47 protein-coding genes and 1 pseudogene (1 of these 48 running past the window's edge) are annotated in these 51177 nt (G+C 63.3%); 21 read left to right on the top strand and 27 right to left on the bottom strand.

Features of this window, described 5'->3' with window-relative positions; translation table 11 throughout:
- Both ASC86_RS26380 and ASC86_RS09385 read right to left on the bottom strand, forming a co-directional pair.
- The coding region (locus tag ASC86_RS26380; RefSeq protein WP_210170354.1) for a hypothetical protein at positions 1-196 on the bottom strand (196 nt) is incomplete at its 3' end.
- A gap of 83 nt (positions 197-279) precedes the next feature.
- A pseudogene (locus tag ASC86_RS09385) lies at positions 280-610 on the bottom strand (cupin domain-containing protein).
- Between the two features lie 278 nt (positions 611-888).
- On the opposite strand from ASC86_RS09385, the gene ASC86_RS09380 reads away from it, so the two are divergent.
- The 3 genes from ASC86_RS09380 to ASC86_RS09370 are packed head-to-tail and all read left to right on the top strand — an operon-like array spanning position 889 to position 4577.
- Positions 889-1668, top strand: a complete 780-nt coding sequence (locus ASC86_RS09380) for an N-formylglutamate amidohydrolase (protein WP_244477572.1) — start codon at positions 889-891, stop codon at positions 1666-1668.
- Between the two features lie 14 nt (positions 1669-1682).
- Complete coding sequence (locus ASC86_RS09375; protein ID WP_244477571.1) at positions 1683-3518, top strand: flavohemoglobin expression-modulating QEGLA motif protein; 1836 nt, start codon at positions 1683-1685, stop codon at positions 3516-3518.
- Positions 3519-3527: 9 nt separating this feature from the next.
- Entirely contained in the window at positions 3528-4577 is a 1050-nt protein-coding gene (locus ASC86_RS09370) for a glutathione synthetase (RefSeq protein ID WP_056319615.1), read from the top strand.
- Positions 4578-4627: 50 nt separating this feature from the next.
- Here the strand turns inward: ASC86_RS09370 and ASC86_RS09365 are convergent, their stop codons facing one another.
- Entirely contained in the window at positions 4628-5248 is a 621-nt protein-coding gene (locus ASC86_RS09365; protein ID WP_162244988.1) for a TetR/AcrR family transcriptional regulator, read from the bottom strand.
- Between the two features lie 136 nt (positions 5249-5384).
- On the opposite strand from ASC86_RS09365, the gene ASC86_RS25645 reads away from it, so the two are divergent.
- The 4 genes from ASC86_RS25645 to ASC86_RS09350 are packed head-to-tail and all read left to right on the top strand — an operon-like array spanning position 5385 to position 7938.
- On the top strand, positions 5385-5531 hold the full coding sequence (locus ASC86_RS25645) for a hypothetical protein (protein WP_156386966.1): 147 nt from the start codon (positions 5385-5387) through the stop codon (positions 5529-5531).
- A gap of 3 nt (positions 5532-5534) precedes the next feature.
- Positions 5535-6317, top strand: a complete 783-nt coding sequence (locus ASC86_RS09360) for an SDR family oxidoreductase (RefSeq protein ID WP_056319607.1) — start codon at positions 5535-5537, stop codon at positions 6315-6317.
- Positions 6314-7051: an SDR family oxidoreductase gene (locus ASC86_RS09355; protein WP_056319603.1), complete on the top strand. Its 738-nt coding sequence runs from the start codon at positions 6314-6316 to the stop codon at positions 7049-7051. Before ASC86_RS09360 ends, ASC86_RS09355 begins: the two co-directional genes overlap by 4 nt.
- Complete coding sequence (locus tag ASC86_RS09350; RefSeq protein WP_056319600.1) at positions 7048-7938, top strand: polysaccharide deacetylase; 891 nt, start codon at positions 7048-7050, stop codon at positions 7936-7938. The genes ASC86_RS09355 and ASC86_RS09350 overlap by 4 nt, the downstream gene beginning before the upstream one ends.
- Positions 7939-8012: 74 nt before the next feature.
- Here ASC86_RS09350 and ASC86_RS09345 read toward each other — a convergent pair whose 3' ends face one another.
- Genes ASC86_RS09345 through ASC86_RS09315 form a run of 7 tightly spaced genes read right to left on the bottom strand, consistent with a single transcriptional unit; the run spans position 8013 to position 13601 of the window.
- Positions 8013-8942: a carbohydrate kinase family protein gene (locus ASC86_RS09345; RefSeq protein ID WP_056319597.1), complete on the bottom strand. Its 930-nt coding sequence runs from the start codon at positions 8940-8942 to the stop codon at positions 8013-8015.
- The gene (locus ASC86_RS09340) at positions 8939-9451 is read right to left on the bottom strand and encodes an ureidoglycolate lyase (RefSeq protein ID WP_056319595.1); all 513 of its coding nucleotides are present in this window, start codon (positions 9449-9451) and stop codon (positions 8939-8941) included. The genes ASC86_RS09345 and ASC86_RS09340 overlap by 4 nt, the downstream gene beginning before the upstream one ends.
- Positions 9448-10188: a BtpA/SgcQ family protein gene (locus tag ASC86_RS09335; RefSeq protein ID WP_056319591.1), complete on the bottom strand. Its 741-nt coding sequence runs from the start codon at positions 10186-10188 to the stop codon at positions 9448-9450. The genes ASC86_RS09340 and ASC86_RS09335 overlap by 4 nt, the downstream gene beginning before the upstream one ends.
- Before the next feature lie 25 nt (positions 10189-10213).
- Positions 10214-10996, bottom strand: coding sequence for a GntR family transcriptional regulator (locus ASC86_RS09330; RefSeq protein WP_082509993.1), 783 nt, complete (start codon positions 10994-10996; stop codon positions 10214-10216).
- A 22-nt stretch (positions 10997-11018) separates the two neighbouring features.
- Positions 11019-11876 carry an ABC transporter substrate-binding protein gene (locus ASC86_RS09325; RefSeq protein ID WP_056319584.1) on the bottom strand — a complete coding sequence of 286 codons (858 nt, stop codon included), beginning with the start codon at positions 11874-11876 and terminating at the stop codon, positions 11019-11021.
- 37 nt (positions 11877-11913) lie between these two features.
- On the bottom strand, positions 11914-12678 hold the full coding sequence (locus ASC86_RS09320) for an amino acid ABC transporter ATP-binding protein (protein WP_056319580.1): 765 nt from the start codon (positions 12676-12678) through the stop codon (positions 11914-11916).
- Positions 12675-13601, bottom strand: coding sequence for an amino acid ABC transporter permease (locus ASC86_RS09315; protein WP_244477570.1), 927 nt, complete (start codon positions 13599-13601; stop codon positions 12675-12677). Before ASC86_RS09315 ends, ASC86_RS09320 begins: the two co-directional genes overlap by 4 nt.
- A 168-nt stretch (positions 13602-13769) precedes the next feature.
- On the opposite strand from ASC86_RS09315, the gene ASC86_RS09310 reads away from it, so the two are divergent.
- Both ASC86_RS09310 and ASC86_RS09305 read left to right on the top strand, forming a co-directional pair.
- Positions 13770-13991, top strand: coding sequence for a hypothetical protein (locus ASC86_RS09310; RefSeq protein ID WP_056319573.1), 222 nt, complete (start codon positions 13770-13772; stop codon positions 13989-13991).
- Entirely contained in the window at positions 13991-14788 is a 798-nt protein-coding gene (locus tag ASC86_RS09305) for a Ku protein (protein ID WP_056319570.1), read from the top strand. The genes ASC86_RS09310 and ASC86_RS09305 overlap by 1 nt, the downstream gene beginning before the upstream one ends.
- A gap of 1 nt (position 14789) precedes the next feature.
- Here ASC86_RS09305 and ligD read toward each other — a convergent pair whose 3' ends face one another.
- Together ligD and ASC86_RS09295 are read right to left on the bottom strand one after the other, a co-directional pair.
- Positions 14790-17330, bottom strand: coding sequence for a DNA ligase D (ligD, locus tag ASC86_RS09300; RefSeq protein WP_056319567.1), 2541 nt, complete (start codon positions 17328-17330; stop codon positions 14790-14792).
- A gap of 2 nt (positions 17331-17332) precedes the next feature.
- Positions 17333-18166, bottom strand: a complete 834-nt coding sequence (locus ASC86_RS09295; RefSeq protein WP_056319565.1) for a Ku protein — start codon at positions 18164-18166, stop codon at positions 17333-17335.
- 165 nt (positions 18167-18331) lie between these two features.
- Between ASC86_RS09295 and ASC86_RS09290 the strand changes: the two genes are divergently transcribed.
- Positions 18332-19201: an SDR family oxidoreductase gene (locus tag ASC86_RS09290; protein ID WP_200943793.1), complete on the top strand. Its 870-nt coding sequence runs from the start codon at positions 18332-18334 to the stop codon at positions 19199-19201.
- Between the two features lie 97 nt (positions 19202-19298).
- On the opposite strand, the gene ASC86_RS09285 is transcribed toward ASC86_RS09290, so the two are convergent.
- From ASC86_RS09285 to ASC86_RS09260, 6 genes are all read right to left on the bottom strand, one after another.
- Positions 19299-20081: a MurR/RpiR family transcriptional regulator gene (locus ASC86_RS09285; protein WP_056319560.1), complete on the bottom strand. Its 783-nt coding sequence runs from the start codon at positions 20079-20081 to the stop codon at positions 19299-19301.
- A gap of 22 nt (positions 20082-20103) precedes the next feature.
- Positions 20104-20961: an inositol monophosphatase family protein gene (locus tag ASC86_RS09280; protein WP_056319558.1), complete on the bottom strand. Its 858-nt coding sequence runs from the start codon at positions 20959-20961 to the stop codon at positions 20104-20106.
- Positions 20958-22055, bottom strand: a complete 1098-nt coding sequence (locus ASC86_RS09275) for an ABC transporter ATP-binding protein (protein ID WP_056319556.1) — start codon at positions 22053-22055, stop codon at positions 20958-20960. The genes ASC86_RS09280 and ASC86_RS09275 overlap by 4 nt, the downstream gene beginning before the upstream one ends.
- A 5-nt stretch (positions 22056-22060) precedes the next feature.
- Positions 22061-23743, bottom strand: a complete 1683-nt coding sequence (locus tag ASC86_RS09270) for an iron ABC transporter permease (protein WP_056319554.1) — start codon at positions 23741-23743, stop codon at positions 22061-22063.
- A gap of 127 nt (positions 23744-23870) precedes the next feature.
- A complete protein-coding gene (locus tag ASC86_RS09265) occupies positions 23871-24890 on the bottom strand; it encodes an ABC transporter substrate-binding protein (RefSeq protein ID WP_056319552.1) in 1020 nt (339 codons plus the stop codon).
- A 153-nt stretch (positions 24891-25043) separates the two neighbouring features.
- Entirely contained in the window at positions 25044-25946 is a 903-nt protein-coding gene (locus ASC86_RS09260) for a LysR family transcriptional regulator (RefSeq protein ID WP_056319638.1), read from the bottom strand.
- A gap of 140 nt (positions 25947-26086) precedes the next feature.
- Here ASC86_RS09260 and ASC86_RS09255 point away from each other — a divergent pair, with 140 nt between their 5' ends.
- The 6 genes from ASC86_RS09255 to ASC86_RS09230 all read left to right on the top strand — a co-directional run bounded on the left by ASC86_RS09255 (position 26087) and on the right by ASC86_RS09230 (position 33024).
- Positions 26087-27814, top strand: coding sequence for an amidohydrolase family protein (locus tag ASC86_RS09255; RefSeq protein ID WP_056319550.1), 1728 nt, complete (start codon positions 26087-26089; stop codon positions 27812-27814).
- A 155-nt stretch (positions 27815-27969) separates the two neighbouring features.
- A complete protein-coding gene (locus tag ASC86_RS09250; protein WP_056319547.1) occupies positions 27970-28680 on the top strand; it encodes a DUF6198 family protein in 711 nt (236 codons plus the stop codon).
- Between the two features lie 291 nt (positions 28681-28971).
- Positions 28972-29799: a transporter substrate-binding domain-containing protein gene (locus ASC86_RS09245; RefSeq protein WP_056319546.1), complete on the top strand. Its 828-nt coding sequence runs from the start codon at positions 28972-28974 to the stop codon at positions 29797-29799.
- A gap of 64 nt (positions 29800-29863) precedes the next feature.
- The gene (locus ASC86_RS09240) at positions 29864-31144 is read left to right on the top strand and encodes an FAD-binding oxidoreductase (protein WP_056319637.1); all 1281 of its coding nucleotides are present in this window, start codon (positions 29864-29866) and stop codon (positions 31142-31144) included.
- A gap of 31 nt (positions 31145-31175) precedes the next feature.
- Positions 31176-32147, top strand: coding sequence for an amino acid ABC transporter permease (locus tag ASC86_RS09235; RefSeq protein ID WP_056319543.1), 972 nt, complete (start codon positions 31176-31178; stop codon positions 32145-32147).
- A 7-nt stretch (positions 32148-32154) separates the two neighbouring features.
- Positions 32155-33024 carry a DMT family transporter gene (locus ASC86_RS09230; protein WP_244477569.1) on the top strand — a complete coding sequence of 290 codons (870 nt, stop codon included), beginning with the start codon at positions 32155-32157 and terminating at the stop codon, positions 33022-33024.
- Positions 33025-33027: 3 nt separating this feature from the next.
- On the opposite strand, the gene ASC86_RS09225 is transcribed toward ASC86_RS09230, so the two are convergent.
- A complete protein-coding gene (locus ASC86_RS09225) occupies positions 33028-33840 on the bottom strand; it encodes a PfkB family carbohydrate kinase (RefSeq protein WP_056319635.1) in 813 nt (270 codons plus the stop codon).
- Positions 33841-33916: 76 nt separating this feature from the next.
- On the bottom strand, positions 33917-34930 hold the full coding sequence (locus tag ASC86_RS09220; RefSeq protein WP_056319537.1) for an SIS domain-containing protein: 1014 nt from the start codon (positions 34928-34930) through the stop codon (positions 33917-33919).
- Between the two features lie 204 nt (positions 34931-35134).
- On the opposite strand from ASC86_RS09220, the gene ASC86_RS09215 reads away from it, so the two are divergent.
- From ASC86_RS09215 to ASC86_RS09200, 4 genes are all read left to right on the top strand, one after another.
- The gene (locus ASC86_RS09215; protein WP_056319535.1) at positions 35135-35866 is read left to right on the top strand and encodes a GntR family transcriptional regulator; all 732 of its coding nucleotides are present in this window, start codon (positions 35135-35137) and stop codon (positions 35864-35866) included.
- Positions 35867-36118: 252 nt separating this feature from the next.
- Complete coding sequence (locus ASC86_RS09210; RefSeq protein ID WP_056319533.1) at positions 36119-38068, top strand: PrkA family serine protein kinase; 1950 nt, start codon at positions 36119-36121, stop codon at positions 38066-38068.
- Positions 38069-38092: 24 nt separating this feature from the next.
- Positions 38093-39412, top strand: coding sequence for a YeaH/YhbH family protein (locus tag ASC86_RS09205; protein WP_056319531.1), 1320 nt, complete (start codon positions 38093-38095; stop codon positions 39410-39412).
- A gap of 11 nt (positions 39413-39423) precedes the next feature.
- Complete coding sequence (locus ASC86_RS09200) at positions 39424-40965, top strand: SpoVR family protein (protein WP_056319530.1); 1542 nt, start codon at positions 39424-39426, stop codon at positions 40963-40965.
- Positions 40966-41056: 91 nt separating this feature from the next.
- Here ASC86_RS09200 and ASC86_RS09195 read toward each other — a convergent pair whose 3' ends face one another.
- Positions 41057-42508, bottom strand: coding sequence for an NCS1 family nucleobase:cation symporter-1 (locus ASC86_RS09195; RefSeq protein WP_056319527.1), 1452 nt, complete (start codon positions 42506-42508; stop codon positions 41057-41059).
- A gap of 434 nt (positions 42509-42942) precedes the next feature.
- The gene (locus ASC86_RS09190; protein WP_056319525.1) at positions 42943-44007 is read right to left on the bottom strand and encodes a sensor domain-containing diguanylate cyclase; all 1065 of its coding nucleotides are present in this window, start codon (positions 44005-44007) and stop codon (positions 42943-42945) included.
- A gap of 348 nt (positions 44008-44355) precedes the next feature.
- Here ASC86_RS09190 and zwf point away from each other — a divergent pair, with 348 nt between their 5' ends.
- A complete protein-coding gene (gene zwf, locus ASC86_RS09185) occupies positions 44356-45798 on the top strand; it encodes a glucose-6-phosphate dehydrogenase (RefSeq protein ID WP_056319632.1) in 1443 nt (480 codons plus the stop codon).
- On the opposite strand, the gene ASC86_RS09180 is transcribed toward zwf, so the two are convergent.
- The 5 genes from ASC86_RS09180 to ASC86_RS09160 form a co-directional block, all read right to left on the bottom strand.
- Entirely contained in the window at positions 45795-47087 is a 1293-nt protein-coding gene (locus ASC86_RS09180) for an amidohydrolase (RefSeq protein WP_056319523.1), read from the bottom strand. The two genes, zwf and ASC86_RS09180, sit on opposite strands and share 4 nt — an antisense overlap.
- 70 nt (positions 47088-47157) lie before the next feature.
- On the bottom strand, positions 47158-48057 hold the full coding sequence (locus ASC86_RS09175; RefSeq protein WP_056319521.1) for a DMT family transporter: 900 nt from the start codon (positions 48055-48057) through the stop codon (positions 47158-47160).
- Complete coding sequence (locus ASC86_RS09170; RefSeq protein WP_056319518.1) at positions 48054-49844, bottom strand: adenine deaminase C-terminal domain-containing protein; 1791 nt, start codon at positions 49842-49844, stop codon at positions 48054-48056. The genes ASC86_RS09175 and ASC86_RS09170 overlap by 4 nt, the downstream gene beginning before the upstream one ends.
- Positions 49841-50764 (bottom strand): nucleoside hydrolase, encoded by a 924-nt coding sequence (locus tag ASC86_RS09165; RefSeq protein ID WP_056319515.1) that lies wholly within the window; start codon positions 50762-50764, stop codon positions 49841-49843. The genes ASC86_RS09170 and ASC86_RS09165 overlap by 4 nt, the downstream gene beginning before the upstream one ends.
- Before the next feature lie 5 nt (positions 50765-50769).
- Positions 50770-51177, bottom strand: partial view of an ABC transporter ATP-binding protein gene (locus ASC86_RS09160; protein WP_056319513.1) — the final stretch only. It continues 621 nt past the right edge of the window; the window shows 408 of its 1029 coding nt (coding positions 622-1029); its start codon lies beyond the right edge, outside the window; it ends in the stop codon at positions 50770-50772.

Below are 51177 nucleotides of genomic sequence, written 5' to 3'. Positions count from 1 at the left end.
TATAAGCGTCGGGGAGCTTTTTGCGTTTCTGCTCCGTGTCAAGCTGATGGCCTCCTGCTTCTCTATGAAATCCCCATGCACCTCCGCGACGAAAGCGGCAACAGCCGCCCGACCTGGGCGGCCCCTTTGCCTTCTTCACCAGCCTCCAGAGGGCCGTTCCGTCGTAATCTACCCGCATCCATATCGCCTTCGTCATGCCAAGTCTCCGTTTGGCACAATGAGTCAGAATTCTTCTGAGTTGGGATTCCCACCACGAGTCGGCGTCATTGCTCGTTAGTATCAAACGCCGTAGTCGGCATCCGTGACATGCTCCATCCAGTCGACGACCCTGCCGTCCTTGACCTCCTGAAGCGCGATATGGGTCATGGCGACATCCGGGGAGGCGCCGTGCCAGTGCTTTTCGCCCGGCGCGAACCAGACGATGTCGCCGGGGCGGATGTCCTCGATAGGGCCGCCCTCGCGTTGCACCCGGCCGAGGCCCGAGACGACGATCAGCGTCTGGCCGAGCGGGTGCGTATGCCATGCAGAGCGGATCGATGCGAACCGTCCCTGTGAACCAGGCATCAGGCCCTTTTGCGGATGGGCGCGATCCGGCGCGTAGAATGTCCATGGTGGTTCTCCTGTCTGTTAGCCGATGTGGTCGATTTGTAGCGGGAACTGCCCGCGCGCACGGTGGTCGGATCGCTGACACCAGCGGCAAGGCCCGGATGGGCGGCCGGTATCGAAGCGGGATAATTCGACAGGAGTTGCCGTACGATCTTGAGTTTCGAGGTGGGCGAACAAACCCGTTCAATCGGTATCCACGGAACTCGCGGGCTCCTTCGACGTTACGGGGTCATGGAAAAGCAAGAGCCGTCAGCAGACTCTGCCGCGCAACCACTTTGGTCTATGACCCGAGCCGTTTCCCCGCTGGTCGGGACGGCCATACATGACGGGCATAACCTGCACGGGGACATCGCAAAGCTCATGGCCTTGAACGCCGAGGAGCGGTTGCGCGAGGAAGATCCCTTTACAGCGGCGTTCATCCAGGACCTGGGCAATCGTGTCGTCGTTCACCGCTCGCGTTTCGAGGTGGATATGAACAGGCCGCGCGAAGGTGCTGTCTATCTTCGCCCGGAGCAGGCCTGGGGCCTCGACATCTGGCACAGGACACCTTCCGAAGAGCGGGTCGAGGCAATGCGGCGCCAGCATGATGGATACTACCAAATGTTGCGCGCCCTGCTCGAGGACGTGCAGCGCGCCCACGGCCGCTTCGTCCTGCTGGACATGCACAGCTACAACCACCGCCGCGCCGGCCCTGAGGCGCCGCCGACGGCACAGATCGATGCGCCCGATATCAACATAGGCACCTTTTCGATGGAAAGGGCCTATTGGGCGCCGGTGGTCGATGCCTTCATGGAATGTCTGCGAAGGCAGCCCTTCCCCGGCCGGCGGCTCGATGTGCGGGAAAATGTCGCCTTCGCCGGAAAAGGAGAGCAGACGCGTTTCGTGCATGCGAACTTCCCGCGTACCGGCTGTGCCATCGCCGTGGAGTTCAAGAAGATCTTCATGGACGAATGGACCGGGCAGCCAGATCTCGAGGCTATCAAAGCGTTGCGCGCCGCGATCCGCGCCAGCCTTCCGGTCCTGGAAAAGGCTTTGGCCGCCATGCCTGGGGCTGCAAGATGAGCCCGCGGGGAAAAATGGTGTCGGACGTCTCCGCCCGCGTTGCCGAGGCGCTGGAGAACGGCCTGCCCATCCGTCTCGACCTTCCGAGGCGCGGCCGGCTTCATCTCGACCGGCCCCTGCCGTTTCTTGCCGTGCATGTGGGGCGGCGGGCGGCCCCTGCAGCGCGCGCGGCTGCAATGGCGAATGCCGCCTATCTTGTCGCCGGCAATCTCTCCGATGCGGCGGCGATCATCGACGCGGTCGGCGCCCACATGAGACAACATTTCGGTGCTTTCCTGGTGCTTGATTTCGGCGAGCTTTCCCGCGATCCGCTGGCCAAGGACACGCCCTTTCTCGCGCCTTTCCGAATGAGCGTTTCGTCGTCTTCGGACAGTGCAGCGCAGGCAACCTTGTCGGCCTTCGTCGGCGCGGTCGAGAAGGTCGACGGCCGCTACCGCGCGCCGCGCGTCGAATGTTCATCCCTTTCCGGCGATCTCCATGCGGGGCTTGCCCGCCGCCTGCCGGATTGCTCGACAATCACCATGCGCGTCGCGCCGATCTATCGCGTGCCGCAATCGCGTGCCGTCTATCCCGAGTTGCAGAGGCGGCTTGTCGCTCATCTCGTCGATGCGGGGCTGCAGGCGGCCGCGCAATTCGCGCGCACCACGACACCGCTTGCGCCTGCGAGCCACCGGGCGCTTGGCCGGCGTATCTTCACCGATGCCGTCACGCGCGCCGACCGCGCGATGGACGATATCGCCGCAAGCTTCGACTTCCTGCTCGCGGTGACGCCCATCAATGCCGAAAAGGCCTTCGAAGAGTTCCGCGCCTCAGGCTTCGATCACGCGCCGATCTTGCTCTACAGGCCGCTCGCCATCGATATAGCCGCGCGCAAGAAGGCTCTGTTCTCCATTGCGCTCGACCGCTTTGAAGACCCTGTTCTGGAGCGCCTCTACAGCGAAAAGCGGCAGGAACTGGATTGGCAACTCTCGATGTTGTCGGCGCGCGAAGACGGCTGTTTCATAGAGATGAGCCGCGCGCTTTACGGCTCGGTCGATGCGCGGTTGGAAAAGGCGGCGCGGGACATCCTCGACGCGACGGCGGTTTACAGCCGGGCGCGCGAGCCGCAGATGGTTGGTCATCGCTATGTCGAGAAACGGGCGCGGACGATGATCGACGGCTACAATGCGCAGTTTTCCGCGTTCTCACCACGTGTCGAGGTGCGCGACGACCTTCCGGCGGGCCTGATGGTCTCCAGCGACCGCCTGCTGATCGCCAGTTCGACCACCATGGCGCGCGAACGGGTGGACGCCCTGCTCAGCCACGAGGTCGGCGTGCATCTGCTGACCTACTGCAATGGCTCCGGTCATGGTTTGCGGCTCTTCCGCTCCGGTCTTGCTGGATATGAAGGTGCGCAGGAGGGGCTCGCCGTGCTGGCGGAATATCTCGTCGGCGGCATGACGGTGGCGCGGTTAAGGCTGATCGCCGCGCGCGTAGTTGCCTGCGCCGCGATGCTTGCCGGAGCGGGTTTCGTGGAGACATACAGGCTGCTGACGAGAGACGAAGGCTTCAAGCCCCCGATCGCCTTCAACATAGCGCTTCGCCTTTATCGCGGCGGCGGACTTGCCAAGGATGCCATTTATCTGCGCGGCCTTTTCGACATTCTCGCGCATCTGCGGGGCGGCGGTGATCTGGAGCCGTTCTGGCTCGGCAAAATCGCGGCTCGTCATTTCGCCGTCATGCAGGAGCTTAGCCAGCGCGGCCTGCTGAAGGCACCCCGGCTTGTGCCGCAGTTCATGGCTGCCAAGGGGGCTGCAGAGCGCCTTGCGAAACTGCGGACCGGCCTTGCTCCCCTCGACCTCATCTCATAGGAGGCCTGCATGCGCATCGCGTTTTTTGTCAATTCGATTGCCGATGAAACCCCGCAGTTCACGACGACCGTGCTGGCGCTCTCCGCGCTCAACCGCGGGCACGAGATCTGCTACGTCACGCCGGGCGATTTCGTGCTGCGGCCGGATGACAGCCTGTCCGTTCGCGGCCTGGTGCTGCCATCCTCCGGCTACAAGAAGCCGGAAACGCTGCACAAGGACCTGCAGAGCGATCGCGCCGAAATCAAGGTTTTCGACATCGGTGAAATCGACGTGCTGTTCCTGCGCAACGATCCGTCGCTCGACATGACCGACCGGCCCTGGGCGACCGATGTCGGCGCGCTGTTCGGCCGGCTTGCGGTGCAGCGAGGTACGCTTGTGGTCAACGACCCCGCTGGACTCGCCAAGGCGCAGAACAAGCTCTACCTGCAGGATTTCCCTACCGCAGTCCGTCCGGCGACGCTCATATCCAAGAGCATCGAGGAGATCAGGAGCTTCATCGAAGGCGAGAAGCGGAAGGGGGCGATTATCAAGCCTCTTCAGGGTTCCGGCGGGAAAAACGTCTTCAAGATCACCTCGCCGGACGACCATAATCTCAATCAGATTTTTGAGGCCGTGAGTGGAGAGGGTTATCTCATCGCCCAGAGCTTCATGCCGGAGGCGAGCGAAGGCGACGTGCGCTTTTTCGTCATGAATGGCCGCCCCCTCATGCGCGAAGGAAAGTATGCCGCCTTTCGCCGCGTGCCGGCCAAGGGCGAAATCCGTTCCAACGTCCATGTCGGGGGCGGGCCGGCCCGCGTGGACGTGACGCCGGAAATGCTGGCCGTCGTGGAGGCCGTGCGCCCCAAGCTTGTCGAGGACGGCATGTTCCTGGTCGGCCTCGATATCGTTGGCGACAAGATCCTGGAAATAAACGTTTTCACGCCCGGCGGGCTGGGCAACCTCGCGCAGTTTTACGGCACCAATTTCTCCGAGAGCGTCATTGCCGCGCTGGAAGAGAAGATCGCCATACGCCGGGCTTATGACTCCAGCATGGAGAACAGCCGGCTCGCGACGCTTTGAGTGCCGGTGTGGATGGCCTTGCGACGCGCGGCGATCCGGACCAGACCTACTTAAGGGCGGGGTGTCGAGAAGAGGCCTTGAAGTGCCTTCAGGTCGCTGCGTAAGCGGCTATCGATATCCCCGTCGTCGCGGTTGTCATCGGCGATGAACTGGAAGAACCGGATGTTCTGCAGCGCGAACAGGCAATCGGCGAGCGCGTTGCTGTCGATTGTCTCCGGTACGAGGCGGCGGGTCTGGAAGTCGATGATCATCGAGTGCATCAGTTCGATGAGAACGCGGTCCAGTTCGAGATAGGTTCGGCCGAAATCGCTGCTGCCTTCCTGGATGCTGGCCGAAAGGATTTCTCGCCAGGTGGATTTTGTCAGATAGCTCATGGCGTGACGGCGCAAAATCTGGCCGAAGGCGGCGACGGCGTCGACGAGATCATCGGGCTTTCGGGCGATCATCGCTTTCAACTGCCGGATAAGCAGCTGGTCGCTTTCGCTGACGAGCGCCAGCAGAAGGCCTGCCTTGCTATCGAAGTAATTGTAGACTGTGACGGCGGAAACATCCGCATCCTTGGCGATCATTTCAATCGTCGTCGGGGCATAACCATCCGTTTGGAAACGGGTCTTGGCGACTTCCAGAATCCGTTCGCGACGGTTTGCTTTTTGCCGTTCTCTCAGTCCCATCAAACCCATACCGGCTGTCCGTTCCCCCTCCCGTGGGTTGTGCCTCCAATTCCATTGATGCGCAACAAAAATGATGTTGACAAGATTTTGTAGTGACATAAAATTTTTACTCTATAAAAATTACGAGGAGCTGAAAATGGGCATTTTCCGACGTTCCTTTGGGGCGCGCTCGATCCGCGAAGCCTCCACCCTGTTCCCCTTCGGCCATAGCGGCACCTCCATTCTGGCGGTGCGGGTTCTCATGAACCGCATCGGCTGCGTCACGCACGCGCGGAAAGGCTGAGACATGGGCCGGCTGCACTACGATTTTTCTGGCGAGCACGTGCTGGTCACGGGGGCGAGCCGCGGCATCGGCCGGGCGGTGGCGGAGGGTTTCGCCAGCGCCGGCGCCGATGTCACCATCCTCTCCTCCGGCTCCGGCATTCATGAAACGGCGCGGGAAATGTCGGAGCGCTTCGGCCGCAAGGTTGCTGCGATCGAATGCGACATCACCGACAGCGCCGCGGTGAAGGCGGCGCTGTCGCCGCCCGGCCGCATCGACGTTCTCGTCAACAATGCCGGACTGGAGCGCATCACCCCGCTTCTGGCCGAGGACGATGCCGTGGAGGACACCTTCCGCCGTATCACCGACATCAACACCAATGGCACCTTTTACGTCACGCGCAACGCCGTGCCGCATATGGGGGAGGGCGGACGTATCATCGTCACGGCCTCGATCTGGAGCCGCGTCGCGGTGCCGGAGTTTTCCGCCTACATCACCTCCAAGCACGCCAATCTCGGCTTTACCCGCGTGATGGCGAAGGAACTGGGGCCGAGGGGTATCCGCGTCAACGCCGTCTGCCCCGGCTGGGTGCGCACCGAAGCGGCGATGCTGTCCCTGAAGAATATGTCGCTGCGCACCGGCCGCAGTGAAGAGGACCTGCTCGCCGAAATCGTCGGCGCGCAGGTTTTGCCCGGCCTGCTGGAGCCCGAGGACCTTGCTGCACCCTATCTCTTCCTCGCTTCCGACGGTGCGAAAGACATGACGGGTCAGGGCCTGATGCTCGATCGCGGCGAGGTTATGGCATGAGCCGGCGCGTTCTCGTCACAGGTGCCTATCGCGGCATCGGCGCGGCCTGCGCTCTGGCTTTTGCGGCCACAGGTGCGCATGTCGCACTCGCCGATATCCGCAAGCCCGATGATACCGCGGCCGCCGCCGCCAAGGCGGGTGCAGCGGAAACGCTAGCGCTCGCCTGCGACGTTTCCGACGAAAACGCCGTCCTTGCGGTCGGCGAGGCGGTGAGGAAGACTTTCGGCGGCATCGATGTGGTCGTGCATTGCGCCGGCGTCATCCACGAGGCACCTCTGCTCGAAACCCCCGTCGCGGATTTCGACCGGGTGATCGGCATCAACCTGCGCGGCAGCTTCCTCGTCGGCAAGATGGCGATCGGGCTGATGGACGGTACGGAGGAGGCACCGGCGCGGCTGATCATGATCGCCTCGGACATGGCCTATTACGGCCGCGAGACCTTTTCGCCCTATGTCGCCTCCAAGCATGGCGTGCTCGGGCTGGTGCGCTCCTGGGCGAAGGAATTCGCGCCTCGTGTACTCGTCAACGCCATCTGCCCCGGCCCGATCGATACCGAAATGCTCGGCGCGGCCAATATGAGCGCGGAGTGGCGGGCGCGGGAACTTGCCATCCCGCTTGGCCGCTTCGGCCAGCCGGAAGAGATCGGCGAGCTTGCATTGTTCCTCGCGGGTCCCGGCGGGCGTTATTTCACCGGCCAGGGCGTCGGCAGCAATGGCGGGAGTATCATGCCATGATCAAAAATCCTATTCCGTGGCCGAACGGCGCCAAATGCGCCGCCTGCATCACCTTCGACATGGATGCGGATAGCCTCATCCATATCGCCCATCCTCAGGATGGCCACAGCCGCGTCTCGGCGATCTCCATGCTGCAATACGGGCCCAAGGTGGCGGTGCCGCGCATCGTCGAGAGCTATCGGCAGCTCGGCATCAAGCAGACCTTCTTCGTGCCCGGATGGTGCGTCGAGCAGTATCCGCAGGCGGTCGAAGCGATGCTGGAAGGCGGCCACGAGCTGGCTCACCACGGCTACCTGCACGAGCATCCGCGCGAGCTTTCGGACGAAGACGAGGCCTATTGGCTGGATCGCAGCATCGAGGTGATCGTCAAAGCAAGCGGCAAGCGTCCGCGCGGCTGGCGGGCGCCACTCTATAACTTTTCCCACCGCTCGGCCGATCTCCTGGTCTCGCGCGGCTTCGAATACGACGCCTCGCTGATGGGGGACGATATTCCCTATTTGCTCGAATGCGACGCCGGCCAGCTGGTGGAGCTGCCTTCGCACTGGGGCCTCGACGACTGGCCGCAATATGTCCAGTCGATGGACCTCGACTACATGATGCCGATCCGTGCGCCGGAGCAGGGTTTTGCCGCCTTTGCGCAGGAGTTCGAGGCGGCCTATCGCCACGGTGCGCTCTGGGTGCCGGTCGTGCATCCCTTCGCCACCGGCCGCTTGGCGCGCTGGGACGTGGTGCACCGCTTCCTTGAACAGGTCCTGCAACGGGGAGATGTCTGGTTCGCGCCGATGGAGGAGATCGCCGCCCATGTGCGTTCTGTCGTCGACAACGGCCTTTGGTCGCCGCGCGTCGACCGGCTGCCCTATTATGCCGAGCCCGTCCGGGTTCGGTAGGGCGAATGCCGCGGGGCATTGCTCCGCGGCTGCAGCGACCAGGCAGTGCCATCGCTGCGACAGGGCCGAAGTGGTTATCGGCGCTCTGAGCGCCAGCGCAGCACGTCGTCCACGCTCGCCTTGCCACCCCGCGGCCCGTGGATGGTGACCGACCGGGAAGCCGCGGCGACAGCGAAATCGAGCGCTTCCGCGAAAGACTGGTTTCGGGCAAGGCACCAGGTGAGCGCACCGCCGAAGGTATCGCCGGCGCCGGTCACATCGACGACTGACACGGGATAGCCGGCCACTTGAAGGTGGTTTTCGCCGTCCGAGGACTCGGCGCCATCGGCTGCCAGCGTGCGCACCACCCGCTCGATCCGGTGTTCGCGCATCCAGCCGGTAATAAGGGAAAGATCGTCATGGCCGAAGGCGGCACGGAAGCCGACCTGATTGAAGATGACGACGGCGGCGCCGGTAAGGTAGGGCATGTCCTCCGGCGTGCAGCCACCGACATCGAGATCGAAGATAGTGCGGCGGCCATGGCTTCTGATGTCGGCGAGCAGGTCGGCCTGCTTGAGGACGCCACTTTCCGTCTGCGTGTGCAACCGGCGGACCCGGTAGAGCGTCGTGTAGAGAAAGCCGGGCTGCCGCAGGGAGGCGAGCGTTTCCGGCTTCAGCCACATCGGCGGCTCGCCCATCTCGACGGTGAGCACGATATGCTCGCCATCGACGAGGAAGATCAGGTTGCGGGATTCCGCAAGGCTGGGGTCGCTCAGCATATGGTCGGTGCCGACGCCGTTCTCCGCGAGGTCGGCGATCAGCCGTTGCGACAGCGGGCTTTCGTTGAGCAGCGAGATGAATTGCGTGGCGCCACCAAGCGCTGCATGCACGACGGCGGCATTGGCGATGGAGCCGCCGATTTCGGCGGGCAGTTCCTGTACCATGCCCTTGTCGGCGCGGCCCGGCCAGCGGTCGGCCGTGTAGTATTCGTCGATCGCGACGTCGCCGATGAAGAAGGCGGTCATGCGCCCTGTCCTTCCAATGCTTCGACCCGGCGAGGGCCGCCTTCGACCGGTACCCACGGGCTTTCGCCAAGGCCGCAGATCGCCATCCAGTAATACGCCGCCGGGCGGGAAAGTCCACGGCAGGCGTCGTGCCAGACGTTGCGGTGCATCACCACCGCCTGTCCCGGCGCGATCACGAAGGCCTCGATCTCGTCATGCTGCGGCGCGTCCGCGTCCGAAGCCGGGGCGACGGCGAGGATGATCGGCTCGGCGGCGCAGAAGAGCGCCTCTTCCGTTTGCGGATGACGTTCCATCGCCGTGCAGAACCAAGGTGCTGCGCCGCCGCGGGTGATGCCGAGATGGCCGGACCCGTCGATCAGCGGCGTGCGGGTAAAGCCATCGTTCCACCCGTCGCCCTTGGTCCAGATCACTTGGCGGTCGGCATCGTCGGCAAGATCGTAGACCTTGCCGTAGCGGGCGAAATTTTCCGGTGTCGCCGGCTTGGCGACGATCGCATTCGACGCGCTCATGCCGCGCTCCTTGCGGTACGGACGGCGCGCATCAGGCGGGCGACATGGCTGGCCTCGACGCGGCCGGTGTCCTTGTGGTCATGCTTGAACCAGCTGCCGACAACCGCGCCATCGGCGTAGGCCAGCTGTTCTACGGCATTGGCCTCGGTGAGGCCGGCGCCGATCAGAAGTGGCAGGTTGCCGCCGGTCGCCGCGCGGAAGCGCGCGACCTTGTCCATGTCGGTCGGCTGGCCGGTGGCATCTGACGTGACGACGAGGCCGTCGCAGCGGGCAGCGCCAAGGCGCACGTCCTCTTCCTCGGGCCGGCCGGAAAGCACGGGCTGGTACTTGAACCGTACGCCGCCGAGCAGCAGCGCCGAGACGCTCGCGCGCCGGGCGGCAAGTTCCGTGGCGAAGGGCTCGTCCGCTTCCGGCGGCAGGTGGCCGGCGACGGAATCGACCTGGATGAAGGCGACGGGATAGCGGCCCGCCAGCGCGAAGGCGCGGGCGTCGTCATGCAGCACGTTGACGCCGATTTTCGCGCCGAGATCGAGGCCGCACAGCCGGTCCAGCACCCGCTCGACATCGTCGGCCTTGCCGAAATAATTCTCCACCACCAGCCCGTCGACACCTTCTCCGGCCATGATACGGGCTTCTTCCTCGGCCTGGGCGAGCTTTGCCGCCGGGTCGTCGCCGGCAAGGTGCAGCATGCCGAGGATGGGTTTTACGGTGGTGAAGGTTTTGTCGAAGCGGCTCATGTCAATTCTCCTGCGTCGCACCGCCTCAGGCGGGCGCGGTATCGCGCCCCCAGCGCGTTGCAAATTTCATCTGGACGGCCGGCGAGTAGACGATCGACGTGCGCTCGACCAACCGGTCGTCCGCATCGAGCACATCTCCGCTGGCACAAAGGTAGCCCGGCACTTCCGGCCCTGACCCGAAAACCGTCCGCAACCGCTCGGATGGCGGCACGACGGTCAGCAGCAGTTCCGAACGCAGGGGATGGCGGTCGTAGTCGCGGCGCAATACGTCGTAGAGCGATTGCGCCGCGAAATCGTAAGTCTCGATGCCGGGATAAAGGCCAAGATCGAGCTGCGAGGTATCGACGTTCAGCCAGGTGATCGTCTCGTCGTTCGCCAGCCCGCGGGCGCGCACCAGCAGAAGCTCGCCGTTGTCGACCTTGTGCTCCAGCACCTTCGTCACCGGACGCAGGCCCTGCCTGCGCGCCAGTTCCGTGAAGCTGCCGAAGTTCCAGATATTGTGGCTGATCGGCCGGTGCGAGACGATCGTACCGCGCCCGCGCACCTGTTGGACCAAACCTTCCGACACCAGAAGCGCCATGGCGTTGCGGACCGTGGTACGGGCAATGCCGAACTGGTCGCGCATCTGGTTTTCCGAAGGGATTGCTTCCCCTTCGGAAAAATCGCCGCTCAGGATCGCGGCGCGTAGCGCCCGGTAGAGCTGCCGGTAAAGCTGTTCGCTCGAATAGGGATCGAGGCGAAAGCGTGACAGCCTGTCGTCTGGGCGTTCAGCCGTCACAGGGGCATCTGGCGTGGAAGGATGGGTCAAGGCAGGCTCCGGTGCGGTTCCGTTACTTCGTGGCTCCGTTTATCTTGAACTCTTCAACGCCTGCTTCTTTCAAGCCGTAGCGGTCGAGGATCTGTGCATAAGTGCCGTCTGCCTTCAGGGCATCGAGCGTGGCGCGCACGGCGTCGCGAAGTTCGCCGTTCGCCTTGGCAAAGGCGATGCCGTAGAAGTTGACGTCGCCGACATTGCCGATCTGGTAGAACTTGCCCGGCTCCTGCTTCATCAGGTCGAGCAGGCCCTCAAGGCCGATGACGGAGGCCTGGGCGCGGCCCTGGCGGATTTGCATGATGTGCTCGGCCTGGGTCGGGATCTGGATGACGGTGATCAGCTTGTCGGCCGGGCAGATGGACTTGCCGAGTTCTTCGGCCCAGGTAACCCAGCTGGTGCCGGTCGCGACGGCGACCGTCTTGCCGCAGAGATCGGCCTCGGTCTTGATGTCGGCCTGGTGGTCGGCGCTGGAGTAGAAGACGTTGCCCGTCTTGAAATAATCGATGAAATCGAGCTGGGTCTGGCGCTCGACCTTGTCGGAGAAGGCGGTGATGATCATGTCCGAGCGGCCGGTGACGACCTGCGGGATCAGTTGCGGAAACTCGACGTTCTGGAATTCCGCCGTCAGGCCGAGACGTTCGGCGACGGCCTTGGCGAGGTCGATGTCGAAGCCCTTGAGGTCCGTCGAGCCGGCGTCGTTATATTCCATCGGCGGATAGGCAAGGCTGATGGTGACGTTGAGCTTGCCGGCGGAGCGCACGGCCTCGGGCAGGGCGGCGGCCAGCTTTTCGTCGCCGGCGGCGTGAGCGACGCCGGCAAGGCTGATGAACGTGGCGGAGGCAAGCCCCAGAACCATCGGCAGGATTGTCTTCATTGTCCGTACTCCCATTGTTGGACGAAAGAAAAAAGGGTCAGGCGAGCACGCGGCTCAGGAACGAGCGCACGCGCGGATCTGTGGGGTTGCTCAGCACGTCGCCGGGCACGCCCTTCTCGCGGATTTCGCCCTCGATCATGACGACGACGCGGTCGGCGACCTCGCGGGCAAAGCCGATCTCGTGGGTGACGACGATCATGGTGGTGCCGCCGCGGGCAAGTGCGCGCATCACTTCCAGCACCTCGCCGACCAACTCCGGATCGAGCGCCGATGTCGGCTCGTCGAACAGCATGACGCGCGGCTCCATGGCCAGTGCACGGGCGATCGCCACGCGCTGCTTCTGGCCGCCGGAAAGCTGCGACGGATAGCTCGAAGCCTTGCCGGCCATGCCGACCTGCTCCAGCAGTTCCATGGCGCGGGCTTCGGCTTCGGCGCGCTTCAGTCCACGCACCACCATCGGTCCTTCGATGACATTGCCGAGTACGGTGCGGTGGGCGAAGAGATTGAAGTGCTGGAACACCATGCCGAGCCGGCTTTGCTGGGCGCGCAGGCGCTTGACCGGCAGTTCCTGCAGGGCGCCACTGCTGAGTTCGTAGCCCATGATGGCGCCATCGACCCAGACATAGCCGCCATTGGGCGTTTCCAGATGGTTGATGCAGCGCAGGAACGTGCTCTTGCCGCTGCCGGACGGGCCGAGGATGCACAGCACCTCGCCATAGGCGACATCCAGATCGAGACCCTTCAGGACCTCGTGGGCGCCAAAACTCTTGCGGATTCCGACCGCCTTGACTGCGAGGCTCATGCTTCCTCCGGGGTGGCCGGGCGGCGTGCCCAGCCCTTGAACCAGCTGCGTTCTGCGGTGGCGGTAGAGGCGTCACGGCCGAAATGGCGTTCGAGATAATATTGACCGATGGACAGCACCGTGGTTCCGGCCAAGTACCAGACGGCGCAGACGAACAGCAGTTCGATGACGGCCCCGTTGATGAAGTAGATGCGCTGTGCCGCGTTCAGCATTTCGCCCATGGCGATGGTGGCGGCGAGCGAGGAGAATTTCAGCATGCCGATGGCGCTATTGCCGAGCACCGGCAGGATCAGGCGCAACGTCTGCGGCAGTATGATGCGGCGCATGGTCTGGCCGGGGGTCATGCCGAGCGTGTGCGCCGCCTCCGTCTGGCCCTTGTCGACGGAACCGATGCCGCCGCGCACGACCTCGGTGAGGTAGGAACCCTCATTGACGCCAAGTCCGAGCACGGCGGCGACGAAGGGCGTGACCACATCGACCATGCGCTCGTCGACGAGGCCCGGAATATAGAGCCGCGGGAAGACAAGGGCGATGTTAAACCAGATGAGAAGCTGCAGCAGCACCGGCGTTCCCCGGAAGATCCAGACATAGAGCCAGGCGGCAAAACGCAGGATCGGATTTTCCGACAGCCGCATGATGCCGAAGGCAAAGCCGAGGACGACGCCGAGCGCAAGGGCGCAGGCCGAAATCAGCAGCGTCCAGCCGAAGCCGGTGACGATCACACCGGCCGTGAGGAATTGCCCGACCACGGGCCATTGGATTTGCCCGACGGCAAAGGCGCGGCCGATGACGGCGAGAAGCAGAAGCACGATGCCGCCGCTGACCCAGCGTCCGGGGTGCCGCAGGCGGCGCACCGCCACATTCGGGCCGGGCAGGTCCGCAAGGGACAGCGTGGCGGTTGTTTTCGGAGCGGCGTGAGACATGATATCCATGTTGTAGGGTTAGGCCTACAACTTACTAGGTCCCTTTCCGGCAGGAGTCAAGCGGCCTTTTGGTTTCGATATGGAGAGCGTTGGCCGCGGCATCCCGAGCGTCCGGGAACTCCCGGCGACTTGGCGCATTAGAGATGGACGCGCGTTTTGGAGAACCTCATGGATAACAAGGACCGATTGATCCTGGCGCTTGCCGCCCTTCTTCGCGCCGAGCGCGAGACCCGTGGCGCGCTGATGGACGCGCTGGAAGAGGATTCCATTTCGCGGGAAACCTTGCTTGCCATTCTGTCCGATCCGATCCCGGTCGTCACCCAAGAGGACATCGCCTTCGCCGAGCGTTTCGCCATGTCGAGGCATCTGCCCATCGAGAGGAAAGGCTGATGGCGCCGCGCGCATTCTGGAAAGGTTATCTCAAGCTCTCGCTCGTCACCTGTCCGGTTGCCATGTCGCCGGCGATCTCTCAGGAAGAAAAAGTCCGCTTCCGCACGCTTAACGGCAAGACCGGCAATCCCGTCGTCAGCCGATATGTCGATGCCGTTACCGGCAAGCCGGTGAGCGAGGACGACGAGGTGAAGGGCTATCCGCGCGGCGAGGACGACTACGTCATGCTGGAGGAGGACGAGATCGAGGCGGTGGCGCTGGAAAGCACGCGCACCATCGATATCGATATGTTCGTGCCGCGCGAATCCATCGAATGGATCTGGTACGATGCGCCGCATTTTCTCGTGCCGAACGATACGGTGGGGGAGGAGGCGTTCTCCGTCATCCGCGAGGCCATGGCCTCGACCGGCACGGTCGGCATTTCCCGGCTCGTGCTTTACCGGCGGGAAAGAGCGGTGATGCTGGAGCCGCGCGGTAATGGCATCGTCCTGTGGACGCTGCGCTATGGCGACGAGGTGCGCGACGAAAAGGACTATTTCGCAGGTCTGAAGGATGCCAAGCCCGACCCCAAGGCGCTTTCGCTGGTGAAGGCGCTGATCGAGGAGCGCACGAAAGCCTGGGACCCGAAAATGGTGGACGATCCGGTGCAGGACCGGCTGCTCGATATTATCGCTGCGAAGAAGAAGGGTCGCAAGCGCCCTGCCAAGGCAAAGGCGCCGCCGCCGACATCGGGCAACGTCATCAACATCATGGATGCCCTGCGCCGCAGCATCAAGGCGGAGGGCAAGGGCAAGTAGCTCAGCCTTTTATCTTCAACGGCTCGGCCGCCTGGATGAAATCCTCCCAAGGATCGGCCGCAAGCGCCTGCAGGCGCGTCGGCGTGTTCTCCACTGTGAAATAGGCAGGACCGATATCTGGGCCGAGTTCGTTCCACGACAGCGGCATGGAAACGGCCGCGCCGGGACGGGCGCGTGTGGAATACGGCGCCACCGCTGTCATGCCGCGCTGGTTGCGCAGATAGTCGATGAGGATCTTTCCGCCGCGCTTCGACTTGGTGATGGTGGAGACGTAGCTTTCCGGGCTGTCCTTTGCCATGGCATCGGCGATGCCCTTGCAGAAGGTCTTGATCGCCGGCCAATGCGCAGATGGTTTCAGGGGCGCGCAGACATGCAGGCCCTTGCCGCCGGACGTTTTGACGAAGGCGTTGAGCCCGGCGGCCTCGAGCCGTTTTCGCGTTTCCTCGGCCGCATCGATGACCGCCTGCCACGAGACGCCCTCGCCGGGATCGAGGTCCATGATGATGCGGTCCGGCCGCTCCCAGTCGGCGAGTGTCGAGCCCCAGGGGTGGATTTCCAGGACCGCCGATTGCACAAGGCTCATCAGCCCGTCGAAGCCCTCGATCGCGACATAGGGTTCGTCGTCCTTTGTCGCCGGGTCCTGCACCTCGATGATATGGGCGTTGATGCCTTTCCAGGCGTGTTTCTGGAAGAAAGTCTGGCCGTCTATACCGCTCGGCGCGCGCAGAAGTGCGAGCGGACGCCCGACAATATGCGGGGCGATGTAGCGCCAGACCTCGGTGTAGTAGTCCGCAAGCCCTTCCTTGGTAACCCCTTCATCGGGCCAGTAGACCCGGTCGAAATGGGTGAGGCGCACTGTGCGGCGCGGCGGCTTTTCGGCTTGCCGCGCGAGGGTGGCTTTGGCTTTCGGTATTTCGGCGACGACCTCGGATGCCGGCTTGTCTTCCCTGAGGCCCCGGAACGACGCGTGCCGCAGATGCCCGTCGGCCGTCCAGGCGCGGAACTCCACTTCCGCGACCAGTTCCGGCTGCACATATCGCGCCTGCCGCGCCTCCTCCGCCGTCAACTTCCGTCCGAAGGGACTTTCATCCGTCCTCATGCGGGAGAGGCGCTTAAAGAGGTCGGCGGCGACGGATGCGCTGAAGCCGGTCCCGACCCGGCCGACAGGTTCCAGTTTCCCCTCCTTGTAGACGCCGAGCACCAACGAACCGATCGCCTGGCGCGAGACCGTGGAAGGCGCATAGCCACCGATGACGAATTCCTGCCGGGCCGAGCATTTCGATTTGATCCAGCTCTTGCCGCGGCCTCCACGATAGGGCGCGTCGCGCAGCTTCGAGACGACGCCCTCGAGACCAAGGCGGCAGGCATGACGCAGCACCAGCGCGCCGGTCTCGTCGAAATGGCCGCTATAGCGCAGGATGCCGCCCGCGCCCGGCACCAGCTTTTCGAGAAGCGCCTTGCGCTCCTCCAGTGGCAGGCGGGTCAGGTCGTAGCCGTCGAGATGGAGAAGATCGAAGGCATAGAAAATGAAGCGATGGTCCCGTCCCTCGCTGAGATCGGCTTGCAGGGCTGAAAAGTCGGATGCGCCAGTGCCGGTCTCGACCACGATTTCGCCGTCGATGAGCGCGGTACCGACCGGCAACGCGGCAAGCGCGGCAACCACGGCCTTGCCGAACTTCTTCGTCCAGTCCAGCCCGCTGCGGGTCAGAAGCTTGACCCGGCCGGCCTCGATCCGCGCCTGCAGCCGATAGCCGTCGAACTTGATCTCGTGCAGCCAGCGTTCGCCGGCCGGCGGAGCGCTGGCGAGCGTCGCCAGGGCCGGCGACAGGAAGTTCGGCAGCTTCGCTTTGCGCACGCCCTTGATATCGGAAGGATCGGGTGCTTCCTTCTGTGGCTCTTCTTTCTTTTTTGCCTTTGCATCAGTCTTTTTCGGGGATTTGCGGATGCGACCGGTTTTCGAGGACCAGCCGGGCTCCTCGCCGGCGACATCGGCGAGCTGCCGTCCTGTCTTGACCGATTCCGGCCGCGCGTCGAGCAGATCGTCCTTGCCTTCGGGAACGGCGAATTCGTCGTCTCCTTTCATCAGCAGCCAGTTCTCGCGCTTTTCGCCGGGCTTGCCGTGCATGCGCACCAGATGCCAGCGCCCGTGCAGCTTCTCGCCGTAAAGGGTGAACTCAAGGTGCCCCTTGGCATAGGCTTTTCGTGCATCACCGATCGGCTCCCAAGTGCCGCGGTCCCAGACGATGACGGTGCCGCCGCCATATTCGCCCTTGGGGATAGTGCCTTCGAAATCGCCGTAGGCGAGGGGGTGGTCTTCCACATGCACGGCCAGCCGCTTTTCGCTCGGCGTCAGGCTCGGGCCGCGCGTCACCGCCCAGCTTTTGAGGACGCCATCCATTTCGAGGCGGAAATCGTAGTGAAGCCGTGTCGCATCGTGCTTTTGGATCACGAAGCTGTGGCCTTCCTTGCGGGCTTTCCGGCCCCGCGGCTCGGAGGTGGCCTTGAAATCCCGTTTCTGCCGGTAGACGTTCAGCGTTGCCATTCTCAGCCCGCCTTCCTGCGACTTGGTGCCGGCTTTTTCGCACCGCGCTTTGCGGGCTTTTCATCTTTTCCCGCACTCTGGCGTAGCGCTTCCATCAGATCGATGACCTTTCGCTCGGCCTTCGCTTTGACCGGCCGTATCTTCCGACCCTCGATCTTCGCCTTCACGACCTCGGCAAGCGCGGCATCGTAACGGTCGTCGAAAGTCTTGGGGTCGAAGCGGCCGCTCTTCGTCTTGATGATGTGCTCGGCAAGTTCCAGCATCTCGCCCTTGAGCTTGATGGCGGGAATCTCCGCAAAGGCCTTCTCGGCCGAGCGCACTTCATAATTGTAGTTGAGGGTGGCGGCGACGAACCCTTCGTCTTCAGGTCGAATGAGAAGGGTGCGCACCCGGCGGAAGAGCACGGTCTCGGCCAGCGCTGCCACCTTCTTCGTTTTCATGCCCTCGCGGATCAGGGCGAAGGCCTCCGCGCCATGCCGGTCGGACGGCGTGAGATAATAGGGCTTGTCGAGATAGAGATCGTCGATGTCGTCGCAGGCGATGAACGCTCCGATCTCCAGCGTCTTGTCGTTCTGCGGCATGGCGGCGGCGATCTCCTCCGGATCGAGCGCGATATAGTCGTTGTCGCCGACCTCGTAGCCTTTCATCTGGTCGTCGCGCTCCACGACCTTGCCCGTCTCGCTGTCGACGAACTCGCGGTGCAGGCGGTGCCCGGTCTTGCGGTTGAGCATGTGGAAAGCGATGCGCTCGCCTGTCGACGCCGCCGTGTAAAGCGCGACCGGGCAGACCAGCTCGCCCACCTTCAGGAAACCTTTCCAGTTTGCTCTTGGTGCCACGCATCTTCTCCGCTTCAAAACGGAAGCAATGCCGGCGAGCTTCAATTGTTCCGTTGGGCGGGGTGGTTTGCGGGAAGTTGCCCCGGTGCCCCTTCTTTATCCCGCGAGGGAACATCATCGGGGTTAGGCGGGTTTGGGGGCGAGCCGTTACCAATGGAGATCGAAATGCGTGAGACCGATGTGCGTTACCCCATGCCGCCGCAACCAACTCAGGAGCAATCACCGCCTGGCTTCACAAAAGCGATGGACCCCATCCCCGATCATGGTGAGGAGAGTTATACGGGCGCCGGTCGCCTGAAAGGCAAGGTGGCCCTGATCACCGGTGCGGATTCCGGTATTGGCCGGGCGGTTGCGATCGCCTTCGCCCGCGAGGGTGCCGATATCGTGATTTCCTATCTTAACGAGGACGAAGACGCGAAAGAAACGGCACGCTGGGTTGAAAAGGCGGGGCGCAAGGCAGTCCTGATGCCGGGCGACATAACGAGCGAGGATCATTGCCAATCGGTCGTCCGCCAGTGCCTGGAAGATTTCGGCCGGCTCGACATTCTGGTCAACAACGCCGCCTTCCAGCGAACCTATGCCGATATCGGCGACATCAGCGCCGAGGAATGGGATCGGACCTTTCGGACCAACATCTATGCGCCGTTTTTCCTCGCCCGCGCGGCAATCCCCCATATGAAGCGCGGCGGCGTGATCATCAACACGACCTCGATCCAGTCTCGCCAGCCTTCGGCACACCTTCTCGCCTACGCCTCAACGAAAGGGGCGATTTCGAATTTCACCGCAGGTCTTGCCGAAATGCTCGCCGACAAGGGCATCCGCGTGAATGCGGTGGCGCCGGGGCCGATCTGGACGCCGCTTATACCCTCCACCATGCCGCCGGAGAAAACGAAGACGTTCGGCAAGCAGACGCTGCTTGGCCGGGCCGGCCAGCCGGCGGAACTGGCGGGTGCCTATGTCCTGCTGGCTTCCGATCTCGGCAGCTATATGACCGGTGCCGTGATCCCGGTCACCGGCGGCGAGATCATGATCTGAGGAAGAGACCTTTCGGCACGGCGAATGGGAGGAGACGGCCCGATCATCGTTCGGTCGCGATCATGGGTGGCGGTGATTGCGGCCACACGGCAGGAAGTTAAGCGGGCTTGCTCTGGCGGGCAAGCAGGACGAACAGTACGTCGAGCATGACATACATCGGTCCACGGCCGGTTGGCACGCTCAGGGGGTGGCTGGAGGCGCGGTAGGCGTTGAGATTGATGTTCTCGTCTGCGAGCGAAGCGACGATCGAACCGCCGGGGGAGATCGAAAGGATGCGCGCGCCCGCCTTCTTGGCGATTTCCATATTCGAGATGAGATAGCTCGTGCGGCCCGAGAAGGAGAGCACGAAGAGCACGTCCTGCGCCGTCAGCCGCGGGGCGGAGATCATCTGCAGGGTCGGGTCGGCATAGGCGACGCTGGCGATGCCGAGCGAGGCAAGACGATGCTGCGCCTCGCTGGCGAGGAAGCCGGAGCCGCCATAGCCGTAGACGTCGATGCGGCGGGCGGCGGCGAGCATGTCGACGGCGCGGCGCAGGCCGTCGAGGTCGAGATCGTGCCGGGCTTCGCGAAGGGCAGCGGCAGCACGATTGAAGATGTCATCGACGAGACCGGTGAACGGGTCGTCGCCGTTTTCCGCCGGGCTCTCCGGCGGCTGGCGCACGGCCAGCTGCTGGGCGAGCTTCAGGCGGAAATCCGGAAAGCCGTCGCAATCGAGCCGACGGCAGAAGCGGATGACCGAGGGTTCGCTGACCTTGGCGATCCTTGCCGCATCCGTGATCGACCAGGTGATGGCCGTGCTCGGCGTATCGAGGATCGCTTCCGCGATCCTGCGTTCGGCGGGCGTGAAGTGCGACAGGGATTGCCGGATCAGGTCGAGCATGAAACCCTTTGTTTCGTAAAGACTACAACGTCCCGTCGGCCATCAGCTTCGACAGGCAGGACGATTGATAGTCAAAACCGGGCTGCGCCACAACGAGCCTTTTGACGGAGTCGAGCGCATCTTCACGCGGTTCCACAGGCTTGCCGTCCGCATCGCGCGCATGGACCTCGCCGCCCGCCGCCTGGACGAGCTGGATGCCGGCGGCGATGTCCCAGGCGCTGAACTTCGATTCGTAGCAGATGGCGACGCGCCCGACGGCGACATAGGCCAGATGCAGCGCGCAGGAGCCGAGGCGGCGCACGGCGCGGAACGAGTTGACGAGGTCGGCATGGGCCTCCTGCGCCTCCCGCGAGGGACGCGCGCCCTCGTAGGGGGCGTTGGTCAGCACCTCGACCTCCCGATCGGTGCGTCCGCGCAGGAACGGCGTAACCGCTTCACCGTTCAGCGTCAGGCGGCCGCCGGCTGCCATGAACAGTTCTTCGCGGACGGGATCGTAGATCACGCCGCAGACCGGTTCGCCCTTGTGGTAGGCAGCGATCGAGACGGCGAAGAAGGGCAGGCCCGAGGCGAAATTGCTAGTGCCGTCGATCGGGTCGATGATCCAGGTGGTATCGCCTTCGCCCTGCCAGCCGCCTTCTTCGCCGAGGATGCGGGAGGCGGGAATGCGCGACCAGATGACGCCGCAGGCGGCCTTTTCCGCCGCCTTGTCGGAGGCCGTCACGATGTCGAAGAAGCCGGCCTTCTGTTCCGTCGCCAGCGTTTCCGGGCTCGCATTGACGAAGCCGCGATGGGCAACCTGCCCAGCGGCGATTGCCGCCTCTCGGGCCACGTCTACGATGGTTTCGAGGAGGTTGTCGGTGATGGGCTTGGTGAGTGTCATGCGGCTTTTCCCAATGTGGCAGTTTCCGTTTCCGGCAGGACCCAGACGGGCCGGCTGTCGATGGAGAGTTTCAAGGTCTGACCGACCTCGGCGACACCGGACTTGTAGTAATCCGTGTCGAGGAAGACGCATTCCTGGCCTTCGAGGTCGGTGAGGTATTCGACATAGGCGCCCTGGAAGACGACGCGGCGCACCTTCGCCTCCATCGTGCCATCGGCATCGACGCGGATATGCTCCGGGCGTACGACGCAACGCACGGCTTGACCCAGCTTGAAATCGCGGCCATTCCGCGCCAGCGCGAAGGCGACCGTCGAGGCGATACGCACGCTGACCGTGGTGTCGTCGACCGCTTCGACCTTGCCGTTCAGGATGTTGGCCTTTCCCATGAACTCGGCGACGAAGCCGGTGCCGGGGCGCGAATAGACGTTGAGCGGGCTGTCGTCCTGCTCGATAACGCCGTTGCGCATCACGACCACGCGATCGGAAATCGCCATGGCCTCGCTCTGGTCGTGGGTGACGTAGAGGCTGGTGATGCCGAGGCGCAGCTGGATGGCGCGCAGTTCGTCGCGCATGCGTTCGCGCAGCTGGGCATCGAGGTTGGACAGCGGTTCGTCGAACAGCAGCACCTTCGGCTGGGTGACGACGGCGCGGGCGAGCGCCACGCGCTGCTGCTGGCCGCCCGAAAGACGCGACGGCGAGCGATCGGCATATTGGGCGAGCGCCATGGTCTCGAGGATGGTGTTGACGCGGTCCTTCATCTCGGCCTTCGGCAGGCTGAGCAGGCGCACGCCGTATTCGACGTTTTCACGCACCGTCATGTGCGGGAAGAGGGCGTAGCTCTGGAACACCATGCCGACATTGCGGGCATTGACGGGAACATTGGTGACGTCGCGGCCGCCGATGGTGATGGTACCGTCCGAGGGCGTCTCGAAGCCGGCGAGCATGCGCAGCGTCGTCGTCTTGCCGCAGCCGGAGGGGCCGAGCAGGGTGACGAGCGTGCCTTCCTCGATGGTGAGGTTCAGACGGTCGACGGCGGTTGCGCCGGCCACGCCGGGGAAGCGCTTGGTTATATTGGAGAAGATGACTTTCGACATGGGGCTTACCTCTTCGATGCCGAATTGAGAACGAGCTGCATGACCGCCAGGATGGCGAGCACGACGAAGACGAGGATGCTGCAATAGGCCGCCGCGACGCCGAGCTTCAGCGTTTCCACCTGCGAGAGGATGGTGACGGTGATCAGCGTCCAGTTGGCCGAGACCAGGAAGATCACCGCCGACAGCGTCGTCAGCGAGCGGGTGAGCGCATAGGAGAGCGAGGTGAACAGCGCGGGCTTCAGGAGCGGCAGCGTGACCTGGAAGAAGGTCCGCGTGTTCGAGGCGCCGAGGATGGTGGAAGCCTCCTCGATCGACTTGTCGATCTGGCGCAGCTGGTTGGAGCCCGCCTCGATGCCGACCTGCAGGTTCTTCACCACCATGGCAGCGACGACGATGAAGGCGGTGCCGGTGAGCAGCAGGGGGGCCGCATTGAACGTGCTGACATAGCCGATACCGAGGATGGTGCCGGGGGCGGCGAAGGAGAGCAGTGTCGCCCATCGCAAGAGGAAGCTGCCCGGAAACGCCTTACGGATCAGAAGGTAGGCGATCAACATGCCGGCGATGGCGGTGATCGGAGTGGCGATGCCGGCGAGCAGCAGCGAGTTGGTGAGCGTCTGGAAGCCGGCCGTGAAGACGGTGGCGTAGTGATCGAGCGTCAGCGTGTTATTGACGCCGGGCAGCTTGGTGAAGGAGACGTAGACCACCGTCAGGTAGAACAGCAGGATGGCGGCGACGATGGCGTAGCAGCCGAGCGTCAGCGGCACGACGACCCCGCCGGAAATGCGGATCGTCTGGGTAGACGGCTTGCCGGTGACGGTGACGTAGCTGCGCTTGCTCACCCAGTAGCGATGGATGAGGAAGGCGGTCATGGACGGCACCAGCATGAGGCTTGCGAGCAGCGCGCCGGCCTGCAGGTTGAAATAGCCGACCATCTGCGAATAGGCCTCGACGGCGAGCGTGTTGTAATTGCCGCCGATCAGCATCGGATTGCCGAAGTCCTCGACCGACTTGACGAAGACGAGCAGCGTCGAGGACAGGATCGCCGGTGTCACCAGCGGTAGCGTCACCCGCGAAAAGGTCGTCCAGCGCGAGGCGCCGAGCGAGGCGGAAGCATCTTCCAGCGCCGTATCGATCGACTGCAGCATTCCGCGGATGTTGAGATAGGCGATGGGCGTGAAGGCCAGCGACTGAATCAAAACAAGGCTATGGAAGCCGTAGACATTGGCGTTGCGGATGCCGAGCAACTCGCGGGTGATGAGGCCCGAGCGGCCGAACAGGATGACCACCGCCAGCGCCATGACGAAGGGCGGTGAGATGATCGGCAGCAGCGCCACGCCGTGCACGAAGGTTTTTCCGGGCATGGTGGTGCGCGTCGCGCAGAAAGCGAGCAGGAAGCCGGCGGCCGTGGCGATCACAGCCGAGGTCGCGCCGAGCAACAGCGTGTTGAGGAACGAGGTCCAGACGAAGGACTGGGACAGCGTGTCGATCAGCACGCCGAGATCGAAACCGTGATCGGTGACGACGGCCTGCTTCATCACGACGAAGATCGGCAGGGCGGCGAAGACTAATACCGAGAGTGTGACGAGGGCGAAGATGCCGAACAGCCACGGATCGACGACGATCTTGCGCAGAAAGGCCGGCGACGTCCCGCTCCTTGCGGGCGGGGTCGCTTGCGAAACGAGGGTCATGGGGGCTCCTTGGGCAATTCCAGGAACGGCCTGCCGCTCGGAATCGCGTAAGACAAAAGAGTGGAGCATTCCCGCGCCGGAGAATAGGCGGGAATGCTCCTGCCTGCTGTTATAGGGCCTGCCGCCGTTACTTGGCGTCGGCCTTATGGCGCACGTCGTTTTCGTAGCGCTCCAGCAGGCGTGCCCGGTTCTGGCCCGCCCAGGTGAAATCGTAATCGATCATCTTCACGCTGGAGAGGTCGATCTTGGCGTTGGGGTTCTTGTAGCCCGGCACGATTGGGCCGCGGAAGGTTGCGCCCATGGCAGCCTGGCCCTTGTCGGTCAGCACCCAGTCGAGGAAGGCGCTCGCACCCTTGGCCTGCTCTTCCGGTGCATTGGCGACTGCGGCTGCGGCATTGACTTCAAAGCCGGTGCCTTCTTCCGGGAAGGAATAGCCGATCGGATAACCCTGTGCGAGGGCGGCTTCGATGTCCTGCGTATAGGCCATGGCAAGCGCGATCTCGTTGTTGGCGACCATTCGCGACGGAGCGACACCCGAGCGGGTGTACTGCACGACGTTCTTGTCGACTTCCTTCATCAGTTCAAAGGCCGGCTCTTCGCCCAGAAGCTGGACGATCGAGGCGAGCGCCACATAGGCGGTGCCTGAAGATGCCGGATGGGCGAGTGCGACACTGTCCTTGAAGACCGGATCGGCGAAGGACTTCCAGCTGGTCGGCGGCTTGGCGCCGATCTCATCGAGGACCTGCTGGCTGTAGGCGAAGACGATGGGCGACAGCGAGATCGGCGTCCAGCGGCCTTCCTTGTCGGTGTAGCGCTGGTCGACCTTGTCGATGTTAGCCGCCTTGTGCGCGGCGAGCAGGCCTTCGCTGGCGGCCTGGATGAAGTTGTCGGCCGCACCTGCGAGCCACAGGCCAGCCTGCGGATTGGCTTTTTCAGCGCGGATACGGGCCAGGATTTCGCCGGCCCCGATGCGCACGAACTGCGCCTCGATACCGGTATCGTCCTTGAAGGCCTTCAGGACGGCGCCGCAATCGTCTTCCGACATCGGGCAATAAACAGTCATCCCCGCGGCTTCGGCGACACCGGCCGAGAAGACATGCGAGCACAGGACTGCGAGCGCTGAAGCCAGCGCGAAACGGCGTTTCATATCGATTTCCTCCAGGTAAACGTCACGGCCCCTATGAAAGCCAGAGCCTTCAAGTCTCTCTCGCCGTGCGTGATTTCGGATATAGTGAAGAAAGCTACATTCGTCAATTGAAATGTAGGAGATTTACAAAATCTCCTGAAGAGCCAATTCACCTCATTCCACCGCCGCCCGCAACGCACGCATGATCTCATCGGCGAACATCGAGGCGGCCAGCGCACGGCCGCGCTTTTCGCGCTGGACGAGCGAGAGCACGTTCTTTCCGAAGGTGCGGTCGCGGATCTGCACATAGGTCAGGAGGCCGTTGCGCTGCTCCTCGGCAATGTCGAACTTGCTGAGAAAAGCGATGCCGTCGCCGCTGGCGGCAAGGCACTTCATCGCCTCGATGGAGTTGGTGAGGAAGGCGGGCTCCACGCTAAGCCCCGCTTCCATGAAGGCTTCGGCGACGATGCCGTGGATCAGCATCGACTTGTCGGCAAAGATCAGCGGATAGGGCTCGCAGAAGGAAAGCGGCAGGGTCTCCATGGTGGCCAGCGGATGCTCGGGCGAGACGACGGCGCCCAGCCGCGTGTCGATCTTCCAGAGCGTTTCGAGTTGGGGCATGGCGGGCAGGTTGAAGGCAAGGCCGAGATCTGCCTCGCCGTCGATGACAGCCTGCACGATATCGCGCACGAACATCACCCGGATGGAAATTTTCAGGCGCGGGTGGCGGGCGCAAAAACTGGCCGCTGCCTTCGGCACGATGCCGCCGGCAAGGCCGTTCATCGTGGCGATGATGACTTCGCCGCTCTGTAGGGTCTTGATATCGCGGATTTCCGCCTCGACCTGGCTGTATTCCTTGATCGTCCGGCGCACATGGGCAAGCAGGATTTCGCCGGCGGGCGTCAGGCGCAGGCCGCGCGGCAGCCGCTCGAACAGCGGCTCGCCGATCGCCTCTTCCAGCTGTAGCACATGCTTGTTGATCGCCGATGGCGCGACGTTCAGGCGCTCGCCGGCCGCCCGGATCGAGCCCAGCCGCGCCACCTCGTCGATATAGCGCAGCACGCGGGAATGCAGCATCTCCGTCTCCTCCATCCGTTCTCGAAAAGCGCACGCTCTGCGCAGAAAATACTGCTTTTCGGAAACGGTTCAATCGCGTTCTATGGTTTTCAAGAGGCGCGGGGGCAGGAGCCGCCGCGGAGACTGACTGGAGGACTACAGTGAATACAGTGGAAGCCGCTCACTACGACAAGGTGCGCGCCATTTTTGCCATCCTGAACGGGGAAGGGGAAGCGGACCTGCTTCTCAAGAACCTCAACATCCTCGATGTGCACGGTGAGACCGTCTATCAGGGCTCGATCCTTGTCCACGACAAGCGCATCGTCGCGCTCAACCCGGACGAGGCCGTGCTGAAGGTGAAGGACGTTTTCGACGGCAAGGGGCTTTATGCCATTCCGGGCCTGATCGATGCCCATATCCATTTCGAATCCCAGCTTGCCCATCCGACGGCGCTGGCCGAGGCGATGGTGCCCTGCGGCACCACGACCATCTATTCCGAATGCCTCGACCTGTTGAGTGCTGCCGGCGAAGAGGGCGTGCAGGCGGCGGAAAACCTGTTCCGCGACTACGACAAGCTGCCCTACCGGCTCTACGCCTTCGCGCCGGGCAAGAAGACGGCGGCCTCCGTTACGGAAGCCGTCTTGAAGATGGAGCCGGTGATCGGTCTCGGCGAGTTCGAGCACTTCACCTATTCCTCCGGCAATGACGACGACTTCCGCAAAGCCGCCTGGGTGCGCGCCCGCGGCGGGTTCATGAATGGTCACTGGGGCGTCACCGCGCTCTCCGACATGGTCCTCAACTACCTGCCGGCCATCGGCTGCTCCAACAATCACGATGTCTGGAACGAGAAGGACATCGAAAAGAGCATCCGTTACGGCTTCCCGACCCATATCAAGTTCGGCGTCGGCAGCGCGGAAGTGATCAAGGTGCTGTTGCGGTCGATTGTCGACCGCAAATGGCCGACCGACAACTTCATGCTCTGCACCGACAACATCTCGGTCGAGCGCCTGTTGACCATGGGACATATGGACTGGATCATCTCGCTCTGCGCCGAGATGGGCATCAACCCGATCCATGCGATCAAGATGGCGACCCTGAACACGGCGCGCTCCTTCCACATGGAAGACAAGATCGGCTCGCTGACGCCGGGCCGTTTCGCCGATATCGTGCTGACCGACAGCCTGTCGAAGATCAACCCGCTTTACGTCTTCAAGGACGGCGAGCTGGTGGCGGAGAACCGCAAGCTCTTGAAAAATGCCGAGATCGATTATTCCGGCATGTGCAAGAAGGGTGTGCCCGGCCTCGGCGATCTCACGCCGGAGCAGTTGGACATCGTGCCGCTCGAAATCTCCGAGGACGGCAGCCAGGCCAAGGTCTATTTCTTCGACGTCTATGGCCGCGGCCACGCCAAGTTCTATCAGGAAGTCTGGGCGCCGTTGAAGGATGGCAAGGTGGTGCCGGAAGTCGATGGCGTCAAATACAGCCGCCTGTCGGTCATCCAGCGCTATGCCGATGGCAAACGCCATATCGTCAACGGCCTGTTCAAGGGCGTTTCGATCGATCGCGGCGCGGTCGCGACCTTCTGGCCGGCGCCGAAGCCCTACTTCGTCGTCGTGGGCGAGGAGAGTGCGGAGATGTGCCACTGCGTCAGGCAGGTCGATACCCATGCGGGCGCCTGCATCGTCACGGACGGCAAGGTCGAAAAGGCGGTCATGCCGCTCGAAATCTACGGCGTCATGGCGAACATGAGCGTTTCCGAACTGACGGCTGCCGCCAGCGCCATCGATACGGCCCTTGAGGAGATGGGCAACCGCAACGAAGGCGAGCCCGTGGTCAACAAACTGCTCAGCCTCTTCATTTCTCTGCATCGCTTCCGGCTGATGCACTGACATCGGATTGCCGGCAGGCCTTTAAGCCTGCCGGCATCACAAATCTTGCGGATTGACCGGGAGAAGGAGTTCCGCGACATCCGCGTAAAAACGTTTTTAAGCGCGGCAGGCCGGGAGTGACGGGAGGCTCCGCGCAACACCCTTGGGAGGAAACCATGGCACACAATGCGGCGGAAGCCGAAATCGTCGATACCGGCAGCCTGACCCGGCGCTGGATCATGTATATTCTCGGGATCTATATCCTGACCTTCGGCGTCAGCCTGGCGATCCGCGCCGGCGTCGGCATTTCGCCGCAGAGCAGCCTGACGCGCACCATGACGCTCGTCTATCCGCCGCTCAGCCAGGGCACCTACAACTTCATGCTCGAGCTGATCATGCTCGGCTTGACCTATCTGGTGCTGCCCAAGGATTTCACGCTGAAGAATTTCGCCTCGCTGATCCCGGCCTTCGTGCTGGCGGTCTGCCTGGACTTGAACCTGAAGCTCACCGAGTTCATCCAGCTCGACGTCTATTATTACAAGGTCGCGCTGCTGGCGATCGGCGATGCGGCGCTCGCCTTCGGCCTGTTCCTGATGATCCGCGCCAATCTGGTGCTGATGCCGATCGATATGTTCGTCAACACCATCTTCAAGCGCACCGGCTGGAAGTGGGGCAACATCAAGACCGCTTTCGACTGCACGCTTCTGGTGACGGCGGCGCTGATCGGCCTCGGCTTCCTGGGCGAGATCAAGTTCATCCGCGAAGGCACGATCCTCAACGCCATCCTGGTCGGCCAGTACATCAGGCTCTATTTCTTCCTCTACAAGAAGATGAGCGCGAAGAATGGCCCGTCCAAATCCGGCACGGTCGAGCAGGCGGCAGAGTAATTACAAGCCCGAAGGCTTGAGGGCAGGGCGCTCCGAAGGGGCGCCCTGTCGCGTTTCTGCCTGACGGGGCAGGCGAACGCGCCGCGATATCCAATGATGTACGACAACGTGCGGCTGGGAACAGGTGCGCGTTTTTAGGCATGAATAGCGGATTCATAACGGATTTCTATAGGTTCATCTCATCGTTTCATGATTTGACCCCATTGCCACCCTTGACTTGATGAGCCTTCCCCTGACACATTTCGTTGTCAGACATCTTACATAAAACTGATGGATCATTGGGAGGATCATATGAAAAAGCTTTTCGTGCGACTGGCCGTAGGTGCGGCCTTCGTCGCCGCTGCCGTCTCTGCCCATGCCGGCGAGACGCTCAACCGCGTCATGGAAAAGAAGGCGATGGTCGTCGCCACCAACAGCGGCTGGCCGCCCCAGAGCTATCTCGACGACAGCAACGAGATGGTCGGCTTCGACATCGACGTGTCGCGCGAGATCGCCAAGCGCCTCGGCGTCGAGGTGAGCTTCGAGACACCGGATTGGGCGACGCTGACCGGCGGCCGCTGGCAGGGCCGTTATGACCTCGGCGTCGGTTCCGTCACGCCGACCAAGGCCCGCGCCCAGGTGATCGACTTCGTCGGCATCTACTACTACAGCCCTTACGTCTACGTCGTGCACAAGGACAGTGACGCCAAGTCGGTGACCGACCTCAACGGCAAGGTCATCGGCGTCGAGACGGCGACGACCTCGGAAGACTTCATCAATCGCAAGCTTGAAATCGATGCGCCGGGCCTGCCGCCGATCGAATACAAGCTGGAGCCGGGCGAAGTTCGCACGTTTGCTGACTCCATGCTGCCCTTCGACGACCTGCGCCTCGGCGCCGGCGTTCGTCTCGATGCCGTCATCGCGCCGGAACAGACCGCGATGAACGCCATCAAGAACGGCTACCCGGTCAAGGTTCTCGATGGCGAATATGCCTTCCGCGAGCCGCTCGTCGTCATCGCCGAGAAGGTTGATCCGGAATGGACCGCCAAGGTTGGCGGCATCATCGAGGAGATGAAGAAGGACGGCACGCTGGGTACGCTGACCACCAAGTGGTATGGCAAGGACTACAGCGCAGACTGATCGACGACCGGCGCGGGCGGCACTTTCGCCCGCGCCACTATTTTATTCGAGGGGGAGCATGCCGATGACCTATCCGGACACCTATTACAAACGAACCATGGCGGACCAGACGGCGCGCCCGGCCCTTTCGGGCACGGTGGAATGCGACGCAGTCATCGTCGGCGGCGGCCTCGCCGGCCTCTCGGCCGCGCTGCAGCTTGCCCGCGCCGGCAAGCGCGTCACGGTGCTGGAAGCTGAAAGCGTCGGCTTCGGCGCTTCCGGCCGCAATGGCGGCTTCGTCAGCCCCGGCTACGCGACGGGTGGGGAGGATATTGCCCGTATCGCCGGCAAGGACAATGCGCGCAAGCTGCACCATCTCTCTATCGAAGGTATGGAGTTCATCCGCGAAAACATCAGGACGCTTGGCATCGACGATGCCGCCCCCGAGCCCGGCATCATGAGCGTGTTGCGCTATGACGATGGCGAAAGCCTCAAGGCCTATGCGGAAGCGACCCGCAAGGAATATGGCTACGAACTCGAATATATGGACCGCGACGCCGTGCGCGCCGTGCTGAAGTCCGAGCGCTATTTCCAGGCGCTGCGCAATCCGAACGCCTTCCACATGCACCCGCTCAATTACCTGCGCGCCATCGCGCGGGAAATCGAACGCCTCGGCGGGCGCATCTGTGAGCAGTCGCCGGCACTCTCGGTTGATTTTTCCGGCGCGGAAAAGCGCGTGAAGACGGCCGGCGGCGAAGTGAAGGCCAAGGATGTCGTCTTCACGACGGGCGGCTATACCGGATCGCTGAACGGCAAGCTGAAGCGCTCCTACCTGCCCATCGCCACCTATGTCATGGTCAGCGAGGATGCGCCGGAACTGATCGCCACGGCGATCGCCACGCGGAGCGCCATCGGCGACAACCGCCGGGCCGGCGACTATTACCGCCTCGTCGATGGTGGCCGCCGCATCCTCTGGGGCGGGCGCATCACTACCCATGCCGCCTCGACGGCCGGCCTCGTCAAGGAATTGCGCGCCGAAATGGTCGGTACCTATCCGCAGCTGGCCGGCCTCAAGACCGAACTCGCCTGGTCCGGGCTCATGTCCTATGCCCGTCACCTGATGCCCCAGATCGGGCGTATGGCGCCCGGTGTATGGTATTGCACGGCCTTCGGCGGCCATGGCCTCAACACGACGGCCATCGGCGGCAAGGTCATCGCCGAAGGCATTCTCGGCGAGACCGAGCGCTACAGGCTTTTCGAGCCCTTCGGCCTCGTCTGGGCCGGCGGTATTGCCGGGCTTGCGGTGGCTCAGCTCACCTATTGGAAACTCCAGGCGCAGGACTGGTGGCGCGAACGCGCGGCCTGAGCGGCATCAAGAAAGAAAAAAGGGGCGGAACATGATTGGCCGATTGATACTCACCTATCCCGAAGCATCGCGCAGGGCTGGCGGCCTGCTGATCCTCGCCGTCGTCGCGGCGGTGCTTTATGCCATCGGCATCAGTTCCGCCTGGATCGGTCATGTCCTGCCGCCCTCGACCGACTGGCTGAAGGACAATCCGGTCGTCAGCCGCATCGTCTCGTCGGTGTTGATCGCGCTCATCGTCGCCGCTAACTGGAAGGCGCTGCGCCAGCTGCCGCGCCGCTACCAGGTGATCGGCGTCTGGATCGAGCTGTTCGTGCTCCTGATGCTGTTCTTCTATTCCTTCGATCTGTCCTTTACCTTCATCGCCAAGAAGATCGGCTTCCTCATCACCCAGGGCGTGACGACGACGCTCTATATTTCCGCGATCTCGATCATCATCGCCACGATCATTGCATTGGCCGGGGCCATCGCGAAACTTTCCAGCAACGGCGTCGTCTACGGCCTTGCGACTTTCTACACGTCGCTCTTCCGTGGCTTGCCGCTGCTCATGCAAATCTACATCATCTATCTCGGCCTGCCGCAGGTGGGCTATGTCATCAGCGCCGTGCCGGCCGGCATTCTGGCGCTGTCGCTCTGCTACGGGGCCTACATGACGGAAATTTTCCGCGCCGGCATCCAGAGCATCGACCGTGGGCAGACGGAGGGCGCGACCGCGCTCGGCCTCAGCCCGGCGCAGACGATGATGCTCGTCATCCTCCCGCAGGCGATGCGCGTCATCATTCCGCCGACCGGCAACCAGTTCATCGCCATGCTGAAGGACTCGTCGCTGGTCTCCGTCGTCGGCGTCTGGGAAATCATGTATCTTGCCCGCACCCAGGGCCAGACCGAGTTCCGTCATATCGAGATGCTGATCACCGCCTCGATGATCTACTGGGTCCTTTCGATCTGCCTGGAATATGCCCAGGCCCGCATCGAGCAAAGGTTCGGCCGCTTCAATGTCCGTTGAGGCGACCGTGGCAGAGAACGACAGTGTGCCGGTCGTGCCGTCGAACGGCCGGGGCGCGCTGCTCGTGCTCGTCGCCTTCTTCGTATTCTCCGCAACCGATGCCATCGTGAAGATCATGGCCGGCACGATCCCGCCGCCGCAGGTGACCTTGCTTGTCACGGCAGCGGCGTTGATCCTGCTTCTGATCCATGCGCTCGCCACCGGCCGGGTCCGCCGCCTCGTGCCGCGCCAGCCGTCGCTTGCCTTCTGGCGGGCGTTGCTCCTGGCGCTCGATACGCTGCTGATCCATTATGCCTTTGCGAAGCTGCCGCTGGCGGAAGCCTATCTCATCGCCTTCCTGACGCCGATCCTCGTCGCGATGCTGGGCTTCGTCTTTCTCGGGGAGCGGCTGTCGCGCATCGGCTGGGCCGGCGTGCTGATCGGTTTCGCCGGCGTCGTCGTGGCGTTGAAGCCGGGCGTGGCACCGCTCAATCTCGGTCATCTCGCCGCCTTCGGCTCTGCCGTGTTTTTCGCCCTCTCGCTGATCCTCTTGCGTCGTGCGAAGGTGGCGGAGACGGACGAGGCGCTGGTGGCAAGCCTGCTCGTCGTCATGACGCCGGTTGCCTTCGCGGTAGCGGCGGTCTCTGGCGAGCTGGTATCGCTCGGCACGCCCGACCTCGGCTTCGCGGTGGCGGGCGGCGCGTTGCTGCTCTGCGGCCATGCGCTGCTGGTACGGGCCTTCCGGGTCGGCGAGGCCTCGGTGGTCGCGCCGTTCCAGTACAGCCAGATCATCTGGGGTTGCCTCTACGGCGTCTTCCTGTTCGCGACGCCCGTGGAGGTGCATACGCTGGTGGGCGCTGCGATCATCATCCTGTCGGGCTGGCTCGTCCTGAAGTGATTTTCAGAGCGGCCGGGCTTCCTGCGGGAAGCCTCCGACATGGGTGCAGGTGAAGGCGGCCTGATCGCGCCCGGCTGTCAGGCACTCGGGCAGGGACCTTCCCGCAATGCGGGCGGCGAGGAAGCCGGCGATAAAGCTGTCGCCGGCGCCGGTCGTGTCGACCACCTCCACCGGCTTGATGCCCGCCTCGAAACGATCGGTGCCGTCACTGACGAGGGAGCCCTTGCTGCCGCGCGTGACGACGGCAAGCGGCACGCCGTCGCCAAGCAGGCATTCCAGCTGCGCATCGGCCGCACCGTCATCGCTGCCGGCCGAGGCGAAGGCGATGGCAAGGCCGTTGGTGCCGAGATTGGCCGGGTCGGCATTGACGGAAATGTCCTGGGAAACGCTGACGCCGGCGGCGGCAAGCGTGCGGCGCAGGTCGCCGCCGTCGTCCATCCAGCCGATATGAACATGATCCATGGTCTTCAGCACGGCAATCTCGGCCTCATCCGGCCGGTAACCGGCGCAGACACCGAAATCCTCGTAAGCAAAGACGCGTTCGCCGGAGGGGAGGACTTCGATATCGGTGTAGGCGGTGATGCCCGGCCGTTCCCTCAGATAGGTGACATCGACACCGTTTTGCGCCAGCAGTTCCCGCGTCCAGCGCCCCGCCCGATCCGGGCCGATGGCGCCGAAATAGAATGACACCTGGCCGCGCCGCGCCAGCTGCACGGCGACATTGACAGCATTGCCGCCCACGAGCGACGTCGAGACGGGCGGCTGGAACCGGTCGATGCAATTGTCGCCGACGGCGGCGAAGCGGTAGCTCTTCATGCTGCTCTCGTAAGGGACGGCAAAGCCGCGAACACGGTCATTCGCGGCTTTGAGGCTTTCGGTCAAGTCGCTGATTTTAATAGGCGACGCGCTTGTAGTAGCGGCGGGTCGTCAGCGGATGGTTGCGCATGACTTCCAGATGGGCGCTGATGCGCTCCAGAACCGTCGCGAGCAGCACCGGCGAAATGAGGCCGCGCACTTCCGGCGAAATGCCCGGCAGCTCGAAGTCGGCGGTGTCGAGCACCGTCAGCTTGTCGGTATAGTTCGGGGCAAAGTTCTGGACGCGATCGGCGAGCGGCCGCAAGGCATCCTCGCCCTTGAACAGGATGACACTGACGCCCTTTTCGACCAGTTCCAGCGTGCCGTGGAAGAAATCGGAGGCATGGACGGGACGGGTGCGAATCCACTGCATTTCTTCGAGGATGCACATGCCGTAGTAGAAGGCCTCCGGCCAGACGTTGCCGGCGCCGGTGACGATGTGGAAGTCGGAACCGGCAAGCACCTTGGCGAAGGCTTCGGCCTTCGGCTCATAGGCGCGCTTCACCTCGAGAAGCAGTTCGGGAAGGCGCGTCAGTTCCGCGACGATTGCATCGTGGTTTTCGATCTCGCCGCGATGCTTGAGGATCGCCAGCGCGACGAACAGGGACTGCAGATAGAAGGATTCGCAGGACGTGTCGTCCTCGGCGAAGTTGACGAAGACATGATCGCCGCCCTTGCCGAGGGGGGTTTCCTCATGGCCGACGAGCGTCAGCACCGTGGCGCCGATCTCCTTCAGTTTGGCGAGCAGCGCGACGCTCTCCTTCGTCGTACCGGAAAGCGAGGGCATGACGACGATCGACTTCTCAGTCAGGTTCGCCGAGCCTGTGAGAACGAGTTCCGCCGGCATGTCGATGAAGGCCGGGAAGCGCGAGCGGCGCTGCAGCAGTTGAGCGGCCGGCTGCATCAGGATCGCCGCGCCGCCGGTGCCGAGGAAGAAGATGTTTTCCGCGCCCGCCGCAAGGCAGGATGCGATCACCGTTTCGAGCCGCTTCTGCAGGCCGACGGCACCCGACTGGATGCGCAAGAATCTCTGTTCGTCGAAGTTCAGCATGGATACGCCCCTTACTGCTGCCGGTTTCAATGTTGTAAGACAACTGACATCGTGGGCGAGTTGTGTCAAGGCGAGTTGTGGAAATTTCCGGAAAGCGCAGAGCCGCGTATTCTGCGGGGTTGCGGCGCTTCGGCCTCCTCTTGACCATCCCGGATATGTCAGACAAGAAAGGTCTTGAAGATTACCAGTCGAACGAGGCACCCGGTGGACGAACCCCTTCGCGATTCGCGTACCCTTGCCGTCCAGCTCAGGGACCGGATTGCCGATCTGATCAAGGACGAGGGGCTGAAGCCGGGCGACAAGCTGCCGACCGAGGCGCAGCTGACCCAACGTTTCAAGATTTCGCGACCGGCGCTGCGCGAGGCGCTAAAGCTGCTCGAACAGGACGACGTCATCTTTGTCGAGCATGGCCGCGGCCGTTTCGTCTCCGCACTTTCGGCCGTTCAGGTCGACCGGCCGATCACGGTCTTCGAAAGCGTCACCGACATGGCGCAGCAGTACGGCTATCGCACGGTCAACAAGGTGCTTTCCATTTCCGAGGAGGTGCCGGACAAGCGCGTTGCCGAGAGCCTGCAGCTCGGCCCGGCGGACCGGGTGATCCGTATCGAGCGCATCCGGCTGCATGATGACCAGCCGATCCTCTACTGCATCGACTATGTACCCCGCAGCCTCGTCGCCGGCCGGCTCTATGATATCGACTGGAGCGGTTCGTTGATGGCGCTGATGGACGAATACGGCAACCGCCCGCGCATGTCGGCGGCAAGCGTGTCGGCCGTCATGCTGCCGGAAGAGGTGGTCGAGCGCCATGACCTCAGGGATTTCGGTCCGGCTCTGCTCATCACGGAAACCTGTTTCAACGCCGCCGGCGCTCCGGTGAACTACGCCATCGACTACCACCGCGGCAGCCATTTTTCCTTCAGCCTGACCCGTAAGTAATACGGGCCTGCCAATCAGGCGGAAGAGGCGTGGTTTTCGCTCCGCTCTTTAGCTGCGGCATGGTCATTGTCAGAACGTGTGCCGACGGCCAGGTCCGACGGTGTGGGGCGCATGGATGCCTTGCCGCATGGGGGTGGGTGGTTTATTGTCTTTTTCATCGACGATGGGAACAAAATGCCTGGCTGATTCGTCTATTGGCTAGAGGCCGCCAAACCAGAGCGCGGCCTGGTCCAGCGACTGTGGGAGAGTTCCATGCGAACCGACGGCAGTGACGTTTTCGACCTCTTCTCAAAAGCTTACGCGAGCGAAGCCAGAGAGACGTTGAGCCTGCAGGAATATTTGCTGGGCTGCCGCGACAATGCGAGCATGTATGCGACCGCTCCCGAGCGCATGGTTACTGCTATCGGCGCGCCGAAGCTGGTCGATACGAGCACGGATGAGCGCCTTGGCCGGGTCTTCGCCAACCGGACGATCAAGATATACCCCGCATTTTCCGACTTTTACGGCATGGAAGACACGATCGAGCGGATCGTCGGATACTTCCGCTATGCCGCGCAAGGGCTCGAAGAGCGCAAGCAGATTCTCTATCTGCTCGGTCCGGTCGGCGGCGGTAAGTCGTCGCTGGCCGAACGCCTGAAGAAGCTGATGGAAGAGCAGCCGATCTACACGCTTGCCGTCGACGGCAAGATCAGCCCGGTGTTCGAATCCCCGCTCGGTCTCTTCAGCCGCGAGCGTATGGGCGACCTGCTGGAGGAAAAATACGGCATAGCCAAGCGGCGGCTCACCGGCCTCATCTCGCCGTGGGCGACGAAGCGGCTGGACGAGATCGGCGGCGACATCTCCAAGTTCAGCGTCGTCAAGCTGATGCCGTCACGGTTGCGCCAGATCGCCATCGCCAAGACCGAACCGGGCGACGAGAACAATCAGGACGTGTCGGCGCTGGTCGGCAAGGTCGATATTCGCCAGCTTGAAAATTTCAGCCAGGCCGACCCCGACGCCTATTCCTATAGCGGCGGTCTCAACCGCACCACGCAAGGGCTGCTGGAATTCGTCGAAATGTTCAAGGCGCCGATCAAGGTGCTGCATCCGTTGCTGACTGCCACGCAGGAGGGTAGCTACAACGGCACCGAAAACTTTGGCAGCTTTCCCTATCAGGGGATCGTTCTTGCCCATTCCAACGAGTCGGAATGGCTGCAATTCAAGCACAACCGCAACAACGAGGCCTTTCTTGATCGTATCCTCGTCGTCAAGGTGCCCTATTGCCTCAGGATTACCGAGGAGCGGTTGATCTATGAGAAGCTTTTGCGCGAAAGCGAGCTTGCCGAAAGCCCCTGTGCGCCCGAGGTGCTGGAAAACCTCAGCCGTTTCACGGTTGCCACTCGCCTGACGCCGCACGAGAACTCGCCGACCTACACCAAGATGCGCGTCTATGACGGCGAAAACCTGAAGGACACCGATCCCAAGGCGAGGTCGCTGCAGGAATATCGCGATGTCGGCGGCGTCGACGAGGGCATGAACGGCATCAGCACGCGCTTTGCCTTCAAGGTGCTGTCGGAGACTTTCAACTATGACACCAAGGAGGTGGCGGCCGATCCGGTCCACCTCATGCTGGTCCTCGAACAGGCGATCCGCCGCGAGCAGTTTCCCAAGGAAACCGAGGCGAACTATCTCGACTTCATCCGCTCGGAAATTGCCGCCCGCTATGCCGAATTCATCGGCCATGAAATCCAGAAGGCCTATCTGGAATCCTACAGCGAGTACGGTCAGAACCTGTTCGACCGCTATATCGCCTATGCGGATGCGTGGCTGGAAGACCAGGATTTCAAGGACCCGGACACCGGCCAGATTCTCAACCGCGACATCCTCGACAGCGAGCTGTCCCAGATCGAAAAGCCGGCGGGCATTGCCAACCCGAAGGATTTCCGCAACGAGGTGGTCAAGTTCACCCTGCGCGCCCGCGCCCGCAACGGCGGCCGCAACCCCTCCTGGACGAGCTACGAAAAGCTGCGCGAGGTGATCGAGAAGCGCATGTTCGGCCAGGTCGAGGACCTGCTTCCGGTCATCAGCTTCGGCTCGAAGAAGGACAGCGCGACCGAGAAGCAGCATGCCGATTTCGTCGAGCGCATGACCGCGCGGGGTTATACCGTCCGGCAGGTCCGGCGGCTGGTCGACTGGTACATGCGTGTCAACAAGGCCGGCTGAAAACGCCGTTGCGGGGGCCGACCCATGCCGAATTTCATCGATCGTCGGCTCAACCCGAAGGATCGCAGCCTCGGAAACCGGCAGCGTTTCCTGAAGCGTGTGCACGACGAGTTGAAGCGGGCGATCAGCGATCGCGTCAAATCCGACAAGATCGCCGATGTCGATGCCGCCCACGGCGTGCCGGTGCCGAAGCGAGGCGCGGACGAACCGAGCTTTCGCCCTTCCACCGCCAGCGGCGAGCGGCAATATGTGCTGCCCGGCAATGAAAGCTTTTCGGCGGGCGACCGCATCGGCAAGCCCGACAGCGGCGGCGGCCAGGGCGGCGGCCGTGGACCGGGGCAGGGCGAAGGCGAGGACGATTTTCTCTTCGTTCTGTCGCGCGACGAGGTCCTCGATCTTTTCTTCGAGGATCTGGAGCTTCCCGACATGGTCAAGCTCAACCTCAAGGAAACGGTGATCTACAAGCTCCACCGCGTTGGCTTCACCACCCTGGGCACGCCAAGCAACATCAATGTCGGGCGCACGATGCGCAACAGCTTCGGACGGCGCATCGCGTTGCATCGCCCGAGCGGCAGGGAATACCAGGCCGTCACCGACGAGATCGCGGCGCTTGAGGCGGAGCCCGACCTATCCGCCGTGCAGCGGCGGCGGCTTGCGGCACTGCGTATCGAATTGGAAGCCCTGGAGCGGCGGCGCAAACGCATCGCCTATGTCGATCCGGTCGATGTGCGCTTCAACCGCTTCGAGCGCCAGCCGCTTCCCAATGCCAATGCGGTGATGTTCTGCCTGATGGACGTCTCGGCCTCGATGGGCGAGCGGGAAAAGGACCTTGCGAAACGCTTCTTCGTACTGCTGCACCTGTTCCTGAAACGGCGCTACGAGCGCATCGAGATCGTCTTCATCCGCCATACGGACGAGGCGCGGGAGGTCGATGAGGAAACCTTCTTCTTCAGCAAGCAGAGCGGCGGCACGGTCGTCTCCACGGCGCTGGAAGAGATGAAGCGCATCGTGCTTGACCGCTATCCCTCCGACATCTGGAACATCTATGCGGCGCAGGCCTCCGACGGCGACAACGCGACGGGGGATTCCGAGCGCTGCGCCAAGCTTTTGCGCGACGAGGTCATGAAGCTCTGCCAGTACTACGCTTATGTCGAAATCATCGATGAGCGGGAAAGCGAGATTTTTGGCTCGACCGACAATGGCACCGCGCTCTGGCGGGCCTACCGCATCGTCGATGGTGCGATATCGAACTTCCAGATGACCCGCATCGCACGGCCCGCCGATATCTACCCGGTTTTCCGAAAACTCTTTGCCCGGCACAAGGCGGTCCAGCCCGGCCGATGAAGGAAGCGACCATGGCCAGAGACGCCAAGCTGCTGTTCGAAAGTTCCGAATGGAACTTCGCCACGCTGTCGCGCGCCTACGAGGCCATCGAGGAGATCGCCGTCGGCGAGATGGGGCTGGATGTCTATCCCAACCAGATCGAGATCATCTCCTCCGAGCAGATGCTCGATGCCTATTCCTCCATCGGCATGCCGCTGATGTATCAGCATTGGTCCTTCGGCAAGCGTTTTGCCGCCGAAAGCCATCTCTACCGCAAGGGTCACCGGGGGCTCGCCTATGAGCTTGTCATCAATTCCAACCCTTGCATCACCTATCTCATGGAAGAAAACACCATGCCGATGCAGGCACTGGTGACGGCGCACGCCGCCTTCGGCCACAACCATTTCTTCAAGAACAACTACCTCTTCCGCCAATGGACGGATGCCGGCGCGATCCTCGGCTATATGGATTTTGCCAAGAAATACATCGCCAAATGCGAGGAGCGGCATGGCATCGCCGCGGTGGAGGAAATCCTGGATTCGGCCCATGCGCTGATGGATCAGGGGGTCTTCCATTATCGCCGGCCGCCGCGGCTTTCGCCGGCAAAGGTGACGGAGCGGGCGCGCGAACGGCTGGAATACGAGGAACAGGTTTATAGCGACCTCTGGCGCACCCTGCCGGCCACGACCGGATCCGCCGATATCGCGGAAGCCGAGCGTGAGGCGCTGGAGCGCAAGAAGGCACTGCACCTGCCTGAGGAAAACCTGCTCTATTTCCTCGAAAAGCATAGCCTGATCCTCGAACCCTGGCAGCGGGAAATCCTGCGGATCGTCCGGGTGATCGCGCAGTATTTCTACCCGCAGGGCCAGACCAAGGTGATGAACGAGGGCTGTGCGACTTTCGTGCATTACACGATCATCAATCGGCTGTTCGATCAGGGCCGGATGAGCGAAGGGGCGATGCTCGAACTGCTGGCGAGCCATGCCAACGTAGTGTTCCAGCCGGGCTTCGACGACCCGCGCTTTTCAGGCCTGAACCCTTACGCTCTCGGTTTTGCGATGATGCAGGATATCGAGCGCATCTGCATGATGCCGACCTCGGAGGACAGGGACTGGTTTCCCACCATCGCCGGCAATGGCGACTGGATGGGAACCCTGATCGACGCCTGGGAGAACCACCGGGACGAATCCTTCATCCTGCAATATCTAAGCCCGGCGCTGATCCGCAAATTCCGCCTGTTCCATCTTTCCGATCGCGCCAGGGACCGCTTTTGCGAGGTTGCTTCCATCCATGATGAGCGCGGCTATTCCGCCGTGCGAGCGGCCCTTGCGCGCAACTACGATCCCGGCGCCAATCGTCCGGATATCCAGGTGGTCGATGTCGATCTGCTGGGCGACCGGCGGCTGCGGCTGCAGCATCTGGTCAAAAACGGCATTTTGCTGGAGGAGAAGCAGCGCGACGCGACACTCGCCCATATCCGCCGGCTCTGGGGGTATGGCTTGAGCCTCAAGGGGATTGATGCCGCGACCGGCGCCAAGCTCTACGAATGCTCTTCGGACGATGCGGGCGGTTAGGCGGATAGGTTTCCGGCCCATGGCGCGGCCGCATAAAGCAGAATGAGCGGCTTTCAGGCCGCTCACTCAAGTTTCGACGCCTGGGTCGGTATCAGACCGGGTAGGCCTTGCCGACCTTCGATGCGCGCAGTCCGTAGTAGATCACGCCGGCGATGGCGACGCCGAAGAACCAGCCGTACACACCCCACCAGGACGGCATGATCGAGGTCATGCCGGGCAGGATCGACGAGAAGACGATGCCGATGCCGGCTGCGATCAGCGCGTTGACGTGCCAGCCGTTTTCGAAGCGGAACTCGCCGTCTTCGCGATAGAGGGCTTCGACATTCACCCGGCCTTTGCGGATAAGGTAGTAATCGACCATCATCACGCCGAAGATCGGGCCCATGGTGTTGCCGACCATGTTGACGAAGTGGGCGGCACCGCCTTCCCAAGGGGCAAACGGATAAAGCACCAGCGCGATTGCCGCTGCGATATAGCCGCCCTTCTTGAAGTCGATATGCTTCGGGAAGACGTTGGCGAAGTCGAAGGCCGGCGAGACGAAGTTGGCGACGACGTTGATGCCGAGCGTTGCAACCGCGAAGGTCAGTGCCGCGAGCAGCGCCAGGAAGATGCTGTCGAACTTCGCCGAGACCTGGTCCGGATACAGCAGCACCTCGCCGTAGACCTTGAAGGCGGCAATGGTGGTGACGCCGGCGACCAGCGAGAACAGGATCAGGTTGACCGGCAGGCCCCAGAGGTTGCCGATGGTCAGCGAGCGTTCGCTCGGGCAATAGCGCGAAAAGTCGCAGAAGTTGAGGTACAGCGCCGAGAAATAGGTGACCCAGATCGCGGCGACGGCCATGAGCGCCGCAAACGACCCCGGCGTGCCGGGCACGCCCGCATCCTTGGTCTTTTCGAGCAGCACGTCCATCGGGATGGTGTGGCTGAAGGAGAAGCCGCCGGCCTTGACGACCAGATAGACCGCCAGCAGCAGCATCATGACCCACACGGCGGGACCGGCCCAATCCTGGAAGCGGCGCACGGTTTCCATGCCGTTCTGGATGATCAGCAACTGCAGCGCCCAGACGACGACGTAGCAGATGACTTCCAGCGTTGAATGGCCGAGCATGTGGCTGGACTGGTGGAACTGCAGCAGGCTCTCGTTGCGGACGAGCAGGGCAACGATGGCGCCGGAAGCGGCCGCCGTCTGTGCGCCATACCAGAAGCAGGCGACGATGGCGCGCACGAGGGCCGGGAAGTTCGCGCCCCAGATGCCGAAGGAAGCGCGGGCGAGAACGGGGAAGGGAACGCCGGTGCGCACGCCCGCAAGGCCGACCATGTGCATGAGGAAGAAGATCGCCAGCGAGCCGATGCCGATGGCAAGCAGGAAGTTCACGAAGCTGCCGCAGAACAGAAACAGGCTGGCGGCGAGATAATAGCCCCACAGGCTGTGCACGTCCGAAGTCCAGACGTTGAAAATGGAGAAGGCGCCCCAATTGCGCACTTTCGCGGGCGCGAGGTCCTCGTTGTATAGCTGTGGTGATGCTCCTGGGGGTATCGTCATTCTTTCCTCCTCCTGACGTTTGAACCCTGCATCGCATTTTGTGAGCCGACGGTATCAGTGTGTCAATCTGGCCGAAACAGTCCAGTTGGACGGATGTCAGGTTCGTGAAAATATCCGATTTCGTTAATTTTTAATAAAACCAGCCGGTTACAATAGGCGCCATTTCTCGCAAGAAGGCCGGGTGCTTACGAACCGAACAAGACTTTCAATTTTTCGAGTAAAATCTTTCGTGGAAAACCGAGGTGATCGCGCAGACGACGGCCCTCGCAAACCGGCATGGCGGAAGGCCGCGGCGAAGCGCTGCGCATTGGAAAGAAAATCTGCGGTATCCGCGCGTTCATGGCCGGTCGCAGCAACCGGCTTTTTTACGATGTCATGCAGCGGTGGCGGGCACCTTAACCTCGGGCGTTGCGCCGATGCGGACCGCGCGTGGACTACGCCGGTGCAGAGCCCCGGAAAGCGTCGCCGCCGACGGCCTTTGCCGCGTAGAGCGCGAGGTCGGCGCGGGTGAAGAGTTCCGTGGATGTTTCGCCCTCGGCGAAGGCAAAGCCGACGGAGGCGCTGACATTGAAGGTGTGGCCGAAACAGGTCATCGGCATCCGGGCGGCCTCGACCACATGCCGCGCCACGCGCTCGATGACGTCGCGGCCGACGGACGGCCCGAAGAGCACGGCGAACTCATCGCCGCCGATACGGGCGATCAGCTCTGCCGACTGGCAGGTGCTCGTCAGCCTGCGGGTGAACTCGATCAGGCATTCGTCGCCGAAAGCGTGACCATACGTGTCGTTGATCTCCTTGAAGGAGTCGAGGTCGATCAGCATCAGCGCACCGCCTGTGCCGCTTGCCCCGCAGATGCCGGCGAGCCGCACCTGGACCTGGGTGCGGTTGGCAAGCCCGGTCATCATGTCATGTTCGGCCAGATGCCGCATGTGCTCGAAGGTTTTCTTCTCTTCGGTGATGTCCTGCTTGATGCCGAACAGGCGGATCGGCTCGCCGTTGCGGCGCTCGATCGTGGCGGAAATCCTGATCCAGCGCTTGCCGAATTCGGGGCTGTTGATCTCAGCATCCAGCTTGAAGCCGTCTTCCTCCCGGATGGCCTTGCCGCGCACCGCCTGCAGGCGCGCCAGCGATTCTTCGGAATAGCTTTTCAGGATTTCGCTGCGGACAAGGCCGCGGCTGCGCGACTGGCCAAAGAGATCGTAGGTGCCGTTGCTCCAGGTCAGCTGCTCGTTGGGCAACTCGCACTGCCAGGTGCCCATGCGGGCTACGGCGGCGGCCCGCTCGAAGATCTCGGCGCCGGCCAGCGCTGCTTCGACCTGGCGGACAAGGGCGGATTGATCCTCGACCTGCTGCTGCAATTGCCGGATGGCCTGTGTGTCGAAGGGGCGATTCAGGGCGGAACGCAGCCGCCCCAGCAGCGCGTAGAGCGCCGATTGCGGCGCCGGGTCGTCAGCGGCTCGGAGCGCGCCCGTTTGCAGATCATCTGCTGGATTTCTCATGTTCGCTACCGACTTCCGATGAGGCTTCCGTTTTTCTTTGTTCCTACTCTGAAATCGTTAACCGCAGGTGAGAAGGCTGTCCATTCCCGATCCCTTTTGAAGACATTTTGCATGGAAGGGGTGACCGGGGCCGGAAAAAACCTTTGCGGACGCGACCGCCATCGCCCCTTGATCGCCCTCGCAATCCATGCCTCTATTCAGCGTGAATGGGTGAGGACGGGCCGTGGCGGCTTCAGGCACGAAGACAGCTGTTTTACGGCGGCGTAAGGCCGGTACCGCCGAGGCGCTGCCGCGCGCCGAAGGTGCAACCGAAGATGTGGGGGGACGGGTAATTTGCGCAAGAATTCCATGCGGGTGGGGCCCGGCTATCCTCAGGTCGTCGTGCTCGTTGGCGCGACGGGCGATCTCTCCCGGCGCAAGCTTTTGCCGGGGCTGTTTCATCTCATCAATGCCGGCTTCATTCCGGGCTGCCGCATTGTCGGCGTCTCGCTCGATGACATCGATGTCGATGCGTTCCGCACCATCGCCCGCGATTCGCTGAACCAGTTCCTGACCCGTAAGTTCACCGAGGCCGAGTGGGAGGCATTTTCAGAATCACTCGATTATGTCTCGCTTTCGGCCGGCGCCGGCGCGCTGAAGGAGGCGGTCGGCCGGGCGGAGGCGGCGCTGGGGCCGGAGACGCGGCGGGTGCATTATCTCTCCGTGCCGCCGAAGGCCGCCCTTCCGGCGGTGCAGCTGCTGGCCGAGGCCAAGCTGGTGGAGCGCTGCCGCATCATCATGGAAAAGCCGTTCGGCACGGACCTCGCCAGCGCCGTCGAGCTGAACCGCAAGCTGCACGAGGTGTTCGACGAGAAGCAGATTTTCCGCATCGACCATTTCCTCGGCAAGGAGCCGGCGCAGAACATCCTCGCCTTTCGCTTCGCCAACGGCCTGTTCGAGCCGATCTCGAACCGCAATTTCATCGATCACGTGCAGATCGACGTTCCGGAAACGCTCGGCCTTTCCACCCGTGCCGCCTTTTACGAGACCACCGGCGCCTATCGCGACATGGTGGTGACCCACCTCTTCCAGATCCTCGCCTTCATGGCGATGGAGCCGCCGACGGCGCTGGAGCCGGCGCCGATCTCCGAGGAGAAGAACAAGGTGTTCCGCTCCATGCTGCCGATCGAGCCGCGCGACGTGGTGCGCGGCCAGTATATCGGCTACCGCAAGGAGCCGGGCGTCGATCCCGAGAGCGATACCGATACCTTCATCGCGCTGAAATGCGCCATCGACAACTGGCGCTGGGCCGGCGTGCCCTTCTTCCTGCGCACCGGAAAACGCCTGGCCGAAGGCCAGCGTATCATCTCCATCGCCTTCCGCGAGCCGCCGAAATCGATGTTTCCGGCCGGCTCAGGCGTCGGCGCGCAGGGACCGGATCACCTGACCTTCGATCTTGCGGATGCCTCCAAGGTTTCCTTGTCCTTTTACGGCAAACGCCCCGGTCCGGGTTTCCGGCTCGACAAGCTGTCGTTGCAATTCGCCATGAGCGAAACAGGCCTGATCGGCGAGGTGCTGGAGGCCTACGAGCGTCTGATCCTCGACGCCATGCGTGGCGACCACACGCTGTTTACCACCGCCGAGGGCATCGAGCGGCTTTGGGAAGTGTCCCAGCCGTTGCTCGACAACCCGCCGCCGGTGCGGCTCTACGATCAGGGCAGCTGGGGTCCGAAATCGATCCACCAGCTCATCGCTCCCCATGCCTGGCGCCTGCCGTTCGAGCGGGCCTGGCGGGATTCGTCGAAGGGTTAGGCGCCAAGCAGCCTGCGGGCGATTCCGGCAAACAGGGTGACGCCGGTTTCCAGAGAATTTTCGTCGATGTCGAAATTATCGGCGTGGTGCACGGCGGGGATGTCGCTGCCGATCAGGCAATAGGCGGCGCTGCCGCCGTTTTCGCGCACGCGGCGGATCATCAGGCAGGCATCGTCGCCGCCGCCGATCGACCATTCGGGCAGGACCTCGGTGACGCCGGGCAGGCTGCTTGCGACGTCGGCGATCAGGGCGACGGCCTGCGGGCTGTTCTCATTGCCGGGCATGTGGCTCTTGGGCACGATCTCGACCGTGCATTGGTGCATGGCGGCGGTGCCATCGATCACGGCGCGCAGGCGCTCGACCATGTAATCATGGGCGGCGCGGCTGTCGGCGCGCACCTCGACCAGCATCTCGCAGGTATCGGCGATGATATTGAATGCGGTGCCGGCTTTCAGCACGCCGACATTGACGAAGGTTTCCGAACCGGAAAAACGGGAAATGCCGTGCAGGCCAAGGGCGGCCGTCGCACCGGCGAGCAGGGCGTTGCGGCCTTCCTGCGGAGCCATCGCCGCATGGGCGACCGCACCGCGGAAGGTGACGGCGAAGCGGCTGGAGAACAGGAAGCCGACAGCGCTGGCGGCGATCTTGCCGGAGGGCAGCAGGCAGCCGAGATGGCCGACGAACAGATGATCCACACCTTCGACCGCGCCGCCCGCCACCATCGGAGCCGCGCCTCGGGCACTTTCCTCGGCCGGCTGGAAAATCACCCGCAGCGTGCCGGAAAGGCCTTTTTCGTCGGCAAGCTGGCGAGCGAGCGCAAGGCCGATGCCGACATGGCCGTCATGGCCGCAGGCGTGCATGCGCCCGGCAAAACGGGACTGATATTTTTCGGTATTCGGCTTGTGATCGGCAGCAGTCGTTTCGATGACCGGCAGGGCATCCATATCGAAGCGGAAGGCGACGACGGGGCCTTCGCCGAAGCGCAGGTCGGCGACGACGCCGGTCAGGCCGTCCGGCATGCGCTCCATCCAGAGGGCATCGCCACCGGCGGCAAGGGCTGCAAGCTTGGCTTCTTCCACCCGTTCGGCAGAGGGCGGATCGATCACGGCGTCGTAATCCATGATCTCGCGGCCGGTGCGCACGGCAAAGCCGAGATGATCGAGATAGGCGGCGATGCGCGAGGCGGTGCGGTATTCCAGCAGAGCCGTTTCCGGGTAGCGGTGCAGGTCGCGGCGCACGGTCACGGCAGGCGCATTGCTGGCGGCAATCATCTCGGCAAGAGTGTTCATGGCAGTCCTATGTCTTTTGTTTTCGTTTGTCTTTTCGGGAAAACCGGTTTCCACTTTTCCCTGACAAACTCTAGCCGCGGCTGGCGAGGGAGACGCCGAGCGTGGCGATGGAAAGGCCTGCGATCTGCATCAGCGTCAGGCTTTCGCCGAAACCGATCCAGGCCATCAGGGCCGAGACGCCGGGCACGAGGAAGAACAGCGAAGAGACCTTCGACAGCGCGCCCTTGCGGATCATATGGAGCAGAAGCAGGATCGCGCCGATCGACATGCCGAACACCGACCAGGCAAGTCCGCCCCACAGCGGGATCGAGGTGGTATCGAAGGCCGGCCCACCGACGAGGGGAACGACCAGCGCCGTCGGGATGAGGGCGCCGATATATTGCACGGCGGTATTGGTCAGCGGATCGGCCGATATCTTGGTGCGCTTCACCAGGATCGAGCCGAAGGTGATGGACAGCACACCGGCAAGACAGATAACGAGCGGCGCGAGGGGAATGCCGCCGGCATCCGTCGCGCCGAGTTTTGGTGCCAGCGTGATCAGCGTGCCGAGAGCCCCAATGAGAATGCCGACGGCGCCGCGCCGCGACATGCGCTCGCCGAGCATCCGGCCGGCGAGCAGCGTCACCAGCAGCGGCTGCATGCCGGCCATCAGCGCCGAGATCGCCGTCGGCAGGCCGTTGGCCACCGACCAGAAGACGCCGCTGAGATAGAGGCCGTGGATCAGGAAGCCGGTGAGCATCGCCTGTCGCCATTCTTGGGCCGTGCGCGGCCAGGCCGCACCCTTGAAACGGGCGATGACGGCAAGGGCGAGCAAGGCCAGCGAAAACCGCACGGCAAGAAAGGTCAGCGGCTCGGCATGGGGTGCTACTAGCCGCGCCAGCACGAAGCCGCTCGACCAGAGCGGCACGAACACCGCCGGCAAAAGCAGGCCGGTGCGATCCGGGATCACCGTGGTTGCGGGCGTGCTCATGAAAGGACCCTTGCCTCAAGGATGGGGCTTTCGCGGAGCATGCCGGTCGTGCCATCGGCAATGCCGCGGTCGGTCTGGTGAGGGCCGGCATTGCAGGCGAGCGTCGCGCCGAACACAGCCTTGAACACCAGATAAGGCGGCTGCCAGTCGACGATGCCATCGGCAGCGGTCCGTAGCGCCGTGAAGGCGCGGGCGACCTCTTCCAGCGGCGCATCGGAGACGAGGCCGGAAAGCGGCAGTGCGATGAGGGCGATCAGCTTGCCATCGGCCGCGACCGCCATCCCGCCGCCGGCTGCGATGACGGCATTGGCGGACACCGCCATGTCCGCGGCATTGCCGCCGAAGACGGTGAGGTTGTGGCTGTCATGGGAAACGGTGGTTGCCAGCGCGCCGCGCCAGTGTCCCCAGCCGGAGAGCAGGCCAACGCGCGGGCGGCTATCTGCTCGGCCGTGCCGGTGAGCAACGGCGATGAGCGTTGTACCCTCGGGCGGCACGATGAAGCCGTCTTCGACCTTGGCGACGGCCTCCCCCCATTCGGTGAAACGGGGCTTGGCGATCAGGGCGACGGTCGCTTCGCTGCCGTTGCAGGGGATACGGAAATCATCTTCGCCGAGCGGGTCGATGTGCATGGAGGCGCTGAGGGGCGCGGCATCGATTTCGCGGGCGGGTTCGGTGAGTGCACCGTTTTCCGCGACCATGCAACCACTGGCGAAAACGTGTTTTGCGCAGAAATCGCTCAGATCTTCGAAGAGCACGATATCGGCGCGGCGGCCGGGGGCGATGAGGCCGAGATCGTTGCGGCCGATGCGGCGGGCGGCGTTGAGGGTCGCGGCCTGCAGCGCCCATTCCGGCTTCATGCCGTAGCGCACGAGGCGGCGGACCACGTCATCGAGGCCGCCGGCGGCGAGCAGATCGTCCGGGAAGACGTCGTCGGTGCAGAGCGTCAGCGTCTGCGGAAGCTGCGGCAGCGTGTTCAAGGCCGCGACACATTCGGGCAGCAGGTGGTCGTGCGAGCCGCGCAGCTCGATGGTGAGGCCGGCGCGCAGTTTTTGCAGCAGGTCCTCGCCGGAGACGATTTCGTGGTCGGAGCTGATGCCGGATGTGATGAAAGCCTGAAGGTCCGCACCTTCAAGGCTTCGGGCATGGCCGTGAATCGGCTTGCCCGAGGCACGGCCGGCGGCGAGGATGGCGCTCATCCGCGGCCGGTTTTCTATGACGGCGCGCATGTCCATGACCTCGGCGATACCGCCGATTTCCGGGCGGGCGAGCAGTCCGGCGATGATATCATCGTCGAAATCCGCACCCGCCAGTTCCAGCCCCGGTGCCGAGGGAACGCAGGAGGGGGCGAGCAGCACGTGACGCTGCGGCAGGACGCTCGCCGCCTCAATCGCCCAGTCGACGCCGGCCACGCCGTGGACGTTGCCGAGTTCGTGCGGGTCCCAGACGAGGGTGGTGACGCCGCGCGGCAGGGTCGCGGCGGCATAAACCGCTGGCGTGATCATCGAGCTTTCGATGTGCATATGCGTATCGATGAGGCCGGGCGCGATGAAAAGGCCGGTGGCATCGATTGTCCGTTCGGCATCGCGCCGTGTGCCGGGCGCGTGCACGCTTGATATCAGCGGGCCGACAAGGCCGATATCGGCAACGCGGCGCTCGCCGGTCGCCATGTCGATCAGCGTTCCACCGGTGATCAGCATATCGAAGGGCCGGTCTCCGCGCGCGGCGGCGACGGCGTTTTCACGCAAGGTCGCGTCGTTGAGATCGCGGGCGTCGGTCTTGCCGTTCATAGCTGCGCCTCCGCGATGAGCGCGCCGAGGATGAGATCGCGGGCAGCCGTGACATCGATATCGGAGGCGAAGACGGCGTTGTGCCGCTCGGCCGCTGCACGCACATCGACGACAGTGCGGCCACGGGTCAGCGTGCCGCCGAGTTCGACATCGATGCGAGCCTGCGTGAAGGTGACGGCCTCGGGCCGCACGAAAGCGACGGCGGCGCAAGGGTCGTAGATCGCCATGCCGGGACGGCCGCGACTGGTGCCGATGGAAATGTAGCCGGCAAGCAGGTCGGCCAGAAGCGCGGCATTCCTGCCGCCGGCGGCGCGCACCGGCCCGACGTCGGACGGGGTGGCGATCACCTTGCGGCAGAGGTCGAGATCGACCATGCGCAACGGCAGGTTATGGGCGAGCACGATGGCGAGCGCTTCGGGGTCGGCGAAGGCGTTGAATTCGGCCGATGCCGTGTGGTTGCCAGCGGTGACGCCGCCACCCATCCAGGTGAGGTCGTCGATTTTTTCCGCAAGGTCCGGGCGGGCAAGCGCCAGCGCGGCGATGTTGGTCAGCGGGCCGAGGGCGAGGATGCGGCGGGGGGCGTCCGTGGTTTCCAGCCAGTGGCAGAGCGCGGTGAAGGCGTTGCTTTCGGACAGGAGCGGGGCAGCGGGCAGGCTGCGGCCGGCAGTCAGCATGCCGGCTTCGGAGAGGATGCTTTCCGCGGTTTCGAGGCGGCCGAGCACCGGCAGGGCGCGCCCATTATGGATCGGAAAGCTCCAGGCGAAGGCGGCAGCGGCCGATGCCGCGTTCTGCCGGACCCGGTCGAAGCCGGAATTGCCGAAGACCAGCGAAATGCCGTCGATGGGCTCGGCCCGGCGCGCCACCACGAGGATGGCGGCGATGTCGTCGAAGCCCATGTCAGTATCGATCCACACACCCATCGCGGTCACGCGAAACGCTGGAGGGGGGCGGCTGCCTTAAGCGGCAGATCGAAGGCAAGCTCGGTGCCGAGATCGTGAACCGGCAGCGCTGCGCTCACTTCGGCTGTGATCGGGCCGAGCGGGGTGTCGAGCAGGTATTCGCGCAGGTTTCCGGTGAAGGAAACGCTCTTCACCTTGCCCTGGAACGGGCCGGTATCGAGCACTACGCCGGCGGGACGCCAGGCGAAACCGGCGGCATTGCCCGGCAGGGCTTCCGAGAGCGCGACCGCGCCGCCCGGCGTCGCGAGCTTGCCGTCCTTTAGTGCAAAGACGTTTTCGAAGCCGACGAAATCGGCAACGAAGGCGGAGACGGGATTATTATAGATCTCCTCCGGCGTGCCGACCTGCTCGATCAGGCCGTTGCGCATGACGAC

This window comes from Rhizobium sp. Root1212 (assembly GCF_001424985.1).
Classification (GTDB): domain Bacteria; phylum Pseudomonadota; class Alphaproteobacteria; order Rhizobiales; family Rhizobiaceae; genus Pararhizobium.
This window is presented reverse-complemented; position numbering and strand designations above follow the sequence as displayed.

Excerpts from the sequence above, each read along its gene's own strand:
- ASC86_RS09200 (WP_056319530.1), top strand. The coding sequence starts at position 39,424 with ATGGCCAGAGACGCCAAGCTGCTGTTCGAAAGTTCCGAATGGAACTTC.
- ASC86_RS09220 (WP_056319537.1), bottom strand. The coding sequence starts at position 34,930 with ATGCTGAACTTCGACGAACAGAGATTCTTGCGCATCCAGTCGGGTGCC.
- ASC86_RS09310 (WP_056319573.1), top strand. The coding sequence starts at position 13,770 with ATGGATAACAAGGACCGATTGATCCTGGCGCTTGCCGCCCTTCTTCGC.
- ASC86_RS09370 (WP_056319615.1), top strand. The coding sequence starts at position 3,528 with ATGCGCATCGCGTTTTTTGTCAATTCGATTGCCGATGAAACCCCGCAG.
- ASC86_RS09170 (WP_056319518.1), bottom strand. The coding sequence starts at position 49,844 with ATGAACGGCAAGACCGACGCCCGCGATCTCAACGACGCGACCTTGCGT.
- ASC86_RS09205 (WP_056319531.1), top strand. The coding sequence starts at position 38,093 with ATGCCGAATTTCATCGATCGTCGGCTCAACCCGAAGGATCGCAGCCTC.
- ASC86_RS09355 (WP_056319603.1), top strand. The coding sequence starts at position 6,314 with ATGAGCCGGCGCGTTCTCGTCACAGGTGCCTATCGCGGCATCGGCGCG.
- ASC86_RS09210 (WP_056319533.1), top strand. The coding sequence starts at position 36,119 with ATGCGAACCGACGGCAGTGACGTTTTCGACCTCTTCTCAAAAGCTTAC.
- ASC86_RS09360 (WP_056319607.1), top strand. The coding sequence starts at position 5,535 with ATGGGCCGGCTGCACTACGATTTTTCTGGCGAGCACGTGCTGGTCACG.
- ASC86_RS09190 (WP_056319525.1), bottom strand. The coding sequence starts at position 44,007 with ATGAGAAATCCAGCAGATGATCTGCAAACGGGCGCGCTCCGAGCCGCT.
- ASC86_RS09365 (WP_162244988.1), bottom strand. The coding sequence starts at position 5,248 with ATGGGACTGAGAGAACGGCAAAAAGCAAACCGTCGCGAACGGATTCTG.
- ASC86_RS09165 (WP_056319515.1), bottom strand. The coding sequence starts at position 50,764 with ATGGGTGTGTGGATCGATACTGACATGGGCTTCGACGACATCGCCGCC.
- ASC86_RS09375 (WP_244477571.1), top strand. The coding sequence starts at position 1,683 with ATGGTGTCGGACGTCTCCGCCCGCGTTGCCGAGGCGCTGGAGAACGGC.
- ASC86_RS09285 (WP_056319560.1), bottom strand. The coding sequence starts at position 20,081 with ATGCTCGACCTGATCCGGCAATCCCTGTCGCACTTCACGCCCGCCGAA.
- ASC86_RS09260 (WP_056319638.1), bottom strand. The coding sequence starts at position 25,946 with ATGCTGCATTCCCGCGTGCTGCGCTATATCGACGAGGTGGCGCGGCTG.
- ASC86_RS09195 (WP_056319527.1), bottom strand. The coding sequence starts at position 42,508 with ATGACGATACCCCCAGGAGCATCACCACAGCTATACAACGAGGACCTC.
- ASC86_RS09235 (WP_056319543.1), top strand. The coding sequence starts at position 31,176 with ATGATTGGCCGATTGATACTCACCTATCCCGAAGCATCGCGCAGGGCT.
- ASC86_RS09315 (WP_244477570.1), bottom strand. The coding sequence starts at position 13,601 with ATGTCTCACGCCGCTCCGAAAACAACCGCCACGCTGTCCCTTGCGGAC.
- ASC86_RS09380 (WP_244477572.1), top strand. The coding sequence starts at position 889 with ATGACCCGAGCCGTTTCCCCGCTGGTCGGGACGGCCATACATGACGGG.
- ASC86_RS09325 (WP_056319584.1), bottom strand. The coding sequence starts at position 11,876 with ATGAAGACAATCCTGCCGATGGTTCTGGGGCTTGCCTCCGCCACGTTC.
- ASC86_RS09345 (WP_056319597.1), bottom strand. The coding sequence starts at position 8,942 with ATGACCGCCTTCTTCATCGGCGACGTCGCGATCGACGAATACTACACG.
- ASC86_RS09240 (WP_056319637.1), top strand. The coding sequence starts at position 29,864 with ATGACCTATCCGGACACCTATTACAAACGAACCATGGCGGACCAGACG.
- ligD (WP_056319567.1), bottom strand. The coding sequence starts at position 17,330 with ATGGCAACGCTGAACGTCTACCGGCAGAAACGGGATTTCAAGGCCACC.
- ASC86_RS09290 (WP_200943793.1), top strand. The coding sequence starts at position 18,332 with ATGCGTGAGACCGATGTGCGTTACCCCATGCCGCCGCAACCAACTCAG.
- zwf (WP_056319632.1), top strand. The coding sequence starts at position 44,356 with ATGCGGGTGGGGCCCGGCTATCCTCAGGTCGTCGTGCTCGTTGGCGCG.
- ASC86_RS09350 (WP_056319600.1), top strand. The coding sequence starts at position 7,048 with ATGATCAAAAATCCTATTCCGTGGCCGAACGGCGCCAAATGCGCCGCC.
- ASC86_RS09175 (WP_056319521.1), bottom strand. The coding sequence starts at position 48,057 with ATGAGCACGCCCGCAACCACGGTGATCCCGGATCGCACCGGCCTGCTT.
- ASC86_RS09250 (WP_056319547.1), top strand. The coding sequence starts at position 27,970 with ATGGCACACAATGCGGCGGAAGCCGAAATCGTCGATACCGGCAGCCTG.
- ASC86_RS09245 (WP_056319546.1), top strand. The coding sequence starts at position 28,972 with ATGAAAAAGCTTTTCGTGCGACTGGCCGTAGGTGCGGCCTTCGTCGCC.
- ASC86_RS09265 (WP_056319552.1), bottom strand. The coding sequence starts at position 24,890 with ATGAAACGCCGTTTCGCGCTGGCTTCAGCGCTCGCAGTCCTGTGCTCG.
- ASC86_RS09335 (WP_056319591.1), bottom strand. The coding sequence starts at position 10,188 with ATGAGCCGCTTCGACAAAACCTTCACCACCGTAAAACCCATCCTCGGC.
- ASC86_RS09305 (WP_056319570.1), top strand. The coding sequence starts at position 13,991 with ATGGCGCCGCGCGCATTCTGGAAAGGTTATCTCAAGCTCTCGCTCGTC.
- ASC86_RS09275 (WP_056319556.1), bottom strand. The coding sequence starts at position 22,055 with ATGTCGAAAGTCATCTTCTCCAATATAACCAAGCGCTTCCCCGGCGTG.
- ASC86_RS09180 (WP_056319523.1), bottom strand. The coding sequence starts at position 47,087 with ATGAACACTCTTGCCGAGATGATTGCCGCCAGCAATGCGCCTGCCGTG.
- ASC86_RS09320 (WP_056319580.1), bottom strand. The coding sequence starts at position 12,678 with ATGAGCCTCGCAGTCAAGGCGGTCGGAATCCGCAAGAGTTTTGGCGCC.
- ASC86_RS09340 (WP_056319595.1), bottom strand. The coding sequence starts at position 9,451 with ATGAGCGCGTCGAATGCGATCGTCGCCAAGCCGGCGACACCGGAAAAT.
- ASC86_RS09225 (WP_056319635.1), bottom strand. The coding sequence starts at position 33,840 with ATGAAGAGCTACCGCTTCGCCGCCGTCGGCGACAATTGCATCGACCGG.
- ASC86_RS25645 (WP_156386966.1), top strand. The coding sequence starts at position 5,385 with ATGGGCATTTTCCGACGTTCCTTTGGGGCGCGCTCGATCCGCGAAGCC.
- ASC86_RS09270 (WP_056319554.1), bottom strand. The coding sequence starts at position 23,743 with ATGACCCTCGTTTCGCAAGCGACCCCGCCCGCAAGGAGCGGGACGTCG.
- ASC86_RS09280 (WP_056319558.1), bottom strand. The coding sequence starts at position 20,961 with ATGACACTCACCAAGCCCATCACCGACAACCTCCTCGAAACCATCGTA.